This is a genomic window from Paraburkholderia humisilvae (genome assembly GCF_902859855.1).
GTDB lineage: Bacteria > Pseudomonadota > Gammaproteobacteria > Burkholderiales > Burkholderiaceae > Paraburkholderia > Paraburkholderia humisilvae.
The window spans coordinates 1-46,992 of the sequence record NZ_CADIKH010000049.1 but is presented as its reverse complement, the minus strand read 5'-3'; the positions used below and the strand labels follow the sequence as shown (position 1 = coordinate 46,992).

Sequence of the window (46,992 nt, the reverse complement as noted above, 5' to 3'; positions counted from 1 at the left end):
GCCATTACTGGCGCTCCCGCCTTCCGCACCCTCCCGCTTATGCCTCGCAACGAGGCCGCTCAGAGCGCGAAAGACCGAGATTCTAGTCACTCGCCGCAGCACGTGCAAGTGAAATCCGTCATTTATTTTCCAGGCGCTTTTTCGACCTCACGCGGTCCCTGCACCGCCGCGGCAGAAGACTCGCTCTTCACCTCGCCCGCAGCCCCTCTCGAGCCCACCGTCCAGTCATGCAGCACGGTGTAGGCGACGGCGAGCAGCGTCGGGCCGATAAATACGCCGAGAAAGCCGAACGCAAACGCGCCACCGAGAATCCCGAGCATCACGAGAATCAGTGGCATGTCGCTGCTCTTGCCGATCAGAATCGGCTTGACGACGTTATCGGACATGCCGACCACCACCACGCCCCAGACGACCAGGAAAATCGCCCACCCCGTCTCGCCGCCGTGATAAAGCCAGATCGCGGCAGGCAGCCAGACCACCACCGGACCACCCGGGATCACCGACAGAAAGAACGTCGCGAGTCCGAGCAGCGCAGGGGCGGGAACCCCGGAGATCCAGCAGCCGAACCCGGCCAGCACACCTTGCACGAGCGCGGTGCCGAGAATGCCGTAGACCACGCCCTTCACCGTGCTGCCCGCCAGCGAGAGCAGATAATCAGCGCGCTCGCCCGCGACGCGCCGCATACCCGCATTGAGCCAGGCGGCCGCCCCCTCGCCGCCGGTATAGAAGAAGAACGCGAGAATGATGCTAAGCGCAAGCAACCCCAATCCATGCGTCACCGCGAGCGCGGCCGAGAGAATCCACTTGCCGGCCGGCGCCGCAAGCGTGCGCAATTGCGCAGCCATTTCGGAGCTGCTACTCGTCACGCGCTCCCAGAACGCTTCGATATTCGACCCGACCAGCGGTATATGCGCGACCCATGGCGGCAGATCCGGCAACCCCCCATCGAAGAGGCGCTGCACGAACGCCGTGAGATCACGCGCATGCGCGCCGAACGCGAACCCCGCATAGACGAATGGTCCGAGCACGACGATCAGAATCGTCAGCACCATCAGCGTCGCGGCCCATCTGCGCCGTCCGCCAAGCGCCGCGGTCAGCTTGCAATACAGCCCCCATGAACTGAAGCTGAGAATCGCGCCCCACAACAGCGCCGTCGTGAAAGGCGCGAGCACCAGCAGCGAACCGCCGACCAGAATGATCAGCGCGAATACGGCCGCGAGCCGCTCGATGAGTTGGTCCGACTTCACCATGAGGCTCTCCCTATGCCAAACCACGGCGACAGACGTCGATGCACCACAAAGCCCGCCAACTCAGTATAGGAGAGCCGGTCGTGGCGCAATCCCGTGCAATGTTCAGTCCCCGCACGCCGCCGCGCGGCAGTCCTTTGCAAGGCAGACCGCTGACCGCCGGGTGCACATCCCAAACGTACCGCGTGATAGAAAGGACTAGAATATATGGTTCTCCGCACACAACCTCCGGATTTATGCGCTCGCGAATAGCCAAACGCCTCCCTCCCGATGCCGACAAGCTGGTCGGTCTGTCGCTTGCCCTATTCGCGTCGGGTAGCCGCACCGAAGACCGTTTCTGGGAAGCGAAACTCGACGCCATGCTTGCGAAAATCGTTCGCAACGGCAATCAGACAACTCTGGACGCCGCGCTGGACCATCTGCAACAGAATCACCCGGACGCGTACGGCGCGCTCGCCGACATGGCCGAAACGCACAGCGAATCCCTTATCGTCGAGCACGAAGGCGCGACCTACGAAGCTTTGCTGATTGCCGCGCCCGTGCTCGCCTGGACGCGCTATGCGATTCCATCGGGCGCGCTGAAGGGCGAGGCGTCCGATGCTCTGCGCGCGCACCTGCAGGCGCATGTGCTGGCCGCCGACACGCGGGTCGCGATGGCGCCGTTCCTGTACAGCATCGACCAGTTGCCGCGTCATCACGTCGAAACCTGGCGGCTCGCGCAGCAGTTGACCCAAGCAGCGATGAGCGGCGGCAACGCGAAGATCAACTTCGGCGAGTTGCCGGAAACGTCGCCGATTCTTGCGGACCCGCGGTTTCTGCTGGCGGTCGTCGCGGCACCGGTCGGCGCGCCGGTATTCCGGTGGCAGGAAGAGGAGCACGGCACCCGCATCGAGCGTGGCCAGTGCCTCGAGCAATGGGCGGCGCAAGGCGGCGCCAACCTGTCGGTCGTGCTGCCAGGCTGCGAATTCGAATGCCTGCTGCCCGATGCGTATTACTCGGCGTGTCGCGACGCGGACGAACGGGTGCGCCCGCACACGGTTCGCACGGCAGTGCGTTATCTGTTCGACACGATCGGCGCGGCACCGCAGGAACTGCGCGCGGTCGTCGCCGGCTTCGGCGAACGACGCATCGATGAATACCGCATCGGCTTTACGCGGCGCGGCAGCAACGACGTGATCTACGGCGTCGTATGGCCGCTCTACGGCCGCGAGAACGGCGACCCGGGCATTGATGAGGAACCGCAGGAGCCCGGCACCGAAGAAGGGCCGCTCGAAGAAATCGTCACGCTGCTCAAGGAAACCGGCATTACCGATATCCGGCGTCATGCGGGCCGCTTCGAACCGGAATACTGCGACGATTGCGGTGTGCCGCTTTATGCGGATCCGCTCGGCGAGATCGTGCATGCAGAAATGCCTGAAGACGCAGAGCCTGCACAGCCGCATTTCCACTAATCGTGCCCTGCGGTTCTTAAGAACCGCGCCAGACAGTCGATCAAGCCCCGCTCCACGCGGGGCTTTTTTCATTTTTGTGCACTGATCCTATGCCTATCGGACAGGCGGTCATCCGTTAAGGAATTTGTCATCATCGGATTGGTGGCTGACGCATCGCCGCGCAACAGTCTCTAACGTTTCGCGCGCATCGCGGCACCTCGATCGACTCATCAGGAGGCATGGCAATGCGTTTCTCGCTTCTCAATTCAGACGCCGAACGGCGCGAAGGGCTCAAGGCACTGCTGCGGCAGATCGACCGGAAAGCCCGCTTTAACGAAGCACAAGACTGGCGTCAGGCCGACCGCATCCTGCGGCGGCATCAGCCAGAGCTGCTCGTGATCGACTGGCAGGACTGGATGACCATCACGGACGCGCGCGCGCTCTTTGCAGATCATCCGCATGTGCCGGTCGCGGTGCTGGTCGACGACACATCGCCGGACTGCGTGCGCGGCCTCGTCGAAACCGGGGCGCTCGGCGTGATTCCGCGCTCAACGGACCCACGCCTTATCGTGCGTGCGCTCGAACTCGTGCTGCTGGGCGGACACTACATCCCGGCCGGGGCACTCGCGCTCGAGCCTCCCGCCGCGCCGGAAACGCCCGCCGACGCCGTAAGCGCGGCAGGCGCGGCGAGCGCCGCTGTGCCGCCCGCGCCCACCGATAGCGCGCCGCGGCGGCTCGAACTGGTCGTGCCGCCGCCTGCGCGGCGCACGCGCTTCGCAGGCGGTCTATCACCGCGCCAGGAGCAGATCATGCGCTGCGTCCACATGGGCAGCACGAACAAGATGATCGCCCGTGCGCTCGGCATCAGCGAGGGTACGGTAAAAATCCATCTGGCCAGCATCTTCCAGCAACTCGGCGCGCCGAATCGGGCTGCGGCGGTCGCGATCTACAACGGCTGGCTCAATGCGCAGCTGGAGGTGCTTCGTACGAGCCAGGACAGTGCGGAGCGTCCGGTGCGGGGCCAGCCCGGCATCGTGCCGCTGCGCCGGCGCACGCGCCGCAAGTTCAAGTATCCGTTGCCTGCGAACGACACTGGCACGCCGCTGCCGATGGCCGCCGAACCCGCCGCGCCATTCGGCGACGCGGCATCCGCGCCCGCGTCGCCCGCGTCGCCCGCGTCGCCCGCGTCGCCCGCGTCGCCCGCGTCGCCCGCGTCGCCCACGTCGCCCACGTCGCCCACGTCGCAAACCTGCAACGATGCGGGCAAGGACGCAAGCAACAGCACGGCCGACCCGCAGCAGGAAAACGCGCAGAAAGACGAAGCCGCGGATGCCGCGCGCGACGACTGGCACGGAATCCGCTCACACGTTTCGCCGCCCAACGAGTAATATGAGACGCATGGGTTTCTTCTATACTCCGCTTCCGCTATGGGTCGCTGCCGGTGGCTGGATTGCCGCTGCGGTGGTGCTCGCGCTCGCGCTGTTGAAGAACCCTTTCAAACGTCTTCAAGACTCGGTGTTGCAGCACGTGTGGCTCGCGATCATCGTCGCGGTGTCGGTGCTGTGGGCAAGCAATGCGTGGCTCGAGGACGGCACCGTGATCCATCTGCTCGGCGCAACGCTTGTCGTCACGTTGTTCGACTGGGCGCTTGCGCTGCTGGCGATGGCCGCGGTCGCCGGCCTCGCGGCGATCGTCTTCGATGCGCCGTGGCAAGGCATCGCGCTAACCTTTCTTGTGTTCGGCGCGTTGCCGGTCGGCGTGTCAGCGCTGCTGCAGCGTATCGGCAAAGCCTGGTTGCCGCGCAGCCTGTTCATGTTCATCGTCGGTCAGGGCTTCGTGGCGCCGGCCATCGCGGTGACGGTCGCGTCCGCCGCCGCGTTGGCCACCCATGTCGGTCTATCCGACGGTTCGCCGAAGGTGATCCCCGCCGGCTACGCGTTCAGCGTATTTTTGCTCGCGTCGGGCGAGGCATGGTTCACCGGCATGGCCACGGCGCTGATCGCGGTCTATCGGCCTGCGTGGGTCACGACCTATGACGTACGACGCTATCGTCTCGGCGGTCCGCGCACCTGATCTCCCCGCGTAACGTTCCCCGCAGACCGATCACGAAACCGCAAAATATTTGTGCCACGATTGAACTCGGTTCGACGTCGCCGCATCTTACTGAACTGATGTCTCAATCCCGTTTCAGATTTATCGCTTCTACTGCGCTCAGATCGCGTTTCATGCGTGTGAAGAACGCATCACTTATTACAAGATGGATCGCACCAACGTACCGCGCCGGTTGCTGCGGTTGGTCGGCCGGATCGCGGTATGGGCAGCGGGCGTAGCGCTCGCGTGTCCCACTCTTGCGTTGGCGGATCAGCTCGAGCAACACAATCAGCTCGTCTATCAGTTCATCAACGACATGCATGCCGATCCGCTCGTCGCCGATTGCGCCGCGCACGGCAGCTTTGTCGCGAGCACGTCCACCGCATTCGACCGCGTCGAATACCCGCCCACCGCGTTCGACGATGTGCATTCGTCAGTCACGCCATGGAACGACTCGTTTGACGAAGGCAAGCAACGCGTGAAGGTCGACAGTATCGTGACCGTCGACGGTGTGGGTATTCGCACCGACGGCGGCGACCCGGACCCACTGCACTTCCGCTGCGGCTACGTCGGCACGCAGATGCTGGCGTTCTCATGGAACGACCCGGTGCCGCCTTTACGGCCAGCGCCAAGCCACACAACGGCGAGTGCGCATGGCCGGCACGTGGCGCACGGCAAGGCTTCCTCGACCAGGCAGGTGTCAGGCAAGGGGGCAAAGAAAAGCAGCACGAAGACCGCGAAATCCAGCGTGAAGCCGACTGGCAAAACCGCGACCGCGAAGACGTCTGCAACAAAGTCGACTACGCACAAGACAACATCGTCGACCACGAAGAAGAAGCATTGAAACGAAGCGCAGGCCGCAGCACGACCCGTTGCCGCCTGCGCGCAATCGCAACGACACTACGCGTCAGGCGAACGTTTCCACGTGCCGCAGGATCGCGTGCAGCATCGCGGCGCCAAGCGCCGCACTGCGCTCGCCGTTCCAGCCCACGCGCTCGTCAGGAAGGTTGGCGTTGTCCTTGAACGGCATCTCGAGCGTGAGCGACAGACAGCCGAACTCATTGCCGATAAATTTCGACGCGAGCCGCAGCGCATCCTGCCGGTATTTGCTCGCTTCGTATCCGTACTTGTCCTGGAAATCGGGACTCGCCTGCTTGAACGCTTCGATAAACGCCTTCTGCTCGCGCGCCTGCTGCTCGGTAAAGCCCGGCAGCATCTCCGAGCCGGCGACGAACACATACGGCAGCACTTCGTCGCCATGAATATCGAAGAACAGATCGCAACCCGTCGCGCGAATCGCGTCGCGCACGACCAGCACTTCGGGGCTGCGCGTCGCATCGGGCTCCATCCACTCGCGGTTCAGATTCGCGCCGGCCGCATTGGTGCGCAGGTTGCCGTGCACGCTGCCGTCCGGATTCATGTTCGGCACGATATGGAACACCGCATGATCGTAGAGCTTGCGCGCGACCGGATCGCCCACCCAGTCGCCCCAGCCGGCGAGCCGCTTGACGAGCCCTTCGACGAACCATTCCGCCATCGTTTCGCCCGGATGCTGGCGCGCGACGATCCAGATCCGCTTCTTTTTCGCGCGCGCCGCGGAGCCGGCGACGCCTGCTGCAACCGCGTCGTCCGCTTCCGGCACGCCGAGTCTCAGCATCGAGACCGGACGGCCTTCAATCGTTTTGCCGAGCGCCGTCAGCGTCGCATGCGGCATCTGCTGCACCGCGCCGAGAAATTCCGCGTGACGCTCTTCGCTATACGGTTCGAAGTACGCGTAGTAAATGCGGTCGAAGTCCGGCGTGTGATCGATCGTCATCACACGGCCGTCGTATGTGGTCGGCACGCGGAACCAGTTCACGCGATCGTAGCTCGCCATCGCATGATAGTTGCGCCATCCTTCGGCGAACGCGCAGTCGCCCGCGTTCTCGAACTTCATCACGCAGCGCTGGCCACGTACGCCCGACACGCAGAAGTAGAACCATTGCGCAAATTCCGCGTGACTGTCGCGACGCACGCGCAGACGAATATCGTCGGCCTGCTCGCAGGACAGCACGTCGATTGCGCCGGCGTCGAAGTTGCTCGTGATGGAAAGCGTCATCGTGTATTCCTGCCCGTATCCGTTGCTGCGGGTTGCGGCGCGCCGTTAGCTCGAAACGCGCCGGCGAAAGACATAAGTGCCGTCGCTCGATGCGTCGGCATCGAATGCATAGCCGTCCGCATTGAAGTTTTTCAGTCCCTCGGGCGCGGCAATTCGATGCTCGACCGCAAAGCGCGCCATCAACCCGCGCGCACGCTTCGCGTGAAAGCTGATCACCTTGTAGCGACCGCCCTTCCAGTCTTCGAACACAGGCGTGACGACCGGCGCGTCGAGCAGCTTCGTTTTCACCGATTTGAAGTACTCGCCGGAAGCGCAATTGATCAACACGCGCGCCGCGCCCTTGTTGTGCTTTAGCTGCGCGTTCAATGCATGCGTGATGCGCTCGCCCCAGAACGCGTACAGGTCCTTGCCGCGCGCATTCGGCAAGCGGGTGCCCATTTCGAGCCGGTAGGGCTGCAGCAGATCGAGCGGCCGCAGCAGCCCGTACAAACCGGACAGCACGCGCACGTGCTGCTGCGCATAGTCGAGATCGGCGGCTGACAACGTGCGCGCGTTCAGACCTTCATAGACATCGCCGTTGAACGCGAGCACCGCCTGCTTCGCGTTGCCCGTATGAAAGCGCGGAGACCAGTCCGCATAACGCTGGAAATTCAGTTGCGCGAGCGGATCGGAGAGGCTCATCAGCGTTGCGATCTGCTGCGGCGACAGACCGCGCAAGCCGCCGATCAGTTCGGCTGCATCGTCGACGAAATCGGGAATCGTATGCTTGCTGACGTGCGGCGGGGTTTCGTAGTCGAGCGATTTCGCCGGCGACAGAACGATTATCATAGGGGTTTTCAGGCACGCCGTGCCTGACGGTCAAAAGACGAAAGCCCGATTGTAGCGAATGTCACGCATGCCCGGTTCCCTTGCCCCGCGCCCTGCGCCCGTTGCGCCAATGCCTGTGTCGCCTGCCGTGCAACCCGCCGCACCAGCGAATGTGACGTCGGATACGCAACGGATCGTGCTCGATTCGAACGTATGGATCGATATCCTCGTGTTCGACGATCCGCTCACGCGCCCGATCCGCGCCGCGCTCGAACGCGGCGCGCTGTGCGCGCTGATCGACGCGCGCTGCCTCGCCGAGCTGGCCTATGTGCTCGACTATCCGCAGTTCGAAAAACGCGCGGTCGACAAACAGGCCGCGCTCGCGACGGTTGCACGTTTGACGCAGCTGATCGAACCCGCGCCGCGTGATGACGCGAGCGCTGCACCGCCGCTGCCGCAATGCAAGGATCGCGACGACCAGAAGTTTATCGAGCTCGCGCACGCGGGCCACGCGCACTGGCTCATATCGAAAGACCGCGCGGTGCTGAAGCTCGCGCGTCGTATCGCACGGGACTTCGGCTTCCGGATCGCGCAGCCGGCACAATTCGTCGACGCAGGTCTGTCCATGCATGACGAGCCGGCACCCGCATAGCAGCACAAAAACACGCTGACGAGACAACGTACTGATCCGATCATCCCGCACTCTTTGCTCCCACTCCCGACCAGCGCCATGAATGCACCGAACGACATGCCCACCACGCCTACGTTTCCGTCCCGTCTGCCGGCCGTCGGCACGACCATCTTCACCGTCATGAGCGCGCTCGCGGTCGAGAAAAACGCGGTGAACCTCGGTCAGGGCTTTCCGGATTTCGAATGCGACCCGCGCATTATCGATGCGGTGACGGAAGCGATGCGCTCGGGCCATAACCAGTACCCGCCGATGGCGGGCGTCGCGCCGCTGCGCGAAGCGATTGCGGAGAAAATCGCGAACCTGTACGGCCGCCGCTACGATGCGGCGAGCGAGATCACTGTCACCGCGGGTGCGACGCAAGCGCTGCTGACCGCGATCCTGTGCGCGGTGCATCCGGGCGACGAAGTCATCGTGATCGAGCCGACTTACGACAGCTATCTGCCGTCAATCGAGCTCGCGGGCGGCAAGCCGGTGTTCGTCACGCTCGATGCGCCCGACTATGCGATTCCGTTCGACAAGCTCGCCGCCGCGATCACACCGAAGACCCGGCTGATCGTGATCAACACGCCGCACAATCCGACCGGCACGGTCTGGCGCACGGACGACATGCGCAAGCTCGAAGCGATCGTGCGCGGCACGAGCGTGTTGATCCTGTCCGACGAGGTGTACGAGCACATGGTGTACGACGGCGCGCCGCACGAAAGCGTCGCGCGCTATCCGGAGCTTGCGCAGCGCAGCTTCGTCGTGTCGAGCTTCGGCAAGACGTATCACGTGACGGGCTGGAAGGTCGGCTACGTCGCGGCGCCCGCGGCGTTGACCGCCGAGTTCCGCAAGGTGCATCAGTTCAACGTGTTCACGGTGAACACACCGATGCAGTTGGGCCTTGCGCACTACATGCAGGACCCGGCGCCGTACCTGAACCTGCCCGCGTTCTACCAGAAGAAGCGCGACTTCTTCCGCGCCGGTCTTGCGCATTCGCGCTTCCACCTGTTGCCGTGCACGGGCACGTACTTTCAGTGCGTCGATTACTCGGCGATCAGCGATCTGCCGGAAGCCGACTTCGCGCAGTGGCTCACGCGCGAGATCGGCGTCGCGGCGATTCCCGTGTCCGCGTTTTATCACGAGCCGCATGAATCGGGTGTCGTGCGCTTCTGCTTTGCGAAGCAGGAAGCAACACTGGCGACCGCGCTCGAGCGCCTCGCGCGTCTGTGACACCGCGCTTGCGGGCATGCTTGCCGCCACGTAACGGAACGCGACAGAACTGAAACGCTCCGTCGATGCAGCAAGCGGCACGGGGCCGCGTTACGTCTTCCGCGTCGCGTCCATATACGCCTTGCGGTCCGCCGTCACACGCTGCGCGGCCGGACGCGCATTGATGATCGTCCAGTAGCGCTTCCAGTTGACGCCCGCATCGAGCAGAAAGTCGCGTCCATAGACCTGTTGCGTGGCGAGACCGACAAGCGGCAGATGCACGAAGCCGCTGAAGTCGGCGACCCCAAACGTGTCTCCGCGCAGATACGGACCGAACTGCGCAAGCCGCTTGAAACCGCATATATGCCGTGTCAGCAGCTTCTCGACGCGCCCTTTCGTCGCATCGGTGACCGTGCCGCCGAAAAACGCCTGCTTATACAGATTGCGCGCGATCAGCTCGAGCTGGACATCGACCAGCAGAATCATTTCCCGCTCCTTCGCTGCTTGCCACGGGTCGCGCGAAAAAATCGCCCTCTCCGGATAGCATGCGGCGAGGTACTCGAGTATTGCTTGAGACTCGCACAGGCTGCCGTGCTCCGTGATCAGAAAAGGCACCTTGCCGAGCGGGGAATGCGCGAGCACGGCTTCGTCCTGACTCGCGAGTACAGTCTCTTCTTCAAATGGGATCTCGTGTTCGAGTAGCACAAACTTGACTTTGTTGTAATAGTTCGAGAGCGCAAAGCCGCATAACTTGATCATTCGATGTCTCCCTTTATCGTCAGGCATTGGCATTGCCCGCGTCCGAAGGCGTGCGGGTCAGTCGGCACGATCGTGCTATTTTAGATAAGCATGGAGACAAACTGGAGACAAACGACACCATGACCCCAATCTCTCGCCAGTTCCGCATCGGGACCATCGGCATCGTCGGCACCGGCGCGATGGGTCGCGGCATCGCGCAGATCGCGGCGCTCGCCGGGTTGAAGGTGCGTCTGTTCGACACGAACCCGGCCGCGGTCGGCGCTGCGCGCGACTATCTTGCGGATACCTTCGCGAAACTGACCGCGAAAGGCAAGCTCGACGATAGCGGCGCGCGCACTGCGCTTGCCGCCGTGTCCGGCGCGCAGGCGCTCCCGGAGTTCGCCGATTGCGATCTGGTCGTCGAAGCGATCGTCGAAAAGCTCGACGCAAAGCGTGCGCTCTTTCGCGAGCTCGAGACCATCGTCAGCGGCCGCTGCGTACTCGCGTCGAATACCTCGTCGCTGTCGATTACCGCGATCGCCGCGGGCTGCACCGATCCGTCGCGCGTGGCCGGCTATCACTTTTTCAACCCGGTGCCGTTGATGAAAGTTGTCGAGGTGATCGACGGCTTGCGCACCGACCCGGCTGCCGGTGACGCGCTGATCGATCTGGCCCGCCACATGGGCCACACGCCGGTGCGCGCGAAGGATATGCCCGGCTTTATTGTCAATCACGCCGGGCGCGGCATGAACACCGAGGGCCTGCGGATCGTCGACGAAGGCGTCGCGAGCTTCGTCGACGTCGATCGGATCATGCGCGAACAGGCAGGCTTCCGGCTCGGGCCGTTCGAACTGCTCGATCTCACCGCGCTCGACGTGTCGCATCCGGTGATGGAATCGATCTACCACCAGTTCTACGAAGAGCCGCGCTTCACTCCGTCGCCGATTACCGCGACGCGGCTCGCAGGCGGGCTGATCGGGCGCAAGGCCGGCGAAGGGTTTTATCGATATGTCGATGGCAAGCAGCAGGCGCCTGTGGAAACGCCAGCGCCGACTGTGCTGCCGCAACGCGTCTGGATCAGCCAGCGGCACCTGCAAGCGCATGACGCCGTGCAAGCGCTCGTTACGAAGGCCGGCGTCCCGCTCGACACCGGCACGACACCCGCCGCCGACGCGCTGATCGTCGTCACGCCGTTCGGACTCGATGCGACCACCGCCGCGCTCGACGAACAGCTCGACGCGACGCGTGTCGTTGCCGTCGATACGCTGTTTCCGCTGGTCGGCACGCAGCGCCGCACGCTGATGACCACCCCCGCGACCACGCGCGCCGCCCGCGACACCGCGCACGCGCTGTTCGCCGCCGATGGCGTGCCGGTCACGATGATTCGCGATTCGACGGGCTTCGTTGCGCAACGCGTGGTCGCGACGATCGTGAATATCGGCTGCGATATCGCGCAGCGGCAGATCGCGACGCCGCAAGACATCGATCTCGCGGTGACGCTCGGTCTCGGCTACCCACGCGGCCCGCTCGCACTTGGCGACGCGCTCGGCGCCAAGTGCATCCTGACGATCCTGCGCAACCTGTACACGGTACTCGGCGACCCGCGCTACCGCGCATCGCCCTGGCTCGCACGCCGCGCGCAACTCGGCCTGTCGCTGACACAGCCCGATGCGGTCGATATCAACGGTGCCGACCGTGCCAACGACAACCACGCCTCTCACCCATAGGAACCCTCACCATGACTGCCGAACTGCTCGCCGCGCGCCCTGCCGACAGCGAAGCGACGCTCGTGCTCACGCTATCGAACCCTGGCGCACGCAACGCGCTGCATCCGGACATGTACGCGGCCGGCATTGAAGCACTCGAAACCGCCGAACGCGACACGTCGGTACGCGCGATCGTGCTAACCGGCGCCGATCAGTTCTTCTGCGCGGGCGGCAACCTGAACCGGCTGCTGGAAAATCGCGCGAAGGATCCGTCGGTGCAGGCACAAAGCATCGATCTGCTCGGCGAATGGATCGGCGCGCTGCAGGCGTCGACCAAGCCGGTGATTGCCGCAGTCGAAGGCGCGGCGGCCGGCGCCGGCTTCTCGCTTGCGCTCGCGTGCGACCTGATCGTCGCCGCCGACGATGCGAAGTTCGTGATGTCGTATGCGCGCGTCGGCCTCACGCCCGATGGCGGCGGTTCGTGGTTTCTGACGCGCGCGCTGCCGCGCCAGCTTGCGACCGAAGTGCTGCTCGAAGGCAAGCCGATCGGCGCGGCGCGTCTTTATGAACTGGGCGTCGTGAACCGGCTCGCGAAGCCGGGTGCGGTGCGCGATGCGGCGCTCGCATGGGCTGATGACCTCAGCACGCTGTCGCCGCATGCGACCACGCGAATCAAAACACTCATTGGCGCCGCCGGTGCGCAACCGCTCGACGCGCATCTCGCCGCGGAACGCGACAGCTTTGTCGCGGCGCTGCATCACCGCGATGCGCTCGAAGGCATCAGCGCGTTCCTCGACAAGCGCGCACCGGTCTACAAGTGAGGCACCCACGATGCCGCAATATCAATTACCGAAGCGCCGCCGCATCTACCTGATGCGCCATGGCGACGTCACCTACTTCGACGCCTCGGGCCGCATGATCGACCCGGATGCGGTCCCACTCAACGCAAACGGCGGCGCACAGGCACGCGCCGCAGGCCACGCGTTTGCCGAGCAGCAAATCCGCTTCGACCGCGTGATCGCAAGCGGCTTGCCCCGCACCGTCGAGACTGCGCAGCGCGTGCTCGACGAAACCGGCCAGCAGATCGACATCGAGATCGAACCTGCATGGCTCGAAATTCGCGGCGGCAAACTCGGCAGCATTCCGGACGCCGATCTCGAAGCCGCCTTTCTCGGCGTCTTCGATGGGATCGTGCCGGAAGACACGCGTTTTCTCGGTGGCGAAACGATCGGCTCGCTCTTCGACCGCACGCTACCTGCGCTTGCCGCGCTGCGCGACGACCCGTCATGGGACTGTGTGCTGCTCGTGCTGCACGGCGGCGTGAACCGCGCGATCCTGTCGCACGCGCTGTCCGCGGGAGGCCGCACGTTCTACGGCCATATCGCGCAGACAACCGGCTGCATCAACGCACTCGATGTCGGCGCCGCACCGCGCGACTGGGTGCTGCGCCTGATCAATCACTCGCCGCCGTCGCCGCTGCACCGCGACACCCGCAATACGACGATGGAAATGCTGTACGCGCAATTTACTCAATACAAGCGCAGTTAGCCCCTTCAATGCGACACCAGGCAAGGAGGAGACCATGCCGCAACCGACGCCCCCGTCACACGCAGCGGCCGGCCGAGCCGACTATTCGGTCTTTGTCGGCACGCGGCCGGTAACGGACCAGCAACGCGTCGATCCCGACGCGCTCGCCGCATGGCTAGCGGCGCACGTGGAAGGCTTTGCCGGTCCGCTCACGCTCGAGCAGTTCGCGGGCGGCCAGTCGAACCCGACGTTCAAGCTGATCACGCCATCGCGCGCGTATGTGATGCGCGCGAAACCCGGCCCTGCCGCGAGGCTGTTGCCGTCCGCGCACGCCATCGAGCGCGAATACCGCGTGATGCACGCGTTGCGCGACACCGGCGTGCCGGTCGCGCGAATGCTTGCGTTATGCGAGGACGAAAGCGTGATCGGCCGCGCGTTTTACGTAATGGAGTTCGTCGCGGGCCGCGTGCTTTGGGATCAGTCGCTACCGGACATGACCCGCGACGAACGCGCGGCGATCTACGACGAGATGAACCGCGTGATCGCCGCATTGCACACCGTCGACCCGTCAACCATCGGACTCGCCGACTACGGCAAATCCGGCAACTACTTCGCGCGACAGATCAACCGCTGGAGCCGGCAATACCAGGCGTCCGAGACCGAACCGATCGACGCGATGCAGCGGCTGATCGAATGGCTGCCCCGGCATATTCCGCAAGATCCGCACGACAGCGCGGCGCGCGTGTCGATCGTGCATGGCGACTATCGACTCGACAACCTGATTTTTCATCCGCGGGAACCGCGTGTGCTAGCCGTACTCGACTGGGAACTGTCGACGCTGGGTGACCCGCTTGCCGATTTCGCGTATCACTGCATGGCCTGGCATGTCGATCCGGCGCAGTTTCGCGGCATTGCGGGCCTTGACTGGCCCGCGCTCGGGATCCCCGATGAAGCGCGCTATGTCGAACGCTATTGCGCACGCACCGGTGACGAGATTCGCGGCGACTGGAACTTCTATCTCGCGTACAACATGTTTCGGATCGCAGCGATTCTGCAAGGCATCATGAAACGAGTCGTCGACGGTACCGCGGCCAGCGCCCAGGCGCTCGACGCAGGCCGCCGCGCGCGGCCGATGGCGGAGCTTGCATGGCGCTACGCGCAAAAGGTGCGCTGATGTGGCGTTGAAGGGGCGTTGCAGGTGCGCCGACCGCATTGATTTCGACCCATCCACGAGGGCAAAAAATGAATTTCGATTACACCCCGAAAGTAGAGGCACTGCGCGAAAGACTGCTTGCATTCTTCGACGAGCATGTCTACCCGAACGAGCAGGCATTCGCCGCCGAGATCGCGCAAAACCGGCAGAACGGCAATGCATGGCTGCCGACCGAGTGGGTCGAAACGCTGAAACAGCGTGCCCGCGACGCCGGCCTGTGGAATCTGTTTCTGCCCGATTCGCAGCGCGGCGCGGGACTGACCAACCTCGAATATGCACCGCTGTGCGAGATCATGGGCCGCGTGCCGTGGGCGCCCGAGGTATTCAATTGCAACGCGCCGGACACCGGCAATATGGAAACGCTCGAGCGCTACGGCAGCGAAGCGCACAAACGCGAGTGGCTCGAGCCGCTGCTGCAAGGTCAGATCCGTTCGGCGTTTCTGATGACGGAGCCGGAGGTCGCGTCGTCGGATGCGACGAATATTCAAACGCGCATCACGCGGGATGGCGACAGCTACGTGATCGACGGCCACAAGTGGTGGTCATCAGGGGCGGGCGACCCACGCTGCAAGCTCTATATCGTGATGGGCAAAACCGACCCCGACGCGCCGCGCCATCAGCAGCAGTCGATGATCCTGGTGCCCGCGGACGCGACCGGCATTACCGTGCATCGACCGCTCACGGTGTTCGGATATGACGATGCGCCGCATGGCCATATGGATATCACGCTCGACAACGTACGCGTGCCGGCGTCGAATCTTCTGCTGGGAGAAGGACGCGGCTTCGAAATCGCGCAAGGCCGTCTCGGCCCTGGCCGCATTCACCACTGCATGCGGCTGATCGGTCTCGCCGAGCGCGCACTCGAACTGATGTCCAAACGCGTGCTGCAGCGCGTCGCGTTCGGCAAGCCGATCGCCGCGCAGACGGTAACGCAGGAGCGTATTGCCGAAGCACGCTGCATGATCGAACAGGCAAGGTTACTGACGCTGAAAACCGCCTACATGATGGACACCGTCGGCAACAAAGGGGCGCGCGGCGAGATTGCGATGATCAAGGTGGTGGCGCCGAACATCGCATGCCAGGTGATCGACTGGGCGATCCAGGCGCACGGCGCCGCCGGTATGAGCGATGACTTCCCGCTCGCATACGCGTATACCTCGGCCCGCACGCTGCGCTTCGCGGATGGACCGGACGAGGTGCACCGCAATGCCATCGCCAAGCTCGAACTGGCGAAGTATGCGCACGCGAGCCCGGCGCCTGAAGCACCGGACCGCAATGAATCGCGCTAGAAAAAGTGCCGCGTGATGAATTCCGCGATACATACCGGCCGCTCGCTGTCCTGGCGTTCGAGCGTCACACGCCAGACGACTTGCACGCCACCGTCGTCGACATCAGTCGCGCTCGCCACGATGAAGCTTGCCCGCACCCGTGAGCCAACCGGTAGTGGCGCGATGAAACGCACCCGATTGAGCCCGTAGTTGACGCCGAGCCGCTGTGCAAACCGCATGGTGCGCTCGAGCAATGCCGGGATCAGCGACAGCGTCAGAAAGCCATGCGCAATCGGACCGCCGAACGGCGATTCGCGTTGCGCGCGCTGCGCATCGACGTGAATCCACTGATGGTCACCTGTCGCTTCGGCAAAGCGATCGACGCTCGCCTGATCGATCTCGACCCACGGGCTCACGCGCGGCGCGCCGCCGATCAGCGCACGCACGCCGTCGGCGCTGTCGATGCGGGTGAGATCCACTTCAGGCGTCATGCGCTCGCTCCGCGCGCAGTGCCCGGCGTAGTTTCTGAATGACGCAAACCGAAAATGCCTTTCGACCGCACGGTGATCACCGTCTCGCCATGCTGATTGATGCCGTCCCATTGCGTCGACACGATCCCGCGATCCGGCTTGCTCGCCGAGACGCGCTTGTCCAGCACCGTCGTCGCCATGCGGATCGTGTCGCCCACGCGCACCGGCTTCAGCCAGCGGATATCGTCGATACCCGGCGATCCCATCGCCGTCGAGCCGGCGAAAGTGTTGCGCACCAGCAGGCCCATCATCACCGAGCAGGTATGCCAGCCGCTCGCGATCAGACCACCGAACGGCGAGCCGGCCGCCGCCGCGTCGTCGATATGGAACGGCTGCGGATCGAACTGCGTCGCGAATGCAATGATTTCGTCACGCGTAAACGTGTGCTCGCCGATTTCGTACGTCTTGCCGACCTCGAAGTCTTCGTAGCTCAAACCCATATTTGTCCCCTGTGTGTGAAGTAGCGGGCAGGTTCACGCGTCGACCGCCGCGAAACCCGGCAACGCGGCAAAGCGCCCAAGATGATGATCGACATCGCCAAGCGTCGTTTCGATGATCGACAAACGCTTGAACAGGTGCGCCGCCGCCACTTCGTTCGTCATCCCCATACCGCCATGGAGCTGAATAGCCTGCTGGCCGACGAAGCGGGCCGCCTGGCCGACGCGCGCCTTCGCGGCGGACACCGCGCGGCGCCGCTCATCCGCGTCGGCGCTTGCGTAGCGAACCGCCGCCAGATACGTCAGCGAGCGCGCCTGTTCGGCGTGAATCATCATATCGACCATCCGATGCTGCAGTGCCTGAAAACGCGCGATCGGCACGCCAAACTGCTGACGCGTTTTCGTGTATTCGACCGTCGCATGGTTCAACGCATCGAGTGCGCCGAGCGCCTCCGCGCACAGCAACACGGTTCCATAGTCCGCGATCTGCTCGAAGGCGGCCGCGCCGGCCTGCACGCCGGTCAGCCGGCGCGCGGGCGTCTGCGTGAACTTCAATGTCGCGGCGCGCTGGCCATCGATAGTCCGATAGTCGGTGACGTCGGCGCCGGCTGCGTTGCGCGCCACGACGAATAACGCGATTTCGCCGCTCATTTCGCCGCTCATTGCACTTTGCAAGCGGGCCGGCACGATCCAATGGTCAGCCTGTGCGCCGTGTTGCACAACCGATTTCGTGCCGTCGAGCAAATAGCGATCGCCCTGCTGCACGGCGATCGTGTCGACCGCGAACAGGTCGTAGCGCGCGCCCGGCTCATGAAACGCGACGGCGAGTTTGAGTTCGCCCCGTGCGACGCGTTCGAGCAGCGCGGCATCGTCACCCTGCCCGCTTCCCGCCAGCCCGCAGTGCCTCGACACTCACCGCAGTCGCCCAATACGGCTCAATGACAAGCGCGCGCCCCAGTTCCTGCATCACGACCAGCATATCGACCGCACTGCCGCTAAACCCGCCGTGCGCTTCAGGCACCGGCAACGCAGTCAGGCCAAGCTCGGCGAATGCGGACCAATGCGCGTCCGATACGCCCGCCTCCGAACGAATCACCGCGCTGCGCGCATCGAAGCCGTATTGCTTGTCCAGATAGCGGCGCAGCGCGTCGGCCAGTTGCTGCTGTTCATCGTTGAACGTGAAGTCCATGCGCTGCTCCTCACAGTCCGAGCATCATCTGCGCGATGATGTTCTTCTGGATTTCGTTCGAGCCGCCATAAATCGACGTCTTGCGGTAGTTGAAGTAGTACGCGGCAAGCGGCGCCGCGTCGTCGTCACCCGCGACACTATGCGCACGCTCGTTTTCGAGGAAAGGCACATCGAACGGCGCGGCGAGCGGACCGATCGCTTCGAACATCAACTCGGTCAGACCCTGCTGGATTTCGGTGCCCTTGATTTTGAGCAGCGACGCCTCCGGCCCCGGCCCGCGTCCCTGCGCTTCATTCGCGACAACGCGCAGCACCGTCACTTCGAGCGCGATCAGATCGATCTCGAGGCTGGCCACCTTCGCGGCAAACACCGGGTCGTGCAGCAACGGCTTGCCATTCTTTTTCTGCGTAAGCGCAAGCCGCTTCAGAAACACCATCTCGCGCTTCGAACCCGCGACGCGCGCAATGCCGGTACGCTCATGGCCAAGCAGATACTTTGCGTAGGTCCACCCGCGATGCTCGTCGCCGACGAGATTCTCGAGCGGCACTTTGACATCGTCGAAAAACACTTCGTTGACTTCGTGCTCTTCGTCGAGCGTGATGATCGGCCGCACCGTGATGCCTGGCGTCTTCATGTCGATCAGCAGGAACGAAATGCCTTCCTGCTTCTTTGCGTCGCCATCGGTGCGCACGAGACAGAACATCATGTCCGCGTGCTGGCCGAGCGTGGTCCAGGTTTTCTGGCCGTTCACGAGATAGTGGTCGCCGTTGCGCTCGGCGCGTGTGCGCAGCGACGCAAGGTCGGAGCCCGCACCGGGTTCCGAGTAGCCTTGGCACCACCAGTCGGTGCCGTCGAGAATGCGCGGCAGATAGTGCTGCTTCTGCGCGTCGCTGCCGTACTTCATCAGCACGGGTGCAACCATCGATACGCCGAACGGCAGCACCATCGGTGCGCCGATGCGCGCGCATTCGTCGTCCCAGATATGGCGCTGCGTCGCGCTCCATCCCGGGCCGCCGTATTCGACCGGCCACGCGGACGCGGACCAGCCGCGCTCGCCCAGCAGCTTGTGCCAGCTCGCGTAGTCGTCGCGATTCAGACGTTTGTGTTGGAGAACCTTGTCGCGCAGTGCGTGCGGCAGATTCGATTCGAGCCACGCGCGAGTGTCGGCGCGAAACGCGTCATCGGCGGGCGTGTAGTTCAGATCCATGCGCGGACTCTCCCTGCCGCGGCCGTTTCACCACCAGCCGCCGGGACGCCGCGCAGGTTATTGCAGCGGCTCTTTCAGCGCGGCGGGAATCGGCAGCGGCATCACGTCGATGCCTTCTTCGACCAGAGCTTTCGCATCTTCGGGTGTGGTCACACCGCGAATGTTGCGTGCAGGCGCCTCGTTATAGTGAATGCGCCGTGCTTCCTCGGCGAAGCGGTCGCCCACGTTCTCAGTCTTTTCCAGCACCTCGCGCAACGCCTGCATCGCACGCGCCTGCCATTCACGCGCCTGCGATGCGCTCGCTCCGGAGGACGAGGGCGCGTCGCTCACGCCAGACAGATTCAGGCGCGGCGCAGAGGGCAACCGGCTCACTTCCTTCGCACCGCAAATCGGGCATTCGACAAGCTGCCTCTTCGCCTGCGATTCGAAATCATCGGCAGAAGCAAACCAGCCTTCGAACCGATGGCCGTGAGGACACTGTAAATCGAGGACCTTCATGTGGAATCAGGGCTTGCGTACGAGTTTAGCGCAAAAAGGTGGTTTATGAACGATCGTTCGCAAAGACCGTTCACCGGTGTTGGCCGGCGTGGCCGCGATCGCAGCGAACGACTGAATACCGCCGGTTGATCGAATCGCCGCACCACCCCTGTATATGGGGATGCTATCGCGCAGCGCAATGGTACTCCCGAGCCGAAAGCGGGGTCGCGCTTTTCTTTATTCAGGTCGTGTGCAGACCCGTCGCGCCAGACGCTCAGACTTCGACCGGCGCCGGAATGGGCCATGCGCCGGACAAGAATTTCTCCAGCCAGAACGTACCGATAATCGTCTTCACGTCGCTGAGTTCGCCCGTGCGCACCCATTCGGACACTTCCGGCACCGTCGCGATGAAAGTCTCGATGAATTCCCCGTCGTCGAGCTTCGGCTCGCCGGCGGTCAAGCCGCGTGCGAGATAAATATCGATAAACTCGGTCGAGTACGAAATAATCGGATGGATGCGCGTCAAATAGATATATTCGCGCGCGGTATACCCCGTTTCCTCTTCCAGCTCACGCTTCGCGCAAGTCAGTTCGTCCTCGTCCGGGTCGAGCTTGCCCGCTGGATATTCGATCATCACCTTGCCGGTCGCGTACCGATACTGCCGCTCCATCAGCACGCGGCCATCATCGAACAGTGGAATCACCATCACCGCGCCGGAATGCACGACGTATTCGCGCGTTGCTTCCTTGCCGTCGGGCAAACGCACAGTGTCGCAGTTGACCGTCATAAACGGCCCCTGATACACCTTCTTGCTGGACAAGCGGGTTTCGGTGAGTGCTGCGTGTTGTTCCGGATGCTCGTGACGTTCAGCCATATACGACCTCTGTGCGACCAGTTGGCGCCGCGGCCGAAACCGTCAGCGCCGTTTGACGAGATATTGAAACGTGAAGCCAGGAAACGAGAATACGACGAACAGGCTGAAAGTAATTGCGTAAAATTGCCAGCCCTGCTCGAACCGGTTCCCGGCGCGCGCTTCGAGCATGAAGCCGAACGCGCCGACCACGAAATAGAGCACAATCATTTCGCCGATTCGGATCCACGCGCTCTTCTTCGCGGCCCGTAACGGCACGACCGCGAACAGACGCTGATTCACGAACGGCAGGTTGGCGCCCGCAAGCGCCAACAGCACGATAAACCACCCCGCAGCTGACATCGATCAGAGCGGCAGCGTATGGGAGATAGCCTGCAGGCAGACCGTCATCAGCGGGCCCGGCACAATGCCGAGCACCACTACCGCGATGCCGTTCAGCGCAAGCAGCACGCGCTTGCTCGAATCGGCGGCGATGACCGTCGTGTCCTGCGGCTCGTCGAAGTACATCAGCTTGACGATGCGCAGGTAGTAGAACGCGCCGAACAGCGACGTGATCACCGCCAGCACCGCTAGCCACGTCAGGCCGGCGTTCATTGTCGCTTCCAGCACGGCGAGCTTCGAATAGAAGCCGACCGTCGGCGGAATGCCGGCGAGCGAGAACATCATCACCATCATCACGAACGCGAACACCGGACTGCGCTGGTTCAGGCCCTTGAAGTCGTCGAGCGTTTCGGCTTCGAAGTCGCGGCGACCGAGCAGCATCACGACGCCAAACGAACCGAGCGTCGTCACGAGATACACGATGCTGTAGAACATCGCCGAACCGTACGCGCTGGCGGCGGCGCCCGTCTTGCCGTCGACCACGCCGGCGAGCAACCCGAGCAGCACGAAGCCCATATTGGAGATGGCCGAGTACGCGAGCATCCGCTTCACATTACGCTGGACGATACCGGTAATGTTGCCGACGATCAGCGACAGCGCGGCCAGAATGACCAGCATCTCCTGCCAGTCGACCGCGAGCGGCAGCAGGCCCATCACGAGGAAGCGCAGCCCCCATGCGAATGCCGCCACCTTCGGACCGCCACCGACGATCAGCGTCATCGCGGTCGGCGCGCCCTGGTAGACGTCCGGCACCCACATATGGAACGGCACCGCGCCCATCTTGAACGCGATACCCGCGACGATGAAGATCACGCCGAACAGCAGCACGGCGTCGTTGATGCGACCCGACGCAACCGCCTTCAACACCTCGCCCAGCTCGAGCGAGCCCGTCGCGCCGTAGATCATCGAGATGCCGTACAGCAGGAAGCCGGATGCGAGCGCACCGAGCACGTAGTACTTCATCGCCGCTTCGTTGGACTGCGACGCGTCACGGCGCAGTGCGATCACCGCGTACAGCGACAGCGACATCAGTTCGAGGCCGAGATACAGCGTCAGGAAGTTGTTGCCCGAAATCATGATCAGCTGGCCGAGCAGCGAGAACAGGCCGAGCAGATAGAAATCGCCACGGAACAGATTGCGATCTTCCAGATACTTTCGCGAGTAGATTATCGCGACCGTGAAGCCCAGCGACACCACCGCTTTCATCACGCTCGCGAACGGGTCGACTATGTACATCCGCGTGAAGAAGTAGTGCGGCGTCGGGTCGAGTGCCAGCACGGCGAACCAGATACCGGCAATCAGCGTCGAGAACACCGAGATCAGGTAGGTGGTGCGCCGACCCGCCTCACCGACGAACGTATCGTTGAGCCAGGCGACGACGACCGCTGCCATTAACAGCGCGTCAGGTAGCAGAGCACTCATAGGGGCGTTTTGCATGATTTTGTAATTCCTCCGCTCTGCACTACTGGGTCAGCGGCAGCTTCGACTGCGACACGTGGGTAAGGAGGTTTTCCACGGACGCATGCATCACTGAAGAGAAAGGCTTCGGATACAAGCCCATGAACAGCGTCAACGCGGCGAGCACGATCAGCATGAAGAGCTCGCGGCCATTCACGTCGATCAGCTTTCTCACGTGATCGTTGCCGACGGCGCCGAAGTACACGCGCTTGTACATCCACAGCGTGTACGCGGCGCCGAGAATCAGCGTGAACGCGGCGCCGAACGCAATCCAGAAGTTGTACTGGACCGCGGCCAGGATCACCATGAACTCGCCGACAAAACCGGAAGTGCCCGGCAGCCCGCAGTTCGCCATCGCAAACAGCATCACGAACGCGGCGAACTTCGGCATCGTGTTGACGACGCCGCCGTAGTCCGCAATCTGACGCGTATGCATCCGGTCGTACAGCACGCCGATGCAAAGGAACATTGCGCCCGATACGAAGCCGTGCGAGATCATCTGCACGATCGCGCCTTCGACGCCGAGCTGATTGAAGATGAAAAAGCCGAGCGTCACGAAGCCCATATGCGCGATCGACGAATACGCGACCAGCTTCTTCATGTCGGCCTGCACCATCGCGACGAGGCCGATGTAAATCACCGCGATCAGCGACAGCGTGATCACGACCGGCGCGAGGAAGTGACTGGCGTCCGGCGCGATCGGCAGCGAGAAACGCAGGAAACCGTATGCGCCCAGCTTCAGCATGATGGCCGCCAGCACGATCGAGCCGCCGGTCGGCGCTTCGACGTGTGCATCAGGCAACCACGTATGCACCGGCCACATCGGCACTTTCACTGCGAACGCAAGGAAGAACGCAATAAAGAGCAGCACCTGCGGCGTCATTGGTAACTGCACCGCGTGCCATGCGGCGAGATCGAACGTACCGGTCTGCGTGTACAGATAGATCAGGCCGACCAGCATCAGCAGCGAACCCATCAGCGTGTACAGGAAGAACTTGAACGCCGCGTACACGCGGTTCGCGCCGCCCCAGATACCGATGATGATGTACATCGGAATCAGCGTCGCTTCGAAGAACACATAGAACAGCATGCCATCGGCCGACGAGAACACGCCGACCATGATGCCCGACAGGATCAGGAATGCGGCCAGATACTGCCCGACGTTCTTCGTGATCACTTCCCACGCGGCAACCACGACGATGACCGTGATCAACGCGGTCAATATGACAAACCACATCGAGATGCCGTCAACGCCGAGGTGGTACGTGATGTTGAACCGGTCGATCCAGTGCGCCTGCTCGACGAATTGCAGTTTGGCCGTGTCCGGATCGAAATCCGTGATCAGCGGGATCGTCACAACAAAACTCAGGATCGAGCCGATCAGCGCAACCCAGCGCGCCGGCGCCGGATTGCGGTCGGACCCGACCGCGAGCACGATCAGGCCGAACACAATCGGCATCCAGATCGCGATACTGAGAATCGGATAGTTATACATGGTGTCTCCTCGCGTTGTTTATTTGCCGCCGAGCGTGACGAACAACGTCAGGAGGCCCAACATCCCGATGATCATCGCGAACGCGTAGTGATAGATGTACCCGGACTGCAGGAAGCGGATCACGCTCGCGAACCAGCCGACAAAGCGCGCGCTGCCGTTGACGATACCGTCGATCACCACGACGTCGCCTTCCTTCCACAGACCACGGCCGATCGCCACCGCGCCGCGCGCAAACACGACCTCGTTGATCTTGTCCATGTAGTACTTGTTATCGAGCAGCGTGTAGATCGGCGAGAACGTCTGGCGGATCTTCGCCGGCAGGTCCGGACGCTTCATGTACAGGAACCACGCGACCACCACGCCCGCGATCGACAGCCATATCGGCAGCGTAGCGAACGAGTCGATCGCCATCCTGAACCAGCCGTGGAACTCTTCGGCCATTTCACGCAGCGCCGGATGGTTGTCGGCGATATAGATCACCTTGTCGAACGCGACGCCATGCGAGAAGAAGTTGCCGTAGAGCAACGGCTCGATCGCAATCGCGCCGATGATCACCGACGGAATCGCGAGCGCTACGAGCGGCACCCACACCACCCACGGCGATTCGTGCGGCACATGCGCATGGCCGTGGCCGTGATCGTCGTGGCCATGGTCGTCGTGCGCGTGCGCCGCGGCTTCCTTCGCCATCGGCGAGTCGGGGTGCTTCGGGCCGCGGAAGCGCTCTTCGCCGTGGAACACCATGAAGTACATGCGGAACGTGTACAACGCCGTGACAAACACGCTCGCCGCCACCGTGAAGTACGCAAAGCCCGAGCCCGGCAGATGCGACAGGCCTGCCGCGTCGATGATCGAATCCTTCGAATAGAAGCCGGCGAAGAACGGCGTGCCGATCAACGCGAGCGAGCCGATCAGCGTGGTGATCCAGGTGATCGGCATGTACTTCCACAGGCCGCCCATGTTGCGCATGTCCTGGTCATGATGCATGCCGATGATCACCGAGCCGGCGCCGAGGAACAGCAGCGCCTTGAAGAACGCGTGCGTCATCAGATGGAACATGGCGACCGGATAAGCCGATGCGCCGAGCGCGACCGTCATGTAACCGAGCTGCGACAGCGTCGAATACGCGACCACCCGCTTGATGTCGTTTTGCACGACGCCGAGGATACCCATGAACAGCGTGGTAATCCCGCCGATCACCATGATGAACGACAGCGCCGTATCGGACAGTTCGAACAGCGGCGACATCCGCGACACCATGAAAATACCGGCGGTCACCATCGTGGCCGCGTGGATCAGCGCGGAGATCGGCGTCGGACCTTCCATCGAATCCGGCAGCCACACGTGCAGCGGGAACTGCGCGGATTTACCCATCGCGCCGATGAAGAGACAAATGCAGGCCACCGTCAGCAGGCCCCAGTCGGTGCCCGGGAACGTCAGCGCCGCGAGCTCATGGCTCTTCGCGAACACTTCGCTGTAGTTCATCGAGCCGGCGTACGCGAGCAGCAGGCCGATGCCGAGCAGGAAACCGAAGTCGCCGACGCGGTTCACGATAAACGCCTTCAGGTTCGCGTAGATCGCGCTCTCACGCGTGAAGTAGAAACCGATCAGCAGATACGACACGAGACCCACCGCTTCCCAGCCGAAAAACAGCTGCAGGAAGTTGTTGCTCATCACGAGCATCAGCATCGAGAACGTGAACAGCGAAATATACGAGAAGAAGCGCTGGTAGCCGTCCTCCCCCGCCATGTAGCCGATCGTGTAGATGTGCACCATCAGCGACACGAAGGTCACGACGACCATCATCATCGCGGTCAGCGAGTCGACGAGGAAGCCGACCTCGAATTTCAGCTTGCCGACCGTCATCCATTCGTAGACCGTCGCGTTGAAACTCGCGCCGTTCTGCACGTCGAGGAACACGATCGCCGACAGGACGAACGAGATCGCAACCCCGAGGATCGTGACCGAGTGGGCGCCTGCACGCCCGATCGTCTTGCCGAGCAGGCCCGCGATCAGCGAACCCGCGAGCGACGCGAGCGGAATGGCCAGCAGCAGGTTTTCGTTGAGTGTCGTTGACATAACCGCTTACCTGAAATGAACTTCGCTGAAATTAACCTTTAAGCTGATCGAGATCCTCGACATTGATCGTGTCGAGGCTACGGAACAGGGTCACCAGAATCGCGAGGCCGATCGCCGCTTCGGCGGCGGCCACCGTCAGCACGAAGAAGACGAAGACCTGGCCATGCACGTCGCCGAGATAGTGCGAGAACGCGACGAAATTGGTGTTCACCGCCAGCAGCATCAGTTCAATCGCCATCAGGATGATGATCACATTGCGACGGTTCAGAAAAATGCCGACGATGGCGATCGCAAAGAGGATCGCACCGAGCACGAGGTAATGAGCAAGAGTCAACATGTTTTTCTCCTCGAGGGCGCTCAGGCCTTGGCGGCCGGCGCAGCGGCGCCCGCCGCCGCTGCCGTTGCGGATGCCGTCGCCGCCGTGGCCGGTTCCGTGGCTTGCGGAGCCTGCGCGACCTCCGCCGGCATCTTCACGACGCGTACGCGGTCCTTGCTGCGCACCGCCACCTGGTCGGCGATGCGCTGGCGTTTGCTGTCTTTCTGATGGCGCGTCGTCAGCGCGATCGCCGCGATGATCGCCACGAGCAGCACGAGACCGGCCACTTCGAACGCGAAGATGTAATCGGTGTAGATCACCTTGCCGATCAGGCGCGTATTCGACCAGCCCGCGGCGCCGCTGATCGCCGCGGTCGTGTCGCGCACCGGCTGCACCGTCGCGCCGTAGCCGTGCCACAGGATCAGCGCGGTCTCGATCACGATGATCGCGCCCACCACGGTCGCCATCGGCACGAAGCGTTTGAAGTCGCGTCGCAGCACGTCGAGATTGATGTCCAGCATCATCACGACGAACAGGAACAGCACCATCACCGCGCCGACGTACACGAGCACCAGCAGGATCGCGAGGAATTCGGCCTGCAGCAGCATCCAGATCGCAGCCGCGTTGAAGAACGCGAGCACGAGGAACAGCGCGGACGCCACCGGGTTGCGCGAGGTGATCACCTTCAGTCCCGACACCGTCAGGAGCAGCGCGAAGATGTAGAACAGTACGGTCGTGAATTCCATGATTACCGGTTCATCGTTAGGCCATCGTCAGGCTGGGTCCCATGACTCGCCGCATGCGGGCGCATTTTACGCGACGCCATCATGCACGAGACTCGCGCGCGCGGCAGTCAAGGGGCTGCGCACCGCACCGCCGTTACCGGGCGGCCGATGCGACTTCGTGGTGCTACGTCTTACATCAACGATACGGTGCGTCGGCCGCCTTGTTCGCCGCGATTTCCGCTTCGTAGCGGTCGCCGACGGCCAGCAGCATGTCTTTCGTGAAATACAGGTCGCCGCGCTTTTCGCCGTGATATTCGAGAATGTGCGTTTCGACGATCGAATCGACGGGGCAGCTCTCTTCGCAGAATCCGCAGAAGATGCATTTGGTCAGATCGATGTCATAGCGCGTCGTGCGGCGCGTATTGTCCGCGCGCGTTTCCGACTCGATCGTAATGGCAAGCGCCGGGCACACCGCTTCGCACAGTTTGCACGCGATGCAGCGCTCTTCGCCGTTCTCATAGCGGCGCAGCGCGTGCAGCCCGCGAAAGCGCGGCGAGATCGGTGTCTTTTCTTCCGGGAACTGCACGGTAATCTTGCGCTGGAACGCATAGCGTCCAGTCAGCGCAAGCCCCTTCAGCAGTTCAGTCAGGAAGAAGGTCTTGAAAAAGTTTTGAAATGCGGTCATTGCACATCCGCCCTTATTTCCAGATATTCAACGGCGACATGATCCAGAAGCCGACGACCACCAGCCACACCACGGTCACCGGAATGAATACCTTCCAGCCAAGACGCATGATCTGGTCATAGCGGTAACGCGGAAACGTTGCACGCACCCAGATGAATACCGACAGCAGGCAAAACATCTTGATAACGAGCCACACGACGCCCGGGATGAAAGACAGGAAGCCAAACGGTGCGTCCCAGCCACCAAGGAACAGGATCGTGGCAAGCGCCGAGATTACGATCATGTTGATGTACTCGGCGAGGAAGAACAGCGCGAACGCCATCCCCGAGTAATCGATCATGTGGCCCGCGACGATTTCCGACTCCCCTTCCACCACGTCGAACGGATGCCGGTTGGTTTCGGCGATGCCCGACACGAAGTAGACGACAAACATGGGCAGAAGCGGCAGCCAGTTCCACGACAGGAAGTTGATGCCGTGGCTCGCGAACATCCCGCGCATCTGCGATCCGACAATTTCCGACAGATTCAGGCTGCCGGCCGTCATCAGCACGACGACGAGCGCGAAGCCCATCGAGATTTCGTACGACACCATCTGCGCGGCAGCGCGCATCGCACCGAGGAACGCGTACTTCGAGTTCGAGGCCCAGCCGGCGAGAATCACGCCGTACACGCCGATCGACGAAATCGCGATGGCGTACAGCAGGCCCGCGTTGATGTCGCCGAGCACCGCGCCCGCCTGGAACGGAATCACCGCCCATATCGCAAAGGCCGGCACCACCACCATCACCGGCGCGATCAGGTAGATCCAGCGGCTCGCCTGGGTCGGCTGGATCACTTCCTTCAGCAACAGCTTCAGCACATCGGCGATCGGCTGCAGCGAGCCGCCGGGACCGACGCGGTTCGGGCCGAGACGCACGTGCATCCAGCCGATCAGCTTGCGCTCCCAGAGGATCAGATACGCGACGCACAACAGGATCACGACGGCCACCACGATGATGCGCACCAGCGCCCACACCGTCGGCCAGGCCACGCCGAGAAGCTCACTGCCGCCCGAGTTGATCGTATCGAACAAGCTCATTTACGCCTTCTCCACCAGCAGTTCGCCGAACAGGCTGCCGAGCGCCGCACCGGCAGGCGTAGCCGCCGACACGCGGACCACCGTCTCCGCAAGATTCGCATCGCGCACGGCCGGCACTTGCACCGAACGCTCCCCCTGGCGCACGCGTACCGCGTCGCCGTCCTTCAGACCCAGCTTGTCAAAAAGCCCAGCCGGTAAACCGATCGTGTTCGCTGCGCGCGCGGCCGCGGTCAGATGCAGCGACTCGGCGCGGCGCACCAGCGGGTCAGCGTGGTAAATCGGCACGTCGGCGATCCGCTCGAACGAGCCGTTCGCGGCTTGTGCGGCGCCGGTGCCATTGCCGCGTGCAACCGTCGCACCGGTCTTGTTCGACAGACGCGGCGTCAGGTCCGCGTCGCCGAGCGCCGTCGCACGCACTTCTTCAGCGGTGTCGAATTCGAAGCCCGGCGCACCGAGCAGGCTGCCGAGCACACGGAGTACCTTCCATGCGGGACGCGCATCGCCGAGCGGCCGCACGACACCGTTAAAGCTCTGCACCGTGCCTTCCGCGTTGACGAATGTGCCGGCTGTTTCGGTGAACGGCGCGATCGGCAGCAGCACGTCCGCGTAGTCGGCACCCGTCCTGAATGCCGACATCACGACGACCATTTCCGCCTGGTTCAGCGCGGCAAGCGCCTGCGCGGGATTCGCCGTATCGAATTCCGGTTCGACGTTCAGCAGCAGATAACCCTTGCGCGGCTGCTCGAACGCTTCGCGTGCGTTCAGACCGCCATTGCCCGGCAGCGCGCCAACCAGATGAGCGCCGACCGTGTTCGCCGCTTCGGTCAGGAAGCCGAGCGTCGCGCCGGTCGCGTCTGCGATCCATTGTGCTGCTGCGTGAATACGCGCGAATTCCGGATGCCGGACCGCCGCGTTGCCAATCAGCACGACGCGCCTTTCGCCCGTCGCCAGCGATGCGGCGACCCGCTTCGCGGCGTCCGTGGCCTGCGTGCCGGCGAACGCTTCCGGCAGTGCGACGCCCCGTGCCTCGGAGACGGCTGCGGCGATACCGGCGAGCTCGTCGAGCCAGGCGGAAGGTGCCGTGGAAACGACTTGCGCTTGCGGGATCAGCGAGTTGTCGCTCGACGCCTGCAACAGCGTGAGCTTCGCGCCGCCCTTCGCGGCCTGGCGCAGACGCGCGGCGAACAGCGGATGATCGCGACGCAGCGACGACGTGCCGACCACGAACGCCGCGTCGACCAGCGACAGATCGGCGATCTTCACGCCCAGCCACGGCGAGCCGTTCACCGGTGCGGAGAAATCGGCCTGGCGCAGACGGAAATCGACGTTCGGCGTACCGACCGCCTGCGCAAGCTGCTTGAGCAGGAACAGTTCTTCGACCGTGCTGTGCGCGCTGCCGAGCGTGGCGATCGCGCTCGCACCATGATCACCCTTGATGCCGTTCAAGCCCTTGACGACATATTCAAGCGCCGTTTGCCAGTCGGTTTCGACCCACTGGCCGCCCTGCTTGAGCATCGGCTTCGTCAGACGCTCTTCGCTGTTCAGGCCTTCGTACGAAAAGCGGTCCTTGTCCGAGATCCAGCATTCGTTGATCGACTCATTCTCGAACGGCAGCACGCGCATCACGCGATTGTTCTTCACCTGGACGACCAGGTTCGCGCCGACCGAATCGTGCGGGCTCACCGACTTGCGGCGTGACAGCTCCCACGTCCGCGCGCTGTAGCGGAACGGCTTGCTGGTCAGCGCGCCGACCGGACACAGGTCGATCATGTTGCCCGACAGTTCGGAATCGACTGTCTTGCCGACGAACGTTGTGATTTCCGAATGCTCACCGCGGTTCAGCATGCCGAATTCCATCACGCCGGCAATTTCCTGACCGAAGCGTACGCAACGCGTGCAGTGAATGCAGCGCGTCATCTCTTCCATCGAGATCAGCGGTCCCACATTCTTGTGGAACACCACACGCTTTTCTTCGTTGTAGCGCGACGCCGACTTGCCATAGCCGACCGCCAGATCCTGCAACTGGCATTCGCCGCCCTGGTCGCAAATCGGGCAATCGAGCGGGTGGTTGATCAGCAGGAACTCCATCACCGCCTGCTGGCCCTTGACGGCCTTCTCCGATTTCGTCCGCACGATCATGCCCTGCGACACCGGCGTCGCACACGCGGGCACCGCCTTCGGCATTTTCTCGACGTCAACGAGGCACATCCGGCAATTCGCCGCAATCGACAGCTTCTTGTGATAGCAGAAATGCGGCACGTATGTGTCGACCTTGTGCGCAGCCTGGATCACCATGCTGCCTTCCGGTACCTCGACCTTCTTGCCGTCTATTTCGAGTTCAACCATGATGGTCAATCTTCCTTAACCTGATACCGCTCAATCGTTCGCCCCGTTCATCGCGCGATACGCACCGTGCGGCACACGATGAATCTGCATTCGACGTTCTGCTTCTTTTATGCAGCGACCGTTTCCGACACCGCCGCCGCCCCCGCATGGCCGCCGACGAGGCAGCGCTTGTTGGCGACGTGATATTCGAACTCGTCCCAGTAGTGCTTCAGCATCCCGCGCACCGGCATCGCCGCCGCATCGCCAAGCGCGCAGATCGTGCGGCCCATGATGTTTTCGGCAACCGAGTTCAACAGATCCAGATCTTCCTTGCGGCCAAGGCCGTGCTCGATGCGGTGCACGACGCGGTAGAGCCAGCCCGTGCCTTCACGGCACGGCGTGCACTGGCCGCACGACTCTTCGTAGTAGAAGTACGACAGGCGCAGCAGCGAGCGCACCATGCAGCGCGTCTCGTCCATCACGATCACCGCGCCCGACCCGAGCATCGAGCCGGCCTTCGCGATCGAATCGTAATCCATGTCGGTCTGCATCATCGTGTCGCCCGGGATAACCGGCGCCGACGAACCTCCCGGAATCACGGCCTTCAGCTTCTTGCCACCGCGCATGCCGCCGGCAAGTTCCATCAGCGTCGAAAACGGCGTACCGAGCGGCACTTCGTAGTTGCCCGGACGCTCGACGTCGCCCGACACCGAGAAAATCTTCGTGCCGCCGTTGTTCGGCTTGCCGAGTTCCAGATACGCCTGCGGACCGACCGTGAGCAGGAACGGCACGGCGGCGAATGTTTCGGTGTTATTGATCGTGGTCGGCTTGCCATACACGCCGAAGCTCGCCGGGAACGGCGGCTTGAAGCGCGGCTGGCCCTTCTTGCCTTCGAGCGATTCGAGCAGCGCCGTTTCCTCGCCGCAGATGTACGCGCCGTAACCGTGATGCGCATGCAGCTGGAACGAGAAGCCCGAGCCCATGATGTTGTCGCCGAGGAAGCCCGCGCGGCGCGCTTCTTCAAGCGCCGCTTCGAAGCGCAGGTACTCGGCGAAGATCTCGCCGTGGATGTAGTTGTAGCCGACCGTGATGCCCATCGCATACGCGCCGATCGCCATGCCTTCGATCAACGCATGCGGATTCCAGCGCAGAATGTCGCGGTCCTTGAACGTGCCGGGTTCGCCCTCGTCCGAGTTGCAGACGAGATACTTCTGCCCCGGGAACTGGCGCGGCATGAAGCTCCACTTGAGGCCGGTCGGAAAGCCCGCACCGCCGCGGCCACGCAGGCCCGACGCCTTCACGTCGGCAATCACCTGCTCCGGCGGGATTTTTTCTTCCAGGATGCGGCGCAGCTGTTTGTAGCCGCCACGCGCGACGTAATCTTCGAGATGCCAGTTCTCACCGTTCAGGCCGGCGAGAATCAGCGGCTTGATGTGACGATCGTGTAGAGACGTCATTTCGAAAGTTCCTCGAGCAACTGGTCGATCTTCTCGCGGCTCATGAAGCTGCACATACGGTGGTTGTTCACGAGCAGCACCGGCGCGTCGCCGCATGCACCCATGCACTCACCCTCTTTGAGCGTGAACTTGCCGTCCGCGGTGGTTTCGCCGAAGTCGATACCGAGCTTCTGCTTCAGATAGTCGGCGGCGCTTTCAGAGCCGCCATCCGGGCCGAGCTGACAAGGCAGGTTCGTGCAGAGTGTGATCTTGTGCTTGCCGACCGGCGACGTCTCGAACATCGTGTAGAACGTCGCGACTTCCTGCACGGCAACGGCCGGCATGCCGAGATACTCGGCGACGTACTGCATCAGATCGGGCGACAGCCAGCCATGTTCGTCTTGCGCAACGGCCAGCGCCGCCATCACGGCGGATTGTTTCTGATCGGCGGGATACTTCGTCAACGCTCGATCGATTTCTTTCAGGCCTTCAGCTGAGATCATTTTCAGACACGACTCTTTCAATTCCTACCGAACGAAAACCTGTCGCTCACACCATGTTGCGACAGACCCGGCGTTCTTGCTTTGCCCGTTGCCTCACGCGCGCTGACACTACGTTCGCGTGCGAGCCTCGATGAAAAACGCGTTAGCGATCCACTTCGCCGAACACGATGTCCTGCGTGCCGATGATCGTCACCGCATCGGCGATCATGTGGCCGCGAGCCATTTCGTCGAGCGCGGACAGGTGCGCGTAGCCCGGCGCACGAATCTTCAGGCGATACGGCTTGTTTGCACCATCCGAAATCAGATAGATGCCAAACTCGCCCTTCGGATGCTCCACCGCCGCATACGACTCGCCTTCAGGCACATGGAAGCCTTCGGTAAAGAGCTTGAAGTGGTGGATCAGCTCTTCCATGTTCGACTTCATCCCGACACGCGACGGCGGTGCGACCTTGTGATTGTCGATCATGACCGGGCCGGGATTCTTGCGAAGCCAATCAATACATTGTTTGACGATACGCGTCGACTGGCGCATCTCTTCGACACGCACCAGGTACCGGTCGTAGCAATCGCCATTGACGCCGACCGGAATATCGAAGTCCATCTGGTCGTAAACTTCGTAAGGCTGTTTCTTGCGCAGGTCCCACTCGACGCCCGAACCACGCAGCATCGCACCCGTCAGCCCAAGTTGCAGCGCGCGCTCGGGGCTCACGACGCCGATCCCGACCAGACGCTGTTTCCAGATCCGGTTGTCGGTGAGCAGCGTCTCGTACTCGTCGACACACTTCGGAAACCGGTTGAAAAAGTCCTCGATAAAGTCGAGCAGCGAACCCTGGCGGTTCTCGTTCATCTTCGAGAGCGCCTTCGCATTGCGGATTTTCGACACCTTATATTGCGGCATTGCGTCCGGCAGATCACGATAGACGCCGCCCGGGCGATAGTATGCGGCGTGCATCCGCGCGCCTGACACCGCCTCGTAGACGTCCATCAGGTCTTCACGCTCACGGAACGCATACAGGAACACCGCCATCGCGCCGACGTCGAGCGCGTGCGCGCCGATCCACATCAGGTGGTTCAGCACGCGCGTGACTTCGTCGAACAACACGCGGATGTACTTCGCGCGAATCGGCACATCGATGCCGAGCAATTTTTCGATCGCGAGCACATAGCCGTGTTCGTTCACCATCATCGACACATAGTCGAGACGGTCCATGTACGGCACCGACTGGATAAACGTCTTGCTTTCCGCGAGCTTTTCGGTCGCGCGGTGCAACAGGCCGATGTGCGGATCGGCACGCTGGATCACTTCACCGTCGAGTTCGAGCACGAGGCGCAGCACGCCGTGCGCCGCCGGGTGCTGCGGGCCGAAGTTAAGCGTGTAGTTTTTGATCTCTGCCATGGCGTTCTCTTAATGTTTCAGACCGCCATAGTGATCCTCGCGGATCACGCGCGGCGTGATTTCACGCGGCTCGATCGTCACGGGCTGATAGACGACGCGCTTCTCTTCCGGGTCGTAACGCATTTCGACGTAGCCGGAGACCGGGAAATCCTTGCGGAACGGGTGACCAATGAAGCCATAGTCGGTCAGGATGCGGCGCAGGTCCGGGTGACCCTCGAACACGATGCCGTACAGGTCGAACGCTTCACGTTCGTACCAGTTCGCCGAGTTCCACACGTCGACCACCGATGGCACGATCGGCAACTCGTCATCCGGCGCGAACACGCGCACGCGCACGCGCCAGTTCTGCGAAATCGACAGCAGATGCAGCACCGCCGCAAAACGCGGGCCTTCGTAAGCGCCGTCGCCGTACGTCTGATAGTCGACACCGCACAGATCGATCAGCTGTTCGAACTTAAGTGACGCATCGTCGCGCAGTTGCTTCGCCACGTCGAGGTATTCGTTTGCCTTCACGACGATCGTCAGTTCACCGATCGATTCCGTGATGCTCGACAGACGGCCGCCAAAGGCCGCCTCGAGATTCGCTTTGAGGGTCTCGAGTTTGGTTGCCATATTGTGGGGGGCGTGGGCGTTATTGACGGGCGATAGTGTTGGTGCGGCGGATCTTCGCTTGCAGCTGGATCACGCCGTAGACGAGCGCTTCGGCCGTCGGCGGGCAGCCGGGCACGTAGACGTCGACCGGCACGATACGATCGCAGCCGCGCACCACCGAGTACGAATAGTGGTAGTAACCACCGCCGTTCGCGCACGAGCCCATCGAAATGACCCAACGCGGCTCGGCCATCTGGTCATACACCTTGCGCAGCGCGGGCGCCATCTTGTTGCACAGCGTGCCGGCGACGATCATCACGTCCGACTGACGCGGACTCGGACGAAACACGACGCCGAAACGGTCAAGGTCATAGCGCGCCGCACCCGCATGCATCATCTCGACCGCGCAACACGCGAGACCGAACGTCATCGGCCACAATGAGCCGGTACGCGTCCAGTTGATCAGTTTGTCGGCCGTCGTGGTGACAAACCCTTCCTTCAAGACCCCTTCAATACTCATTTGCTTTCCACTCCAGACGGGCAGCTAGCGGAGGCCGCCCTGCAAACCGGCAATTGGACCCGTCATTCCCAGTCGAGGCCGCCTTTCTTCCAGATATAGGCGAAGCCCAGCAGGAATTCGAGCAGAAAAATCATCATCGAAATGAAACCCGTCCAGCCGATGTCGCGCAGCGCGACGCCCCACGGAAACAGGAACGCGGTTTCAAGATCGAAAATGATGAACAGGATGGCGACCAGGTAGTAGCGCACGTCGAACTTCATGCGCGCATCTTCGAACGCTTCGAAGCCGCATTCGTACGGCGCGTTCTTCTCGCTGTCTGGCCGGCTGGGACCGAGGATCTTGCCGATGCTGACCAGTGCTACGCCTAAACCGGTACCCACGAGGAGGAACAGCAATACGGGGAAATAGGCTGCGAGGTTCAAGACTATCCTCAATCGGTTGGTTCGAATGCCACCAGGTGCCGGGAGCAGACCCCTCCCCCGACGCGAACACTTCGGCCTGCTTGCTGTTGTAAGCGGATGGCAAGCAGCTCACTAGAAGTGAAAATGCCAGCCGAAGCGAAGCAAGCGGCTGGCATTAGGATAACGTCTAGATAACATTGGTGCCGACGGCGAGACTCGAACTCGCACAGCTTGCGCCACTACCCCCTCAAGATAGCGTGTCTACCAATTTCACCACGTCGGCACTGTCTGCAATCCGGGAAATCAACTTATAAAAGCCGCGAATCGCTTCAAGACTTGAATTGTAACTGGTTTAAACAGTTTGTTCAACGCACAAACTCAGGCTAAACGAAAATTTATTTCGGTACATCCTGACCCGGCGCCGACGCAGCAGGCGCGGCCTTCGCAGGACCCGATGCAGTTGCTGGAACGGACGCGGCAACCGCAGCAGTTGCAGGCGCCGATGCAGGCGGCACAACTGGCGCACTCGTCGTTGCCGCAGTACCAAGGACACCTGCGGAAGGCTTGGCGTGGTATGCGCTCATGTAAGTCAGCGCAAGCGTCGTCACAAAGAAGACTGCCGCGAGCACAGCCGTGGTTCGCGACAGGAAGTTCGCCGACCCTGTCGCGCCGAAGAGGCTACCCGACGCACCGCTGCCGAACGCCGCGCCCATGTCCGCGCCCTTGCCGTGCTGTAGCAGCACAAGGCCGATAATGCCTAGCGCCGACAGCAACTGCACGACGATGATCAAAGTTTTCAAATACAGCATCACACTCACCCGAGTCTTTATTTAACGACGCAACGTAAAGTACGCTACGCGCAACAATCGAATTATCGATATCGAACAAGGATCGATCGACGATCGCCCCCTATTCGGTCATACGCTACCTGCGATGCACTTCACGCATCGCACGGTTTACCGCACCGCACTCGCCGCGACAGCCGCCTGGCAGATCGCAAGGAAATCGAGGTGCTTCAGCGACGCGCCGCCTATCAGGCCGCCGTCGATGTCCTGCTGGCGAAACAGCGTTTCCGCGTTGTCCGGTTTCACACTGCCGCCATACAACAACGCTATGCGATTCGCTGCCGCTTCGCTCTTCGCTGCCAGACGCGCGCGCAAAAACGCATGGACCGCTTGCGCCTGTTCAGCGCTCGCGCTCTTGCCGGTGCCGATCGCCCAGACTGGCTCGTATGCGACCACAATGCGTGCGGTGTCATCGGACGACAGCTTCGCGAGCACTTCGTCGATCTGCATGCCGACCACGCGCTCGGTGTCGCCCGCTTCACGCTGCTCGAGCGTTTCGCCGACGCAGACGATAGGCGTCAATCCTGCGCCGAGCGCACGCTGCGTTTTCGTCGCGACGAGCTCGGCACTTTCGAGATGATAGGCGCGCCGCTCGGAGTGACCGACGATCGCATACGATGCACCAAACTCCGCCGCCATGGCGGCCGCCACTTCGCCGGTGAACGCCCCTTGCTCGTGCGCGGAAACGTCCTGCACGCCCCACGCGACGCGGCTGCCGTTCAACAGCGCCTGCGCCTGTGGAAGATACGGGCACGGCACGCAAACACCGACCCCCACGCTTTCCGGCAACCCACCCGCACCCTGCGACACCGCCTGCAACAACACCTTGTTGTCGGCAAGCCGACCGTGCATTTTCCAGTTGCCCACTACCAGCTTTGCTCGTTGCTTCGCCATCGTTTGCCCGTTGCCCTGATGTCATGAATGGTGGACGAATTCCGCTTCGTCGTTCGTCCCGGTTCCTTGAACCTCTCTGACTGCAAGCTACCGCAGCACGCGCAAAACACGCGATTTTACTTTGAGCGGCGCAGACGGGTCAAACACAGGCCAAACAGGCATGGCCCGCCTGGTCCGCATGCACCGGCGTGCTCAAGTAGGCCCAAGCAGGCCCAGTCATGCTCAATCAGACATCCACGTCCCAATTCAGCATGATCTTGCCGACATGCGTGCTGCTCTCCATCAACTCGTGCGCCTGCGCAGCGTCCTCGGCCCGGAATACGCGATGCACGACCGGTTTGATGGTGCCGTCTTCCAGACGCGGCCACACATGCTCCTTGAGTTGCGCAGCGATCTTCGCCTTGAATTCAACCGGGCGTGGACGCAGCGTCGAGCCGGTGATCGTGAGCCGGCGGCGCATCACATCGTTCAGGTTCACCTCCGCCTTCGCGCCGCCGAGAAACGCGATCAGCACGAGACGGCCGCCGTCCGCGAGTGCCTTGAGCTCACGCGGCACATAGCTGCCGGCGACCATGTCGAGAATCACGTCGACGCCGCGATCATTCGTCAGCGACTTCACCACTTCGACGAAATCTTCGGTCTTGTAGTTGATCGCCCGCTCGGCGCCAAGCGCCTCGCATGCGTGGCATTTGTCGTCGGAGCCGGCCGTCGCGAACACGCGAAAACCGAGCGCATGCGCGATCTGGATCGCGGTCACGCCGATCCCGCTCGAGCCGCCCTGCACCAGCAAGGTCTCGTTGGCGCCGCCTTCGCCCTTACCCAACTGCGCCCGGTCGAACACGTTGCTCCAGACCGTGAAAAACGTTTCCGGCAGCGATGCCGCTTCGATATCTGTCAATCCCTTCGGCACCGGCAGACATTGCGCGAGCGGCACCGCGGCAAACTCCGCGTAACCGCCGCCCGCCATCAACGCGCACGCACGATCGCCGATCTTCAGACCGAACGGATTGTGCTTCGCATCGATCGTCCCGCCGACGATTTCACCCGCCACCTCGAGCCCGGGCAAATCCGACGCGCCAGGCGGCGGCGCATACGCGCCCTTGCGCTGAAACACGTCCGGCCGGTTCACGCCGAATGCCGACACCTTGATCAGTACTTCACCCGCTTTCGGTTCCGGCATCGGACGTTCCGCAAGCTTCAACACTTCCGGCGCGCCGAACTCGGTAATTTCGATCGCTTTCATCGCTGTCGCCTCCAAAGGTGGGGATTGCGCTGAAAACCGCGGGTTCGCAATGCAATCCACCCTACATGAAAAACGGCCGGCGCGCATTCACGCTGCCGGCCGTTTGATCGACACGCTATTACTGCTGCGGCGTCGGTTCGGGTTGCGCGGCGGCGCCGTCGTTCAACAGCGCCTTTGCCGACAATCGCACCCGGCCCTTCTCGTCCGTCTGGATGACCTTGACCTTCACCTGCTGGCCTTCCTTCAGGTAGTCGTTGATGTCCTTGATGCGCTCGTTCGCGATCTCGGAGATATGCAGCAGACCGTCCTTGCCCGGCAGGATGTTCACAATCGCGCCGAAGTCGAGCAGCTTGAGCACGGTGCCTTCGTACACCTGGCCCACTTCGACTTCCATCGTGATGTTCTCGATGCGCTTCTTCGCTTCGGCCATGCCTTCGGCGCTCGTGCTCGCGATCGTCACAACACCGTCATCCGAAATATCGATCGTCGTGCCGGTCTCTTCGGTCAGCGCGCGGATCACCGAGCCGCCCTTGCCGATCACGTCGCGGATCTTTTCCGGATTGATCTTGATCGTGATCATGCGAGGCGCGAACTCGGAGAGCTGCGTGTTCGCGCCAGCCACCGCCGAGGTCATCTTGCCGAGGATATGCATGCGGCCTTCCTTCGCCTGCGCGAGCGCGACCTGCATGATCTCCTTCGTGATGCCCTGGATCTTGATGTCCATCTGCAGCGCGGTGACGCCATCGGCCGTGCCGGCCACCTTGAAGTCCATGTCGCCGAGGTGATCCTCGTCGCCGAGGATGTCGGTCAACACCGCGAACTTGTTGCCGTCCAGAATCAGGCCCATCGCGATACCCGCGACGTGCGCCTTCATCGGCACGCCGGCGTCCATCAGCGCGAGGCAGCCGCCGCACACCGACGCCATCGACGACGAACCGTTCGATTCGGTGATTTCCGACACGACGCGAATCGAGTAGCCGAACTCGTCGGCGCTCGGCAGACAGGCGACGAGCGCGCGTTTCGCGAGACGTCCGTGACCGATTTCGCGGCGCTTGGGCGAACCCACGCGACCGGTTTCGCCGGTCGCGAACGGCGGCATGTTGTAGTGAAGCATGAAGCGGTCGCGATACTCGCCTTCGAGCGCGTCGATGATCTGCTCATCGCCCTTCGTGCCCAGCGTCGCGACGACAAGCGCCTGCGTCTCGCCGCGCGTGAAGAGTGCCGAACCGTGCGTGCGCGGCAGCACGCCCGTGCGAATCTCGATTGGGCGCACCGTGCGCGTGTCGCGACCGTCGATGCGCGGCTCGCCGTTCAGGATCTGCGAACGCACGATCTTCGCTTCGATATCGAACAGCACATTGCCGACGGTGGCCTTATCGGCCGCCACGGTGCCCGCTGCGGCGGCTTCTTCTTCGAGCTTCGCCGACGTCGCTGCGTAGACTTCCTTCAGTTTCGTCGAACGGGCCTGCTTGTCGCGCGTTTGATAAGCGGAAAGCAGCTCGTTATAGGCGATCTCGTTGACGCGCGCGATCAGCGCTTCGTTCTTCGGCGCCGGCTGCCAGTCCCATTCCGGCTTGCCGCCTTCGCGCACCAGTTCGTGAATCGCGTCGATCGCGGTTTGCATCTGCTGGTGGCCGAACACGACCGCGCCGAGCATCACGTCTTCCGGCAACTGGTCGGCTTCCGATTCGACCATCAGCACCGCACGCTCGGTGCCGGCGACCACCAGATCCAGACGCGAATCCTTGATCTGCGCGCGCGTCGGGTTCAGCACGTATTCGTTGTTGACGTACGCGACGCGCGCGGCGCCGACCGGGCCGTTGAACGGCAGACCCGACACCGCCAGGGCCGCCGACGCGCCGATCAGCGCCGGAATATCGGCCGGCACTTCAGGGTTGATCGACATCACGTGCACGACGACCTGCACTTCGTTGTAGAAGCCTTCCGGGAACAGCGGACGCAGCGGACGGTCGATCAGGCGCGAGATCAGCGTTTCGCCTTCCGACGGGCGGCCTTCGCGGCGGAAGAAACCGCCCGGGATCTTGCCGGCGGAGTACGTTTTCTCGATGTAGTCGACGGTCAGCGGAAAAAAATCCTGACCCGGCTTCGCGGTCTTCGCGCCGACGACGGTCGCGAGCACCACCGTGTCTTCGACGTCGACGAGCACCGCACCGCCTGCCTGACGGGCAATTTCACCCGTTTCGAGGCGAACCGTATGCTGCCCCCACTTAAATTCTTTGACGATCTTGTTAAACATAGACATTTGTCCTCCATTGATCTTTTCGTCATGCCGTCAGCGCCAATGCGCGACGGCCACATCTGAACCGCGCCGCAGGGGAAGAGGAGTGTTATGCCATTCCAGAGAGTCGCGCGCCGGATGCGCGAACCGCTGGAATGACACAGCGCTCTTCCCTGAAGCCCGGTTGTTTTTTGCTGCTGCCTGCTACTGCGAGCGACACCGGCGTGTGCCGCTTTGCCCGCCGGTTGACCGGTTGTTGTTATCGCCGACTTTTGCCGCCACTTCGGCTACCGCGTTTGCCGACGCTTTTGACGCCGCTTTTTCCATGCTTGACGGCTGCATTCGAACTGGCCCCGATGCTACCGCGTTACGCGACGTTATCGAAAGTTGCCCGACGTTAGAGCGCGCAACAACAGGCGACCACTCGCCGCGCGCCGTTCAAAAACAAAATGCCTGCATCAGCGGAACTGACACAGGCACTTTGCTGAAAAAACGACCCGCTTACTTACGCAGACCCAGCTTTTCGATCAGCGAGCGATAACGATCGGCGTCCTTGCCCTTCAGGTAGTCGAGCAGCTTGCGACGGCGGCTCACCATGCGCAGCAAACCGCGGCGGCTGTGATGGTCTTTCGTGTGGGCCTTGAAGTGAGCGGTCAGCTCATTGATGCGCGACGTGAGCAACGCGACCTGCACTTCGGGGGAGCCGGTGTCGTTAGCGCCACGAGCGAATTGCGCGACGACGTCGGATTTCTTGATTTCAGCAACAGTCATTTGATTTCCTTTGATTCAACAGGCGGTCACGGAAGAAAGGCCGTGCCGTGGGTTACAGCAAAAGCACTAGATTGCAACGAGGCGCGTATTGTAGCACAGCCCGAAAGCCCGGAGAATGCCGGCCTTTCGGACAGGATTGTGCCGCTCTCGCGTTGCCGGTTACCCGATCTGGCTGTGAAATCCAGCCTGGAGCCAGGCTCCGAACCCCGCTGTGCGGCCCGCGTCTCACCGGCGACGCGCCCGGCACGCGATTGAATCGCTATGCGGTTTGAAAATCTTTTGCCGCACAGCGTGTCAAAATAAAGCATCTCCACGATAGAAATAACCGTGAAAACGCATTTGGAGAAGTTCATGTTCAATCGCCTTTCAACCGCGTGCACGGCGCAAGCGCTGCGCACGCGCATGCGCCGCGCGCTGGTGGCGTGCGCCGGCGCGCTCGCGCTCGCCGGCTGCGCGCAGCCGTGGCAAGGCTATCAAACAGGCGCGGACCAGTCGACGGTGATCGCCCGCCTCGGGCCGCCGCGCGAAGTCTACGATCTGCCCAACGGCGGCAAGCGGCTAATGTGGCCGACGCAGCCGATGGGCGAATACACGACCGCCGCCGACATCGACGCAAACGGAAAGATTGTGAGCGTGCGCCAGGTGCTGCAGCCCAATGAGTTCTACCGCGCGGAAATCGGCAAGTGGACCCGCAGCGATGTGCTCGTCAACTTCGGCCGGCCGGAGGAAACGTCCTATTTCCCGCTGATGAAGCGCGAAGTATGGACCTATCGGTACTACGAGGACAACGTCTGGTACATGCTGTACAGCTTCTACTTCGACGACCAGGGCATCCTGCGGCTCACGCAGAAGACACCGGATCCGCTGCACGACCCGGATCGTCGCAGCTTCTTCTGAGCGGTTACATGAAAAACCCCGTGCCGGCCCACAACGGGCCGCACGGGGTTTTGTTTCAGCGTTTTGTGTGTATCGCTCGCGCGCTCACGAGCGCTGCGGATTCAGCTTGTCCACGCCCGTATACAACCGGTTCAGCGCCGCGATATACGCCTTCGCCGACGCCGCGACGATGTCCGGATCGGTGCCGACACCGTTCACCACACGCCCCGCCTTCGACAGCCGCACCGTCACCTCGCCTTGCGCCTGCGTGCCGGTCGTAATCGCGTTCACCGAATACAGCAGGAACTCCGCTCCGCTGCCGACTTCGCTTTCGATCGCATTCAGCGTCGCGTCGACCGGGCCATTGCCGCGCGCTTCGGCGGTCACTTCCTTGCCCTCGACCGAGAACACAATCCGCGCATGCGGCTGCTCACCCGTCTCCGAGTGCTGCGCAAGCGACACGAATTTGTAATGCTCCCGCTCCTGCGCTTCAGCGGATTCCTCAGTGACGATCGCAATGATGTCTTCGTCGAAAATCTCGGCCTTGCGGTCCGCGAGCTCCTTGAAGCGCGTGAATGCGGCATTCAGTTCCGCTTCACTGTCGAGCGCGATGCCCAGTTCCTGCAGACGCTGCTTGAATGCGTTGCGTCCCGACAGCTTGCCGAGCACGATCTTGTTCGCGGCCCAGCCCACGTCTTCCGCGCGCATGATTTCATAGGTGTCGCGCGCCTTCAGCACGCCATCCTGGTGAATGCCGGACGCGTGCGCAAACGCGTTTGCGCCGACCACCGCCTTGTTCGGCTGCACGACAAAACCCGTAATTTGCGATACGAGTTTCGATGTCGGCACGATCTGCGTCGTATCGAGACCGACGTCGAGGCCAAAATAGTCTCTGCGGGTCTTCACCGCCATCACGATCTCTTCGAGCGACGTATTGCCCGCCCGCTCGCCGAGCCCGTTAATCGTGCATTCGACCTGACGCGCGCCGCCGATCTGCACGCCGGCCAGCGAATTGGCCACCGCCATCCCGAGGTCGTTGTGGCAGTGCACGGAAAACACCGCCTTGTCCGAGTTCGGAATGCGCTCGCGCAGCGTTTTCACGAGGCTGCCGTAGAGCTCCGGCACGCCGTAGCCGACCGTGTCGGCGATATTGATTGTGGTCGCGCCTTCGGCAATCACCGCTTCGAGCACGCGGCACAGAAAATCCATGTCCGAACGGCTGCCGTCTTCCGGCGAGAACTCGACATCGTTCGTGAACTTGCGCGCAAAACGCACCGCGAGCTTCGCCTGCTCGAACACCTGGTCGGGCGTCATGCGCAGCTTCTTCTCCATGTGCAGCGGAGACGTCGCGATAAAGGTGTGGATCCGGAAGTGGTCGGCGGGCTTCAGCGCATCGGCGGCGCGCTGGATGTCCTTGTCGTTCGCGCGGGCGAGCGAGCAGACCGTGCTGTCCTTGATCGTCGACGCGATTGTATGGATCGCATCGAAATCGCCGTTCGAGCTGGCTGCAAAACCGGCTTCGATCACGTCCACCTTCATCCGCTCGAGTTGCTTCGCGATACGGATTTTCTCTTCTTTCGTCATCGACGCACCGGGCGACTGCTCGCCGTCGCGCAATGTCGTGTCGAAAATGATCAGCTTGTCTGCCATCTCAGGTCTCCTGGGGATCGGTCAATTCAAATCGAGAGAGGAATACGGGTGTTTGCGCCACCGACTGGCGACGCTAACAACGTACGAGGCAGACGGAGGGCGAAAACGGTCAGCGCGACAGGCGCGCCGAAGCTAGCGAGCGTAGTAGCGCGCCGGCTTGCAGAGTCAGGAAGGGGAACTTGGAAAGTGCCATGCCAGCGACTATAGCGATATTCAACGATTCGTGCAATTCACGATAACCAATCTCGAAGCGGCGCCAAACCCCGCTCGTCGCCCCCGACGCGCTATCCGCCATGTCCGGCAACGGCGCGCAGACCGTGCAGAAGGCGGTGCGCCGGCAAGCGCGATAGTCCGAAACAAAAACGGCGATTAAAAACGAATAACGGCAACGAATAACGGCAACGAATAACTGCAACGAATAACTGCAACGAATAACGGCTGCTCGTGGAAAGGGTTCGGGAAACACGGGCAAATCCACGGTCAGCCGTGCAATATGACTGGCGTGTGACGCGTGGCGTCCGACGAGCCAGTACGACGCTACGGTCCATCTTCCCGGCAGCTAGCGCTCACGGCTGCCGCTGCGACGAGCGTGCCGGATTGCTCCGGCCACGCAGCGCCCGATACGCCCAGAACACGTAACCGGACAACCCATAGAGCACGAACAGGCCGAACAGCATCAGCGGCGGATCGGACGACACCAGCACGAATAGCATGACGATGAGCAGGGTCGCCGCGAACGGCACACGGTGCCGGATATCGAGCGCCTTGCCGCTATAAAACGGCGCGTTCGACACCATCGTTACGCCCGCGTAGACGGTCAGCGCGAACGCGACCCACGGCAGCCAGCCGAGCTTGAGCGGCACGCGGTTGTCGGTCGCGAGCCACACGAAGCCCGCGATCAGCGCCGCCGCGGCCGGGCTGGGCATCCCCTGGAAAAAACGCTTGTCGACCACGCCGATATTCGTGTTGAAGCGCGCCAGACGCAACGCCGCCCCCGAACAGTAGACAAACGCCGCGAGCCAGCCCCAGCGGCCGAGGTCTTTCAGCACCCATTCGTACATGACGAGCGCCGGTGCGACACCGAACGACACCATGTCCGACAGGCTATCGAACTGCTCACCGAATGCGCTTTGCGTATGCGTGATGCGCGCCACGCGCCCGTCCATCCCGTCGAGCACCATCGCGACGAAGATCGCGATGGCCGCGACTTCGAAGCGCACGTTCATCGCCTGCACGACTGCGAAAAAACCGCAAAAGAGCGCGGCGGTGGTGAATGCGTTCGGCAGCAGATAGATGCCGCGCTTGCGCAGGAATTGCTGACGCGCGGCGCGCCGGCTGTCGATGACAACCGGCCCCGGGTCTGCCGTCGGCTTGTTGCGGCGAAACGGTCGGATCGGTCGCGCTTGCGGCGCGGCGCTGGTGCGGGGTCGACGCGGTTTAAGGGCCATCGGAGTCTCCGTGCGCCGCGTTACAGGTCGGCCAGAATGGTCGACGAGGCGGCGACCTTCTCCCCGATCGATACGCGCGGACGGCTGCCCATCGGCAGATACACATCCACCCGCGAACCGAAGCGGATAAAGCCGTAGCGCTGACCACGCGTGAGCGGCTCGCCGGCACGCACGTAGCACAGAATACGCCGCGCAATCAGCCCGGCGATCTGCACCGACGTCACGGTCGCGCCGCTCGCCGTTTCGATCACGATCGCATTGCGCTCGTTTTCGAGCGACGCCTTGTCCACGGCTGCGTTCAGATAAGAGCCGGGGAAATATTCGACCTTCGAGATCGCGCCGTCGACCGGCGAGCGTTGCGAATGGACATTGAACACGTTCATGAACACGCTGATTTTCAGCGCTTCGCGCTTCGCGTAAGGATCATGCGCGGTTTCGACGGCGACGATGCGTCCGTCAGCGGGACACAGCACCGCATTGGGCTGTGTCGGAATCGGCCTTGCCGGATCGCGGAAGAATTGAACAACGAAAATGACCAGCAGCCAGAACAGCCACGCAATGCCGAACCCCAGAATGGCATGGACCAACAGCGCCACGACGGCGGCAATTGCGATAAACGGCCAGCCTTCGCGCGCGATGATCGGGTGAGGGTAACTCATGGATGGCTTCAGTGTTTTTGTAAAACCGTAGGATAGCAAAAGCCGTCCAGGGTTCAGCACGCCTGGACGGCTTCGTGCGACGGTGCGGCGCAGCCCTGCGCCGCACCGTCGTCATGCGGGCGAAAGCCCGCGCTGCGCAACTGCGGCCAGCTTAGTTCTTCGACTGGTCGACGAGCTTGTTCTTTGCGATCCACGGCATCATCGCGCGCAGCTTCGTGCCAACCTGTTCAATCTGATGCTCAGCCGTGAGACGGCGGCGCGAC

At 62.5% G+C, this 46,992-nt stretch carries 45 protein-coding genes, 1 tRNA gene and 3 pseudogenes; 12 read left to right on the top strand and 37 right to left on the bottom strand.

What is annotated here, in order from left to right; genetic code table 11:
- Positions 1 to 122: 122 nt before the first annotated feature.
- Positions 123 to 1,247, bottom strand: coding sequence for an AI-2E family transporter (locus tag HV796_RS32195; protein WP_377694777.1), 1,125 nt, complete (start codon positions 1,245 to 1,247; stop codon positions 123 to 125).
- A 236-nt stretch (positions 1,248 to 1,483) separates the two neighbouring features.
- On the opposite strand from HV796_RS32195, the gene HV796_RS32190 reads away from it, so the two are divergent.
- From HV796_RS32190 to HV796_RS32175, 4 genes and pseudogenes are all read left to right on the top strand, one after another.
- A complete protein-coding gene (locus HV796_RS32190) occupies positions 1,484 to 2,698 on the top strand; it encodes a DUF2863 family protein (protein ID WP_175231939.1) in 1,215 nt (404 codons plus the stop codon).
- A 224-nt stretch (positions 2,699 to 2,922) separates the two neighbouring features.
- Positions 2,923 to 3,849, top strand: a pseudogene (locus HV796_RS32185) (LuxR C-terminal-related transcriptional regulator); the annotation flags it as partial.
- Positions 3,850 to 4,075: 226 nt separating this feature from the next.
- Entirely contained in the window at positions 4,076 to 4,750 is a 675-nt protein-coding gene (locus HV796_RS32180; protein ID WP_175231944.1) for an energy-coupling factor ABC transporter permease, read from the top strand.
- 184 nt (positions 4,751 to 4,934) lie between these two features.
- A complete protein-coding gene (locus HV796_RS32175; RefSeq protein WP_175231937.1) occupies positions 4,935 to 5,612 on the top strand; it encodes a BspC domain-containing protein in 678 nt (225 codons plus the stop codon).
- Positions 5,613 to 5,675: 63 nt separating this feature from the next.
- On the opposite strand, the gene HV796_RS32170 is transcribed toward HV796_RS32175, so the two are convergent.
- Together HV796_RS32170 and yaaA are read right to left on the bottom strand one after the other, a co-directional pair.
- On the bottom strand, positions 5,676 to 6,866 hold the full coding sequence (locus HV796_RS32170) for a M14 family metallopeptidase (RefSeq protein WP_175231936.1): 1,191 nt from the start codon (positions 6,864 to 6,866) through the stop codon (positions 5,676 to 5,678).
- A 45-nt stretch (positions 6,867 to 6,911) separates the two neighbouring features.
- Positions 6,912 to 7,694 carry a peroxide stress protein YaaA gene (gene yaaA, locus HV796_RS32165; RefSeq protein WP_175231935.1) on the bottom strand — a complete coding sequence of 261 codons (783 nt, stop codon included), beginning with the start codon at positions 7,692 to 7,694 and terminating at the stop codon, positions 6,912 to 6,914.
- A 109-nt stretch (positions 7,695 to 7,803) separates the two neighbouring features.
- Here yaaA and HV796_RS32160 point away from each other — a divergent pair, with 109 nt between their 5' ends.
- A complete protein-coding gene (locus HV796_RS32160) occupies positions 7,804 to 8,325 on the top strand; it encodes a putative toxin-antitoxin system toxin component, PIN family (RefSeq protein ID WP_175231943.1) in 522 nt (173 codons plus the stop codon).
- A 78-nt stretch (positions 8,326 to 8,403) separates the two neighbouring features.
- Positions 8,404 to 9,576, top strand: coding sequence for a pyridoxal phosphate-dependent aminotransferase (locus HV796_RS32155; RefSeq protein WP_175231934.1), 1,173 nt, complete (start codon positions 8,404 to 8,406; stop codon positions 9,574 to 9,576).
- 90 nt (positions 9,577 to 9,666) lie between these two features.
- Here the strand turns inward: HV796_RS32155 and HV796_RS32150 are convergent, their stop codons facing one another.
- Entirely contained in the window at positions 9,667 to 10,314 is a 648-nt protein-coding gene (locus HV796_RS32150; protein WP_175231933.1) for a glutathione S-transferase family protein, read from the bottom strand.
- Positions 10,315 to 10,433: 119 nt separating this feature from the next.
- Between HV796_RS32150 and HV796_RS32145 the strand changes: the two genes are divergently transcribed.
- From HV796_RS32145 to HV796_RS32125, 5 genes are all read left to right on the top strand, one after another.
- Positions 10,434 to 12,020, top strand: coding sequence for a 3-hydroxyacyl-CoA dehydrogenase (locus HV796_RS32145; protein WP_175231932.1), 1,587 nt, complete (start codon positions 10,434 to 10,436; stop codon positions 12,018 to 12,020).
- A gap of 11 nt (positions 12,021 to 12,031) precedes the next feature.
- Complete coding sequence (locus HV796_RS32140) at positions 12,032 to 12,820, top strand: oxepin-CoA hydrolase, alternative type (protein ID WP_175231931.1); 789 nt, start codon at positions 12,032 to 12,034, stop codon at positions 12,818 to 12,820.
- A 10-nt stretch (positions 12,821 to 12,830) separates the two neighbouring features.
- A complete protein-coding gene (locus HV796_RS32135) occupies positions 12,831 to 13,547 on the top strand; it encodes a histidine phosphatase family protein (RefSeq protein ID WP_175231930.1) in 717 nt (238 codons plus the stop codon).
- Between the two features lie 34 nt (positions 13,548 to 13,581).
- Positions 13,582 to 14,700, top strand: coding sequence for a phosphotransferase (locus HV796_RS32130; RefSeq protein ID WP_175231929.1), 1,119 nt, complete (start codon positions 13,582 to 13,584; stop codon positions 14,698 to 14,700).
- Between the two features lie 68 nt (positions 14,701 to 14,768).
- On the top strand, positions 14,769 to 16,028 hold the full coding sequence (locus HV796_RS32125) for an acyl-CoA dehydrogenase family protein (protein WP_175231928.1): 1,260 nt from the start codon (positions 14,769 to 14,771) through the stop codon (positions 16,026 to 16,028).
- Here the strand turns inward: HV796_RS32125 and HV796_RS32120 are convergent.
- From HV796_RS32120 to HV796_RS31985, 28 genes and pseudogenes are all read right to left on the bottom strand, one after another.
- Complete coding sequence (locus tag HV796_RS32120; RefSeq protein ID WP_175231927.1) at positions 16,025 to 16,498, bottom strand: MaoC family dehydratase; 474 nt, start codon at positions 16,496 to 16,498, stop codon at positions 16,025 to 16,027. The two genes, HV796_RS32125 and HV796_RS32120, sit on opposite strands and share 4 nt — an antisense overlap.
- A complete protein-coding gene (locus HV796_RS32115; RefSeq protein WP_175231926.1) occupies positions 16,495 to 16,977 on the bottom strand; it encodes a MaoC family dehydratase in 483 nt (160 codons plus the stop codon). Before HV796_RS32115 ends, HV796_RS32120 begins: the two co-directional genes overlap by 4 nt.
- A 33-nt stretch (positions 16,978 to 17,010) precedes the next feature.
- Positions 17,011 to 18,163, bottom strand: a pseudogene (locus HV796_RS32110) (acyl-CoA dehydrogenase family protein).
- Between the two features lie 10 nt (positions 18,164 to 18,173).
- Entirely contained in the window at positions 18,174 to 19,370 is a 1,197-nt protein-coding gene (locus HV796_RS32105; protein WP_175231925.1) for an acyl-CoA dehydrogenase family protein, read from the bottom strand.
- Between the two features lie 57 nt (positions 19,371 to 19,427).
- Entirely contained in the window at positions 19,428 to 19,868 is a 441-nt protein-coding gene (locus tag HV796_RS32100) for a DUF1178 family protein (RefSeq protein ID WP_175231924.1), read from the bottom strand.
- A 253-nt stretch (positions 19,869 to 20,121) separates the two neighbouring features.
- A complete protein-coding gene (locus HV796_RS32095; RefSeq protein WP_175231923.1) occupies positions 20,122 to 20,721 on the bottom strand; it encodes an NUDIX domain-containing protein in 600 nt (199 codons plus the stop codon).
- 42 nt (positions 20,722 to 20,763) lie between these two features.
- Positions 20,764 to 21,060, bottom strand: a complete 297-nt coding sequence (locus HV796_RS32090; RefSeq protein WP_175231922.1) for a DUF2818 family protein — start codon at positions 21,058 to 21,060, stop codon at positions 20,764 to 20,766.
- Positions 21,061 to 21,063: 3 nt separating this feature from the next.
- Positions 21,064 to 22,536: an NADH-quinone oxidoreductase subunit NuoN gene (gene nuoN, locus HV796_RS32085; protein WP_246356146.1), complete on the bottom strand. Its 1,473-nt coding sequence runs from the start codon at positions 22,534 to 22,536 to the stop codon at positions 21,064 to 21,066.
- A gap of 25 nt (positions 22,537 to 22,561) precedes the next feature.
- A complete protein-coding gene (locus HV796_RS32080) occupies positions 22,562 to 24,052 on the bottom strand; it encodes an NADH-quinone oxidoreductase subunit M (protein ID WP_175231921.1) in 1,491 nt (496 codons plus the stop codon).
- Positions 24,053 to 24,070: 18 nt separating this feature from the next.
- Entirely contained in the window at positions 24,071 to 26,128 is a 2,058-nt protein-coding gene (gene nuoL / locus HV796_RS32075) for an NADH-quinone oxidoreductase subunit L (RefSeq protein ID WP_175231920.1), read from the bottom strand.
- Between the two features lie 31 nt (positions 26,129 to 26,159).
- Entirely contained in the window at positions 26,160 to 26,465 is a 306-nt protein-coding gene (gene nuoK, locus HV796_RS32070) for an NADH-quinone oxidoreductase subunit NuoK (protein ID WP_175231919.1), read from the bottom strand.
- A gap of 20 nt (positions 26,466 to 26,485) precedes the next feature.
- Positions 26,486 to 27,190: an NADH-quinone oxidoreductase subunit J gene (locus HV796_RS32065; RefSeq protein ID WP_175231918.1), complete on the bottom strand. Its 705-nt coding sequence runs from the start codon at positions 27,188 to 27,190 to the stop codon at positions 26,486 to 26,488.
- Between the two features lie 175 nt (positions 27,191 to 27,365).
- Positions 27,366 to 27,854: an NADH-quinone oxidoreductase subunit NuoI gene (nuoI, locus tag HV796_RS32060; RefSeq protein ID WP_175231917.1), complete on the bottom strand. Its 489-nt coding sequence runs from the start codon at positions 27,852 to 27,854 to the stop codon at positions 27,366 to 27,368.
- Positions 27,855 to 27,867: 13 nt separating this feature from the next.
- Positions 27,868 to 28,932: an NADH-quinone oxidoreductase subunit NuoH gene (gene nuoH, locus HV796_RS32055; RefSeq protein ID WP_175231916.1), complete on the bottom strand. Its 1,065-nt coding sequence runs from the start codon at positions 28,930 to 28,932 to the stop codon at positions 27,868 to 27,870.
- Entirely contained in the window at positions 28,933 to 31,278 is a 2,346-nt protein-coding gene (gene nuoG, locus HV796_RS32050; RefSeq protein ID WP_175231915.1) for an NADH-quinone oxidoreductase subunit NuoG, read from the bottom strand. It lies immediately after the preceding gene.
- A gap of 107 nt (positions 31,279 to 31,385) precedes the next feature.
- The gene (nuoF, locus tag HV796_RS32045; RefSeq protein ID WP_175231914.1) at positions 31,386 to 32,714 is read right to left on the bottom strand and encodes an NADH-quinone oxidoreductase subunit NuoF; all 1,329 of its coding nucleotides are present in this window, start codon (positions 32,712 to 32,714) and stop codon (positions 31,386 to 31,388) included.
- The gene (gene nuoE / locus HV796_RS32040; protein WP_175231913.1) at positions 32,711 to 33,196 is read right to left on the bottom strand and encodes an NADH-quinone oxidoreductase subunit NuoE; all 486 of its coding nucleotides are present in this window, start codon (positions 33,194 to 33,196) and stop codon (positions 32,711 to 32,713) included. Before nuoE ends, nuoF begins: the two co-directional genes overlap by 4 nt.
- Positions 33,197 to 33,338: 142 nt before the next feature.
- Entirely contained in the window at positions 33,339 to 34,592 is a 1,254-nt protein-coding gene (locus HV796_RS32035; protein WP_175231912.1) for an NADH-quinone oxidoreductase subunit D, read from the bottom strand.
- Between the two features lie 9 nt (positions 34,593 to 34,601).
- Positions 34,602 to 35,204, bottom strand: coding sequence for an NADH-quinone oxidoreductase subunit C (locus HV796_RS32030; RefSeq protein ID WP_175231911.1), 603 nt, complete (start codon positions 35,202 to 35,204; stop codon positions 34,602 to 34,604).
- Positions 35,205 to 35,223: 19 nt separating this feature from the next.
- Positions 35,224 to 35,703, bottom strand: a complete 480-nt coding sequence (locus HV796_RS32025) for a NuoB/complex I 20 kDa subunit family protein (RefSeq protein WP_006052903.1) — start codon at positions 35,701 to 35,703, stop codon at positions 35,224 to 35,226.
- Between the two features lie 62 nt (positions 35,704 to 35,765).
- On the bottom strand, positions 35,766 to 36,125 hold the full coding sequence (locus tag HV796_RS32020; RefSeq protein ID WP_175231910.1) for an NADH-quinone oxidoreductase subunit A: 360 nt from the start codon (positions 36,123 to 36,125) through the stop codon (positions 35,766 to 35,768).
- Positions 36,126 to 36,302: 177 nt separating this feature from the next.
- Positions 36,303 to 36,387 (bottom strand) — tRNA-Leu (locus HV796_RS32015).
- A gap of 112 nt (positions 36,388 to 36,499) precedes the next feature.
- Positions 36,500 to 36,913: a preprotein translocase subunit SecG gene (gene secG / locus HV796_RS32010; protein ID WP_175231909.1), complete on the bottom strand. Its 414-nt coding sequence runs from the start codon at positions 36,911 to 36,913 to the stop codon at positions 36,500 to 36,502.
- A 147-nt stretch (positions 36,914 to 37,060) separates the two neighbouring features.
- Positions 37,061 to 37,843, bottom strand: coding sequence for a triose-phosphate isomerase (gene tpiA, locus HV796_RS32005; protein ID WP_175231908.1), 783 nt, complete (start codon positions 37,841 to 37,843; stop codon positions 37,061 to 37,063).
- Positions 37,844 to 38,069: 226 nt separating this feature from the next.
- On the bottom strand, positions 38,070 to 39,086 hold the full coding sequence (locus tag HV796_RS32000; protein WP_175231907.1) for an NAD(P)H-quinone oxidoreductase: 1,017 nt from the start codon (positions 39,084 to 39,086) through the stop codon (positions 38,070 to 38,072).
- Between the two features lie 118 nt (positions 39,087 to 39,204).
- The gene (pnp, locus tag HV796_RS31995; protein WP_175231906.1) at positions 39,205 to 41,349 is read right to left on the bottom strand and encodes a polyribonucleotide nucleotidyltransferase; all 2,145 of its coding nucleotides are present in this window, start codon (positions 41,347 to 41,349) and stop codon (positions 39,205 to 39,207) included.
- A gap of 477 nt (positions 41,350 to 41,826) precedes the next feature.
- Complete coding sequence (gene rpsO, locus HV796_RS31990) at positions 41,827 to 42,096, bottom strand: 30S ribosomal protein S15 (protein ID WP_075157608.1); 270 nt, start codon at positions 42,094 to 42,096, stop codon at positions 41,827 to 41,829.
- A gap of 26 nt (positions 42,097 to 42,122) precedes the next feature.
- Positions 42,123 to 42,449 carry a hypothetical protein gene (locus HV796_RS31985; protein WP_175231904.1) on the bottom strand — a complete coding sequence of 109 codons (327 nt, stop codon included), beginning with the start codon at positions 42,447 to 42,449 and terminating at the stop codon, positions 42,123 to 42,125.
- On the opposite strand from HV796_RS31985, the gene HV796_RS31980 reads away from it, so the two are divergent.
- Complete coding sequence (locus tag HV796_RS31980) at positions 42,448 to 42,993, top strand: hypothetical protein (RefSeq protein WP_377694758.1); 546 nt, start codon at positions 42,448 to 42,450, stop codon at positions 42,991 to 42,993. The two genes, HV796_RS31985 and HV796_RS31980, sit on opposite strands and share 2 nt — an antisense overlap.
- 84 nt (positions 42,994 to 43,077) lie before the next feature.
- Here HV796_RS31980 and HV796_RS31975 read toward each other — a convergent pair whose 3' ends face one another.
- From HV796_RS31975 to HV796_RS31955, 5 genes and pseudogenes are all read right to left on the bottom strand, one after another.
- Entirely contained in the window at positions 43,078 to 44,622 is a 1,545-nt protein-coding gene (locus HV796_RS31975; RefSeq protein ID WP_175231902.1) for a 2-isopropylmalate synthase, read from the bottom strand.
- A gap of 109 nt (positions 44,623 to 44,731) precedes the next feature.
- Positions 44,732 to 45,088, bottom strand: a complete 357-nt coding sequence (locus tag HV796_RS31970) for a hypothetical protein (protein ID WP_175231900.1) — start codon at positions 45,086 to 45,088, stop codon at positions 44,732 to 44,734.
- 100 nt (positions 45,089 to 45,188) lie between these two features.
- Entirely contained in the window at positions 45,189 to 46,070 is an 882-nt protein-coding gene (gene pssA, locus HV796_RS31965) for a CDP-diacylglycerol--serine O-phosphatidyltransferase (RefSeq protein WP_175231898.1), read from the bottom strand.
- Positions 46,071 to 46,090: 20 nt separating this feature from the next.
- The gene (locus tag HV796_RS31960; protein WP_175231895.1) at positions 46,091 to 46,729 is read right to left on the bottom strand and encodes a phosphatidylserine decarboxylase; all 639 of its coding nucleotides are present in this window, start codon (positions 46,727 to 46,729) and stop codon (positions 46,091 to 46,093) included.
- Between the two features lie 151 nt (positions 46,730 to 46,880).
- Positions 46,881 to 46,992: pseudogene (locus HV796_RS31955) on the bottom strand (ketol-acid reductoisomerase); the annotation flags it as partial.

Bases quoted from the DNA above. Each gene is read 5' to 3' on its own strand.
- HV796_RS32190 (WP_175231939.1), top strand. From the start codon at position 1,484: ATGCGCTCGCGAATAGCCAAACGCCTCCCTCCCGATGCCGACAAGCTG.
- HV796_RS32180 (WP_175231944.1), top strand. From the start codon at position 4,076: ATGGGTTTCTTCTATACTCCGCTTCCGCTATGGGTCGCTGCCGGTGGC.
- HV796_RS32175 (WP_175231937.1), top strand. From the start codon at position 4,935: ATGGATCGCACCAACGTACCGCGCCGGTTGCTGCGGTTGGTCGGCCGG.
- HV796_RS32170 (WP_175231936.1), bottom strand. From the start codon at position 6,866: ATGACGCTTTCCATCACGAGCAACTTCGACGCCGGCGCAATCGACGTG.
- yaaA (WP_175231935.1), bottom strand. From the start codon at position 7,694: ATGATAATCGTTCTGTCGCCGGCGAAATCGCTCGACTACGAAACCCCG.
- HV796_RS32160 (WP_175231943.1), top strand. From the start codon at position 7,804: ATGCCTGTGTCGCCTGCCGTGCAACCCGCCGCACCAGCGAATGTGACG.
- HV796_RS32155 (WP_175231934.1), top strand. From the start codon at position 8,404: ATGAATGCACCGAACGACATGCCCACCACGCCTACGTTTCCGTCCCGT.
- HV796_RS32150 (WP_175231933.1), bottom strand. From the start codon at position 10,314: ATGATCAAGTTATGCGGCTTTGCGCTCTCGAACTATTACAACAAAGTC.
- HV796_RS32145 (WP_175231932.1), top strand. From the start codon at position 10,434: ATGACCCCAATCTCTCGCCAGTTCCGCATCGGGACCATCGGCATCGTC.
- HV796_RS32140 (WP_175231931.1), top strand. From the start codon at position 12,032: ATGACTGCCGAACTGCTCGCCGCGCGCCCTGCCGACAGCGAAGCGACG.
- HV796_RS32135 (WP_175231930.1), top strand. From the start codon at position 12,831: ATGCCGCAATATCAATTACCGAAGCGCCGCCGCATCTACCTGATGCGC.
- HV796_RS32130 (WP_175231929.1), top strand. From the start codon at position 13,582: ATGCCGCAACCGACGCCCCCGTCACACGCAGCGGCCGGCCGAGCCGAC.
- HV796_RS32125 (WP_175231928.1), top strand. From the start codon at position 14,769: ATGAATTTCGATTACACCCCGAAAGTAGAGGCACTGCGCGAAAGACTG.
- HV796_RS32120 (WP_175231927.1), bottom strand. From the start codon at position 16,498: ATGACGCCTGAAGTGGATCTCACCCGCATCGACAGCGCCGACGGCGTG.
- HV796_RS32115 (WP_175231926.1), bottom strand. From the start codon at position 16,977: ATGGGTTTGAGCTACGAAGACTTCGAGGTCGGCAAGACGTACGAAATC.
- HV796_RS32105 (WP_175231925.1), bottom strand. From the start codon at position 19,370: ATGGATCTGAACTACACGCCCGCCGATGACGCGTTTCGCGCCGACACT.
- HV796_RS32100 (WP_175231924.1), bottom strand. From the start codon at position 19,868: ATGAAGGTCCTCGATTTACAGTGTCCTCACGGCCATCGGTTCGAAGGC.
- HV796_RS32095 (WP_175231923.1), bottom strand. From the start codon at position 20,721: ATGGCTGAACGTCACGAGCATCCGGAACAACACGCAGCACTCACCGAA.
- HV796_RS32090 (WP_175231922.1), bottom strand. From the start codon at position 21,060: ATGTCAGCTGCGGGGTGGTTTATCGTGCTGTTGGCGCTTGCGGGCGCC.
- nuoN (WP_246356146.1), bottom strand. From the start codon at position 22,536: ATGCAAAACGCCCCTATGAGTGCTCTGCTACCTGACGCGCTGTTAATG.
- HV796_RS32080 (WP_175231921.1), bottom strand. From the start codon at position 24,052: ATGTATAACTATCCGATTCTCAGTATCGCGATCTGGATGCCGATTGTG.
- nuoL (WP_175231920.1), bottom strand. From the start codon at position 26,128: ATGTCAACGACACTCAACGAAAACCTGCTGCTGGCCATTCCGCTCGCG.
- nuoK (WP_175231919.1), bottom strand. From the start codon at position 26,465: ATGTTGACTCTTGCTCATTACCTCGTGCTCGGTGCGATCCTCTTTGCG.
- HV796_RS32065 (WP_175231918.1), bottom strand. From the start codon at position 27,190: ATGGAATTCACGACCGTACTGTTCTACATCTTCGCGCTGCTCCTGACG.
- nuoI (WP_175231917.1), bottom strand. From the start codon at position 27,854: ATGACCGCATTTCAAAACTTTTTCAAGACCTTCTTCCTGACTGAACTG.
- nuoH (WP_175231916.1), bottom strand. From the start codon at position 28,932: ATGAGCTTGTTCGATACGATCAACTCGGGCGGCAGTGAGCTTCTCGGC.
- nuoG (WP_175231915.1), bottom strand. From the start codon at position 31,278: ATGGTTGAACTCGAAATAGACGGCAAGAAGGTCGAGGTACCGGAAGGC.
- nuoF (WP_175231914.1), bottom strand. From the start codon at position 32,714: ATGACGTCTCTACACGATCGTCACATCAAGCCGCTGATTCTCGCCGGC.
- nuoE (WP_175231913.1), bottom strand. From the start codon at position 33,196: ATGATCTCAGCTGAAGGCCTGAAAGAAATCGATCGAGCGTTGACGAAG.
- HV796_RS32035 (WP_175231912.1), bottom strand. From the start codon at position 34,592: ATGGCAGAGATCAAAAACTACACGCTTAACTTCGGCCCGCAGCACCCG.
- HV796_RS32030 (WP_175231911.1), bottom strand. From the start codon at position 35,204: ATGGCAACCAAACTCGAGACCCTCAAAGCGAATCTCGAGGCGGCCTTT.
- HV796_RS32025 (WP_006052903.1), bottom strand. From the start codon at position 35,703: ATGAGTATTGAAGGGGTCTTGAAGGAAGGGTTTGTCACCACGACGGCC.
- secG (WP_175231909.1), bottom strand. From the start codon at position 36,913: ATGCTGTATTTGAAAACTTTGATCATCGTCGTGCAGTTGCTGTCGGCG.
- tpiA (WP_175231908.1), bottom strand. From the start codon at position 37,843: ATGGCGAAGCAACGAGCAAAGCTGGTAGTGGGCAACTGGAAAATGCAC.
- HV796_RS32000 (WP_175231907.1), bottom strand. From the start codon at position 39,086: ATGAAAGCGATCGAAATTACCGAGTTCGGCGCGCCGGAAGTGTTGAAG.
- pnp (WP_175231906.1), bottom strand. From the start codon at position 41,349: ATGTCTATGTTTAACAAGATCGTCAAAGAATTTAAGTGGGGGCAGCAT.
- rpsO (WP_075157608.1), bottom strand. From the start codon at position 42,096: ATGACTGTTGCTGAAATCAAGAAATCCGACGTCGTCGCGCAATTCGCT.
- HV796_RS31980 (WP_377694758.1), top strand. From the start codon at position 42,448: ATGTTCAATCGCCTTTCAACCGCGTGCACGGCGCAAGCGCTGCGCACG.
- HV796_RS31985 (WP_175231904.1), bottom strand. From the start codon at position 42,449: ATGAACTTCTCCAAATGCGTTTTCACGGTTATTTCTATCGTGGAGATG.
- HV796_RS31975 (WP_175231902.1), bottom strand. From the start codon at position 44,622: ATGGCAGACAAGCTGATCATTTTCGACACGACATTGCGCGACGGCGAG.
- pssA (WP_175231898.1), bottom strand. From the start codon at position 46,070: ATGGCCCTTAAACCGCGTCGACCCCGCACCAGCGCCGCGCCGCAAGCG.
- HV796_RS31960 (WP_175231895.1), bottom strand. From the start codon at position 46,729: ATGAGTTACCCTCACCCGATCATCGCGCGCGAAGGCTGGCCGTTTATC.